60 protein-coding genes (2 of these 60 running past the window's edge) are annotated in these 53363 nt (G+C 68.2%); 30 read left to right on the top strand and 30 right to left on the bottom strand.

Annotation, left to right across the window (positions count from 1 at the left end; all coding sequences use genetic code 11):
• Positions 1 to 1674 carry the 5' portion of a sulfoacetaldehyde acetyltransferase gene (xsc, locus tag ACKTT0_RS21000; protein WP_407851707.1) on the bottom strand. 135 nt of this gene lie to the left of the window's left edge, so only the first 1674 of its 1809 coding nucleotides appear in the window; its start codon is at positions 1672 to 1674; its stop codon lies beyond the left edge, outside the window.
• Positions 1675 to 1833: 159 nt separating this feature from the next.
• Here xsc and ACKTT0_RS21005 point away from each other — a divergent pair, with 159 nt between their 5' ends.
• On the top strand, positions 1834 to 2595 hold the full coding sequence (locus ACKTT0_RS21005; RefSeq protein WP_407851708.1) for an IclR family transcriptional regulator: 762 nt from the start codon (positions 1834 to 1836) through the stop codon (positions 2593 to 2595).
• Positions 2596 to 2648: 53 nt separating this feature from the next.
• On the top strand, positions 2649 to 3581 hold the full coding sequence (locus ACKTT0_RS21010) for a DUF72 domain-containing protein (RefSeq protein ID WP_407851709.1): 933 nt from the start codon (positions 2649 to 2651) through the stop codon (positions 3579 to 3581).
• Between the two features lie 13 nt (positions 3582 to 3594).
• On the opposite strand, the gene ACKTT0_RS21015 is transcribed toward ACKTT0_RS21010, so the two are convergent.
• Positions 3595 to 5067 carry a sensor histidine kinase gene (locus ACKTT0_RS21015; RefSeq protein ID WP_407851710.1) on the bottom strand — a complete coding sequence of 491 codons (1473 nt, stop codon included), beginning with the start codon at positions 5065 to 5067 and terminating at the stop codon, positions 3595 to 3597.
• Positions 5064 to 5774: a response regulator transcription factor gene (locus ACKTT0_RS21020; RefSeq protein ID WP_407851711.1), complete on the bottom strand. Its 711-nt coding sequence runs from the start codon at positions 5772 to 5774 to the stop codon at positions 5064 to 5066. The genes ACKTT0_RS21015 and ACKTT0_RS21020 overlap by 4 nt, the downstream gene beginning before the upstream one ends.
• A 127-nt stretch (positions 5775 to 5901) precedes the next feature.
• Between ACKTT0_RS21020 and ACKTT0_RS21025 the strand changes: the two genes are divergently transcribed.
• The 11 genes from ACKTT0_RS21025 (at position 5902) to ACKTT0_RS21075 (ending at position 16075) form a co-directional block, all read left to right on the top strand.
• Complete coding sequence (locus ACKTT0_RS21025) at positions 5902 to 6534, top strand: cytochrome b/b6 domain-containing protein (RefSeq protein ID WP_407851712.1); 633 nt, start codon at positions 5902 to 5904, stop codon at positions 6532 to 6534.
• A 10-nt stretch (positions 6535 to 6544) separates the two neighbouring features.
• Entirely contained in the window at positions 6545 to 7336 is a 792-nt protein-coding gene (locus tag ACKTT0_RS21030; RefSeq protein ID WP_407851713.1) for a molybdopterin-dependent oxidoreductase, read from the top strand.
• 94 nt (positions 7337 to 7430) lie between these two features.
• Complete coding sequence (locus tag ACKTT0_RS21035) at positions 7431 to 7751, top strand: pentapeptide MXKDX repeat protein (protein WP_407851714.1); 321 nt, start codon at positions 7431 to 7433, stop codon at positions 7749 to 7751.
• A 68-nt stretch (positions 7752 to 7819) separates the two neighbouring features.
• Positions 7820 to 8353: a peptide-methionine (R)-S-oxide reductase MsrB gene (msrB, locus tag ACKTT0_RS21040; RefSeq protein ID WP_407851715.1), complete on the top strand. Its 534-nt coding sequence runs from the start codon at positions 7820 to 7822 to the stop codon at positions 8351 to 8353.
• Positions 8353 to 9087, top strand: a complete 735-nt coding sequence (gene msrA / locus ACKTT0_RS21045; protein ID WP_407852473.1) for a peptide-methionine (S)-S-oxide reductase MsrA — start codon at positions 8353 to 8355, stop codon at positions 9085 to 9087. Before msrB ends, msrA begins: the two co-directional genes overlap by 1 nt.
• A 76-nt stretch (positions 9088 to 9163) precedes the next feature.
• Complete coding sequence (locus ACKTT0_RS21050) at positions 9164 to 9805, top strand: nucleotidyltransferase family protein (RefSeq protein WP_407851716.1); 642 nt, start codon at positions 9164 to 9166, stop codon at positions 9803 to 9805.
• A complete protein-coding gene (locus ACKTT0_RS21055; RefSeq protein WP_407851717.1) occupies positions 9802 to 10827 on the top strand; it encodes an XdhC family protein in 1026 nt (341 codons plus the stop codon). Before ACKTT0_RS21050 ends, ACKTT0_RS21055 begins: the two co-directional genes overlap by 4 nt.
• 90 nt (positions 10828 to 10917) lie before the next feature.
• Positions 10918 to 13755, top strand: a complete 2838-nt coding sequence (locus tag ACKTT0_RS21060; protein WP_407851718.1) for a xanthine dehydrogenase family protein molybdopterin-binding subunit — start codon at positions 10918 to 10920, stop codon at positions 13753 to 13755.
• Positions 13752 to 14300: a (2Fe-2S)-binding protein gene (locus ACKTT0_RS21065; protein WP_407851719.1), complete on the top strand. Its 549-nt coding sequence runs from the start codon at positions 13752 to 13754 to the stop codon at positions 14298 to 14300. Before ACKTT0_RS21060 ends, ACKTT0_RS21065 begins: the two co-directional genes overlap by 4 nt.
• Before the next feature lie 2 nt (positions 14301 to 14302).
• Positions 14303 to 15550, top strand: a complete 1248-nt coding sequence (locus tag ACKTT0_RS21070) for a c-type cytochrome (RefSeq protein ID WP_407851720.1) — start codon at positions 14303 to 14305, stop codon at positions 15548 to 15550.
• 99 nt (positions 15551 to 15649) lie between these two features.
• Positions 15650 to 16075: a universal stress protein gene (locus ACKTT0_RS21075; protein ID WP_407851721.1), complete on the top strand. Its 426-nt coding sequence runs from the start codon at positions 15650 to 15652 to the stop codon at positions 16073 to 16075.
• A 6-nt stretch (positions 16076 to 16081) separates the two neighbouring features.
• On the opposite strand, the gene ACKTT0_RS21080 is transcribed toward ACKTT0_RS21075, so the two are convergent.
• Entirely contained in the window at positions 16082 to 16393 is a 312-nt protein-coding gene (locus ACKTT0_RS21080; protein WP_407851722.1) for a protealysin inhibitor emfourin, read from the bottom strand.
• Positions 16390 to 17445, bottom strand: a complete 1056-nt coding sequence (locus ACKTT0_RS21085; protein ID WP_407851723.1) for a M4 family metallopeptidase — start codon at positions 17443 to 17445, stop codon at positions 16390 to 16392. Before ACKTT0_RS21085 ends, ACKTT0_RS21080 begins: the two co-directional genes overlap by 4 nt.
• A gap of 217 nt (positions 17446 to 17662) precedes the next feature.
• Here ACKTT0_RS21085 and ACKTT0_RS21090 point away from each other — a divergent pair, with 217 nt between their 5' ends.
• Together ACKTT0_RS21090 and ACKTT0_RS21095 are read left to right on the top strand one after the other, a co-directional pair.
• Positions 17663 to 18067, top strand: coding sequence for a DoxX family protein (locus ACKTT0_RS21090; RefSeq protein ID WP_407851724.1), 405 nt, complete (start codon positions 17663 to 17665; stop codon positions 18065 to 18067).
• Between the two features lie 130 nt (positions 18068 to 18197).
• Positions 18198 to 18749 (top strand): peroxiredoxin, encoded by a 552-nt coding sequence (locus ACKTT0_RS21095; RefSeq protein ID WP_407851725.1) that lies wholly within the window; start codon positions 18198 to 18200, stop codon positions 18747 to 18749.
• A 14-nt stretch (positions 18750 to 18763) separates the two neighbouring features.
• Here the strand turns inward: ACKTT0_RS21095 and arsC are convergent, their stop codons facing one another.
• From arsC to ACKTT0_RS21110, 3 genes are all read right to left on the bottom strand, one after another.
• Positions 18764 to 19123, bottom strand: a complete 360-nt coding sequence (gene arsC, locus ACKTT0_RS21100; RefSeq protein WP_407851726.1) for an arsenate reductase (glutaredoxin) — start codon at positions 19121 to 19123, stop codon at positions 18764 to 18766.
• Positions 19124 to 19193: 70 nt separating this feature from the next.
• A complete protein-coding gene (locus tag ACKTT0_RS21105) occupies positions 19194 to 20642 on the bottom strand; it encodes a CoA transferase (protein WP_407851727.1) in 1449 nt (482 codons plus the stop codon).
• 100 nt (positions 20643 to 20742) lie between these two features.
• Positions 20743 to 21069, bottom strand: coding sequence for a tetratricopeptide repeat protein (locus ACKTT0_RS21110; protein WP_289784096.1), 327 nt, complete (start codon positions 21067 to 21069; stop codon positions 20743 to 20745).
• A 178-nt stretch (positions 21070 to 21247) separates the two neighbouring features.
• Between ACKTT0_RS21110 and ACKTT0_RS21115 the strand changes: the two genes are divergently transcribed.
• From ACKTT0_RS21115 to ACKTT0_RS21125, 3 genes are all read left to right on the top strand, one after another.
• A complete protein-coding gene (locus ACKTT0_RS21115) occupies positions 21248 to 22783 on the top strand; it encodes a DUF1800 domain-containing protein (protein WP_407851728.1) in 1536 nt (511 codons plus the stop codon).
• A 16-nt stretch (positions 22784 to 22799) separates the two neighbouring features.
• Positions 22800 to 23990, top strand: coding sequence for a DUF1501 domain-containing protein (locus ACKTT0_RS21120; protein ID WP_407851729.1), 1191 nt, complete (start codon positions 22800 to 22802; stop codon positions 23988 to 23990).
• Between the two features lie 81 nt (positions 23991 to 24071).
• Complete coding sequence (locus tag ACKTT0_RS21125) at positions 24072 to 24563, top strand: glutathione peroxidase (protein WP_407851730.1); 492 nt, start codon at positions 24072 to 24074, stop codon at positions 24561 to 24563.
• 5 nt (positions 24564 to 24568) lie between these two features.
• Here ACKTT0_RS21125 and ACKTT0_RS21130 read toward each other — a convergent pair whose 3' ends face one another.
• Positions 24569 to 25045: an Lrp/AsnC family transcriptional regulator gene (locus ACKTT0_RS21130; protein WP_407851731.1), complete on the bottom strand. Its 477-nt coding sequence runs from the start codon at positions 25043 to 25045 to the stop codon at positions 24569 to 24571.
• Positions 25046 to 25175: 130 nt separating this feature from the next.
• Here ACKTT0_RS21130 and ACKTT0_RS21135 point away from each other — a divergent pair, with 130 nt between their 5' ends.
• The 6 genes from ACKTT0_RS21135 (at position 25176) to ACKTT0_RS21160 (ending at position 29308) form a co-directional block, all read left to right on the top strand.
• Positions 25176 to 26099: a DMT family transporter gene (locus ACKTT0_RS21135; RefSeq protein WP_407851732.1), complete on the top strand. Its 924-nt coding sequence runs from the start codon at positions 25176 to 25178 to the stop codon at positions 26097 to 26099.
• 127 nt (positions 26100 to 26226) lie between these two features.
• Entirely contained in the window at positions 26227 to 26925 is a 699-nt protein-coding gene (locus tag ACKTT0_RS21140; RefSeq protein WP_407851733.1) for a glutathione binding-like protein, read from the top strand.
• Between the two features lie 4 nt (positions 26926 to 26929).
• Complete coding sequence (locus ACKTT0_RS21145) at positions 26930 to 27415, top strand: GNAT family N-acetyltransferase (RefSeq protein WP_407851734.1); 486 nt, start codon at positions 26930 to 26932, stop codon at positions 27413 to 27415.
• A gap of 17 nt (positions 27416 to 27432) precedes the next feature.
• Positions 27433 to 27708, top strand: coding sequence for a lipoate-protein ligase small subunit (locus ACKTT0_RS21150; protein ID WP_407851735.1), 276 nt, complete (start codon positions 27433 to 27435; stop codon positions 27706 to 27708).
• The gene (locus tag ACKTT0_RS21155; RefSeq protein WP_407851736.1) at positions 27705 to 28481 is read left to right on the top strand and encodes a lipoate--protein ligase family protein; all 777 of its coding nucleotides are present in this window, start codon (positions 27705 to 27707) and stop codon (positions 28479 to 28481) included. Before ACKTT0_RS21150 ends, ACKTT0_RS21155 begins: the two co-directional genes overlap by 4 nt.
• The gene (locus ACKTT0_RS21160) at positions 28481 to 29308 is read left to right on the top strand and encodes an RsiV family protein (RefSeq protein ID WP_407851737.1); all 828 of its coding nucleotides are present in this window, start codon (positions 28481 to 28483) and stop codon (positions 29306 to 29308) included. Before ACKTT0_RS21155 ends, ACKTT0_RS21160 begins: the two co-directional genes overlap by 1 nt.
• A gap of 39 nt (positions 29309 to 29347) precedes the next feature.
• Here ACKTT0_RS21160 and ACKTT0_RS21165 read toward each other — a convergent pair whose 3' ends face one another.
• The 6 genes from ACKTT0_RS21165 to ACKTT0_RS21190 all read right to left on the bottom strand — a co-directional run bounded on the left by ACKTT0_RS21165 (position 29348) and on the right by ACKTT0_RS21190 (position 34700).
• Positions 29348 to 30637: a Glu/Leu/Phe/Val family dehydrogenase gene (locus tag ACKTT0_RS21165; protein ID WP_028356003.1), complete on the bottom strand. Its 1290-nt coding sequence runs from the start codon at positions 30635 to 30637 to the stop codon at positions 29348 to 29350.
• A gap of 130 nt (positions 30638 to 30767) precedes the next feature.
• A complete protein-coding gene (hutG, locus tag ACKTT0_RS21170) occupies positions 30768 to 31712 on the bottom strand; it encodes a formimidoylglutamase (protein ID WP_407851738.1) in 945 nt (314 codons plus the stop codon).
• Positions 31709 to 32488, bottom strand: coding sequence for an amino acid ABC transporter ATP-binding protein (locus tag ACKTT0_RS21175; protein ID WP_407851739.1), 780 nt, complete (start codon positions 32486 to 32488; stop codon positions 31709 to 31711). The genes hutG and ACKTT0_RS21175 overlap by 4 nt, the downstream gene beginning before the upstream one ends.
• Positions 32485 to 33153, bottom strand: a complete 669-nt coding sequence (locus ACKTT0_RS21180; protein WP_407851740.1) for an amino acid ABC transporter permease — start codon at positions 33151 to 33153, stop codon at positions 32485 to 32487. The genes ACKTT0_RS21175 and ACKTT0_RS21180 overlap by 4 nt, the downstream gene beginning before the upstream one ends.
• A complete protein-coding gene (locus tag ACKTT0_RS21185) occupies positions 33150 to 33896 on the bottom strand; it encodes a transporter substrate-binding domain-containing protein (RefSeq protein ID WP_407851741.1) in 747 nt (248 codons plus the stop codon). Before ACKTT0_RS21185 ends, ACKTT0_RS21180 begins: the two co-directional genes overlap by 4 nt.
• A 66-nt stretch (positions 33897 to 33962) precedes the next feature.
• On the bottom strand, positions 33963 to 34700 hold the full coding sequence (locus tag ACKTT0_RS21190) for an IclR family transcriptional regulator (RefSeq protein ID WP_407851742.1): 738 nt from the start codon (positions 34698 to 34700) through the stop codon (positions 33963 to 33965).
• Positions 34701 to 34932: 232 nt separating this feature from the next.
• On the opposite strand from ACKTT0_RS21190, the gene ACKTT0_RS21195 reads away from it, so the two are divergent.
• Both ACKTT0_RS21195 and ACKTT0_RS21200 read left to right on the top strand, forming a co-directional pair.
• The gene (locus ACKTT0_RS21195; protein WP_407851743.1) at positions 34933 to 35667 is read left to right on the top strand and encodes a hypothetical protein; all 735 of its coding nucleotides are present in this window, start codon (positions 34933 to 34935) and stop codon (positions 35665 to 35667) included.
• Positions 35667 to 36245 carry a hypothetical protein gene (locus ACKTT0_RS21200; RefSeq protein WP_407851744.1) on the top strand — a complete coding sequence of 193 codons (579 nt, stop codon included), beginning with the start codon at positions 35667 to 35669 and terminating at the stop codon, positions 36243 to 36245. Before ACKTT0_RS21195 ends, ACKTT0_RS21200 begins: the two co-directional genes overlap by 1 nt.
• Positions 36246 to 36258: 13 nt before the next feature.
• Here ACKTT0_RS21200 and ACKTT0_RS21205 read toward each other — a convergent pair whose 3' ends face one another.
• From ACKTT0_RS21205 to mltG, 5 genes are all read right to left on the bottom strand, one after another.
• Entirely contained in the window at positions 36259 to 37095 is an 837-nt protein-coding gene (locus tag ACKTT0_RS21205) for an ankyrin repeat domain-containing protein (protein WP_407851745.1), read from the bottom strand.
• A 57-nt stretch (positions 37096 to 37152) separates the two neighbouring features.
• Positions 37153 to 37923, bottom strand: coding sequence for a TatD family hydrolase (locus ACKTT0_RS21210; protein WP_407851746.1), 771 nt, complete (start codon positions 37921 to 37923; stop codon positions 37153 to 37155).
• Positions 37924 to 37992: 69 nt separating this feature from the next.
• A complete protein-coding gene (gene holB / locus ACKTT0_RS21215) occupies positions 37993 to 39045 on the bottom strand; it encodes a DNA polymerase III subunit delta' (RefSeq protein WP_407851747.1) in 1053 nt (350 codons plus the stop codon).
• Positions 39042 to 39668 (bottom strand): dTMP kinase, encoded by a 627-nt coding sequence (gene tmk, locus ACKTT0_RS21220; protein ID WP_407851748.1) that lies wholly within the window; start codon positions 39666 to 39668, stop codon positions 39042 to 39044. Before tmk ends, holB begins: the two co-directional genes overlap by 4 nt.
• A complete protein-coding gene (gene mltG / locus ACKTT0_RS21225; RefSeq protein ID WP_407851749.1) occupies positions 39665 to 40675 on the bottom strand; it encodes an endolytic transglycosylase MltG in 1011 nt (336 codons plus the stop codon). Before mltG ends, tmk begins: the two co-directional genes overlap by 4 nt.
• A gap of 150 nt (positions 40676 to 40825) precedes the next feature.
• Here mltG and ygfZ point away from each other — a divergent pair, with 150 nt between their 5' ends.
• Positions 40826 to 41833, top strand: coding sequence for a CAF17-like 4Fe-4S cluster assembly/insertion protein YgfZ (gene ygfZ, locus ACKTT0_RS21230; protein WP_407851750.1), 1008 nt, complete (start codon positions 40826 to 40828; stop codon positions 41831 to 41833).
• On the opposite strand, the gene ACKTT0_RS21235 is transcribed toward ygfZ, so the two are convergent.
• From ACKTT0_RS21235 to ACKTT0_RS21265, 7 genes are all read right to left on the bottom strand, one after another.
• Positions 41830 to 42519, bottom strand: a complete 690-nt coding sequence (locus tag ACKTT0_RS21235) for a VIT1/CCC1 transporter family protein (RefSeq protein WP_407851751.1) — start codon at positions 42517 to 42519, stop codon at positions 41830 to 41832. The genes ygfZ and ACKTT0_RS21235 overlap by 4 nt on opposite strands.
• A 10-nt stretch (positions 42520 to 42529) precedes the next feature.
• Positions 42530 to 42979, bottom strand: a complete 450-nt coding sequence (locus tag ACKTT0_RS21240; RefSeq protein ID WP_407851752.1) for a PaaI family thioesterase — start codon at positions 42977 to 42979, stop codon at positions 42530 to 42532.
• On the bottom strand, positions 42976 to 43866 hold the full coding sequence (gene mmsB, locus ACKTT0_RS21245) for a 3-hydroxyisobutyrate dehydrogenase (RefSeq protein ID WP_407851753.1): 891 nt from the start codon (positions 43864 to 43866) through the stop codon (positions 42976 to 42978). Before mmsB ends, ACKTT0_RS21240 begins: the two co-directional genes overlap by 4 nt.
• Before the next feature lie 45 nt (positions 43867 to 43911).
• A complete protein-coding gene (locus tag ACKTT0_RS21250; RefSeq protein WP_407851754.1) occupies positions 43912 to 45087 on the bottom strand; it encodes an enoyl-CoA hydratase/isomerase family protein in 1176 nt (391 codons plus the stop codon).
• Complete coding sequence (locus ACKTT0_RS21255; RefSeq protein ID WP_407851755.1) at positions 45084 to 46238, bottom strand: acyl-CoA dehydrogenase family protein; 1155 nt, start codon at positions 46236 to 46238, stop codon at positions 45084 to 45086. The genes ACKTT0_RS21250 and ACKTT0_RS21255 overlap by 4 nt, the downstream gene beginning before the upstream one ends.
• Positions 46239 to 46419: 181 nt before the next feature.
• Positions 46420 to 46761 carry an RnfH family protein gene (locus tag ACKTT0_RS21260; protein ID WP_407851756.1) on the bottom strand — a complete coding sequence of 114 codons (342 nt, stop codon included), beginning with the start codon at positions 46759 to 46761 and terminating at the stop codon, positions 46420 to 46422.
• Complete coding sequence (locus tag ACKTT0_RS21265; protein WP_407851757.1) at positions 46751 to 47185, bottom strand: type II toxin-antitoxin system RatA family toxin; 435 nt, start codon at positions 47183 to 47185, stop codon at positions 46751 to 46753. Before ACKTT0_RS21265 ends, ACKTT0_RS21260 begins: the two co-directional genes overlap by 11 nt.
• A gap of 81 nt (positions 47186 to 47266) precedes the next feature.
• Here ACKTT0_RS21265 and smpB point away from each other — a divergent pair, with 81 nt between their 5' ends.
• Positions 47267 to 47734, top strand: a complete 468-nt coding sequence (gene smpB, locus ACKTT0_RS21270; RefSeq protein ID WP_028355982.1) for an SsrA-binding protein SmpB — start codon at positions 47267 to 47269, stop codon at positions 47732 to 47734.
• Positions 47735 to 47837: 103 nt separating this feature from the next.
• Here smpB and ACKTT0_RS21275 read toward each other — a convergent pair whose 3' ends face one another.
• Positions 47838 to 48764: an SPFH domain-containing protein gene (locus tag ACKTT0_RS21275; protein ID WP_407851758.1), complete on the bottom strand. Its 927-nt coding sequence runs from the start codon at positions 48762 to 48764 to the stop codon at positions 47838 to 47840.
• A gap of 37 nt (positions 48765 to 48801) precedes the next feature.
• Positions 48802 to 49236 carry an NfeD family protein gene (locus ACKTT0_RS21280; RefSeq protein ID WP_407851759.1) on the bottom strand — a complete coding sequence of 145 codons (435 nt, stop codon included), beginning with the start codon at positions 49234 to 49236 and terminating at the stop codon, positions 48802 to 48804.
• A 95-nt stretch (positions 49237 to 49331) separates the two neighbouring features.
• On the opposite strand from ACKTT0_RS21280, the gene ACKTT0_RS21285 reads away from it, so the two are divergent.
• The gene (locus ACKTT0_RS21285) at positions 49332 to 50099 is read left to right on the top strand and encodes a glutamine amidotransferase (protein WP_407852474.1); all 768 of its coding nucleotides are present in this window, start codon (positions 49332 to 49334) and stop codon (positions 50097 to 50099) included.
• A 95-nt stretch (positions 50100 to 50194) separates the two neighbouring features.
• Here the strand turns inward: ACKTT0_RS21285 and ppsA are convergent, their stop codons facing one another.
• Positions 50195 to 52558: a phosphoenolpyruvate synthase gene (ppsA, locus tag ACKTT0_RS21290; protein ID WP_407851760.1), complete on the bottom strand. Its 2364-nt coding sequence runs from the start codon at positions 52556 to 52558 to the stop codon at positions 50195 to 50197.
• A 160-nt stretch (positions 52559 to 52718) separates the two neighbouring features.
• On the opposite strand from ppsA, the gene ppsR reads away from it, so the two are divergent.
• Positions 52719 to 53363: the 5' portion of a posphoenolpyruvate synthetase regulatory kinase/phosphorylase PpsR gene (ppsR, locus tag ACKTT0_RS21295; protein ID WP_028355977.1), read on the top strand. 186 nt of this gene lie beyond the right edge of the window; the window shows 645 of its 831 coding nt (coding positions 1-645); it begins with the start codon at positions 52719 to 52721; its stop codon lies off the right edge, out of view.

A 53363-nucleotide genomic window follows, 5' to 3' on the forward strand; every position in this document is an offset into this window, starting at 1 on the left:
GCTGACCATCATCTCGAGCACGGTGGTCTTGCCCTCGGACTGGGCCTGGCAGGCCGCGCGCAGGGCGTCGCCGACCTGGTCCGCGTGCTCCACCCGCATCCCCTGCACGCCCATGGCGCGCGCCAGCGCGGCGAAGTCCGGGTTCTTCAGGTTGCTGCCGACAAAGCGCCGGCCGTAGAAATCGATCTGGTTCTTCTTTTCCGCGCCCCACTGGCCGTTATGGAACACCACCGCGGTGACGGGGATTTCCTCGCGCACGCAGGTCAGCAATTCCTGGAAACTCATGCACCAGGCCCCATCGCCCACGTAGGCGACCGCCGGCCGGTCGGGGCGGCCCAGCTTGGCGCCGATCAGGGCGGGCAGCGCATAGCCGCAATTGCCGAAGCTCATGGCGGCCAGCATCGAGTCCGGCTCCCGGAAGCGCAGATAGCTGTTGGACACCGAGCAGATATTGCCGATGTCGGTCGACACCATGACATGGTCCGGCATGGCGCGTTCCAGCTCGCGCAGCATGCGGCGCGGATGCATGCGGCCGCCGCCGCGCGAAATGATGTCCAGGCTCCAGTCGTCGCGCTCGTGCGACCAGCTGTCCAGTTCCTGTTCCCACTGCTTCTTTTCTTCCGCGATGCGGGCGCCGCGCTCCTCGCGGTTGCCCAGGCAGGCCGGCTGCGTCGCGGCCAGGCGCGCCGTCAGGGCGGCCGCAGCCGGCTTGGCGTCGCCGCATACCGCCACCGATACCGGTCGCACCAGTCCCAGCATGCGGTGATCGGCGTCGACCTGGATGATGCGGGCCTGCTGCGGCCAGTAATCCAGGCCATGCTGCGGCAAGGTGCCGAACGGCCCCAGGCGCGTGCCCAGCGCCAGCACGACGTCCGCCTGGGCCAGCAGCTTCATGCCCGCCTTCGAGCCCTGGTAGCCCAGCGGACCGCACCATAGCGGATGGTCGGCCGGGAAGGCATCGTTATGCAGGTAACTGGTGACCACCGGGGCGCCCAGCAGCTCGGCCAGCGCGATGCATTCCGGCTGCCCGCCGGAGAACAGCACGCCGCCGCCGGCCACGATCACGGGAAAGCGCGCTTCGGCCAGCAGGCGTGCGGCCGCGTCCAGGTCCTCGTCGGCTCCCGGCCCGCGGCGCACCCGGCGCGGCGCGGGAATGGCGACGTCGATTTCCCCATAGAAATAGTCGCGCGGAATATTCAACTGCGTGGGGCCGCGTTCCGCCATGGCATTGTCGAATGCCTTGCCGGTGAATTCGGCGATGCGGTCCGGCCGGTTGACGTGCGCCTGGTACTTGGTGATGCGCGAGAAAATCGGCAACTGCTCGGTTTCCTGGAAGCCGCCCAGCCCCATGCCGGAAGTGCCGGTTTCCGGCGTGATGGCCACCACCGGGCTGTGCGCCCAGTAGGCCGCCGCCACGCCGGTCACGAAATTGGTAATGCCGGGGCCGTTCTGGGCGATACATACGCCATGCCGGCCGGTCACGCGCGAATAGCCGTCCGCCATGTGGGCGGCGCCCTGTTCGTGCACGGTGGGCACAAAGCGGATGCCGGCCGCCGGGAACAGATCCAGGGCGTCCATGAAGGCCGAGCCCACGATGCCGAAGACATCTTTCACGCCCTGGGCGACCAGCGTCTCGACAAAGGCCTCGCTGGGCGTCATGTGTACCTTGCTCATGCTCCTCTCCTGGCAGATGCGCGGCCGCACGCCTGTCGCGCGGCACAATGGGATCGATTCTGCAGAAGCGGGGCCGGCCTTGCCATAGGCCGGCGTTTCATTTTTCGCGTGTTTTGTGCGACGATGCGCGAGACCGCCAGAAACTTCAATTTTTGAAAGATGAGCGAAGAACCCGGTTCCGCGGCGCTGCGCGCGCTGGCCTTGCTGGAGCACGTGGCGCAGTCCGAGCAGCCGGTCAGCCTGGCTGCCCTGACCCAGGCCACCGGCCTGCCCAAGCCGACCGTGCTGCGCATCCTGTCGCGGCTGGTCGACGCCGGCATGCTGCTGCGCGAGCCGGCCGGCAAGTCCTATGTGTCGGGACCGCGCCTGGCGGCCCTGGCGCGCGACACCCTGCTCAACTCGCCGCTGCGCGCCGCGCGGCGGCGCATCCTGGACAGCCTGGTCGACCAGATCGGCGAAACCTGCAACTGCACCATGCTCGACGGCGACGAGGTCATGTACCTGGATCGCGTCGAAACCGCCTGGCCGCTGCGCCTGAACCTGCAACCCGGCTCGCGCGTCCCGCTGCACTGCACCGCCAGCGGCAAGCTGTTCCTGGCCTACATGCGCAAGGAAGCGCGCACGCGCCTGCTGGCCGCCGCCCCCCTGCCCCGCTATACGCCCAACACGCTGTGCGACGCGGCGGCGCTGGAGCGCGAATTGCGCGCAGTGCGCAAGGAAGGCGCCAGCTTCGACCGCGAGGAATTCCTGGTCGGCATCGTCTGCATGGCCGTGCCCATCCTGCAAGGCCGGCGCGCGATCGCCGCCGTGGCGCTGCACGCCCCGGCGGCGCGCCTGAGCATCGATCAGGCGCGCGAATGGCTGCCCCTCATGCAGGAGGCGGCGGCGGCCCTGTCGGGCACCTACGCCCCGCACACCTGAGAGCGCGGCCCGCTTCTTGCTGGCGTCGCGGCTTTCCGCCTCCATTCTTGATCATGACACGCCCGGCTACCCCCAGCGCGATCCGCATCGGCATCTCCGGTTGGCGCTACGCACCCTGGCGCGGCAGCTTCTATCCCGACGACCTGCCGCAGTCGCAAGAACTGACCTACGCGTCGCACCAGGTGCCTACCATCGAGATCAACGGCACGTTCTACTCGCTGCAGCGGCCCGAGTGGTTCGCGCGCTGGCGCGACGCCACGCCGCGCGGCTTCGTGTTCAGCGTCAAGGGCACGCGCTTTATCTCGCACCGGCTGCGGCTGCGCGAGGTCGAAACGCCGCTGGCCAACTTCCTGGCCTCGGGGCTGTTCGAGCTGCGCGAGAAACTGGGGCCGATCCTGTGGCAATTCCCGCCGTCGATGCGCTTCGACCCGGAGCGTTTCGAGCGTTTCCTGGACCTGCTGCCCCACGATACCGATGCCGCCGCGCGCCTGGCCCGCCGCCATGACGAACGCATGGCCGGGCGCGCGGCGCTGGATCCCGGGCCGCGGCGCCCGCTGCGGCACGCCGTGGAAATCCGCCACGAGAGCTTCACCTGCCCGGAATTCGTGCAGATGCTGCGCGCCCGCGGCGTGGCCCTGGTCACCGCGGACACCGCGGGCAAATGGCCGTTGCTGGAAGACGCCACGGCCGATTTCGCCTACCTGCGGCTGCATGGCGACCGCGAGCTGTACGCCAGCGGCTACACCGAGGCGGCGCTGCGGCGCTGGGCGGCGCGCATCCGCGCCTGGTCGCGCGGCCGCGAACCCGCCGATGCGCGCCGCGCCGGCCCGCGCGCCGCGCGGGCATGGCGCAGCCGCGACATCTACTGCTATTTCGACAACGATGTGAAGGTCAAGGCGCCCGGCGACGCGCGCACGCTGGCGCGCCTGCTCGGCCTGCCGCTGGCGCCGGTCGATCCGCCGGCCGGGGACGCCGGCCCGTCCTGAGGCCGGTGCCGGCTCAGCGCCCGGCCGGCAGCAGGAAGCGGAACACCGCGCCCTGGCCCGGCTCGTCGAGCAGGCGGATTTCGCTGCGGTGCAGTTGCAGAATGCGATGCACGATCACCAGGCCCAGGCCGCCGCTGTCGCGGCGCTGCTGGGTCAGCACCGAGGCGCGCGTGAACAGGCCGGCACGCAGCTCGGCCGGGATGCCGGGGCCGGTATCGCTGACCCGCACCTCGACGCCCTGCTCGGCGCTGCCCAACCGGACCTCGATGCGGCTGCCGGGGGGGCTGTGCCGGATGGCGTTGTCCAGCAAGTTGGTCAAGACTCGCTCGATCATGCCCAGGTCGGCGCGCACGGCCGGCAGGTCGCGCGAAAACTCGATGCCGAGCCGCTGGCTGCGCGCCTCGGCCGCCAGTTCGAATTTCTGGATCACGTCCTGCACCAGCTCCGGCAGCGAAAAAGTGTCGAGCTCGGGCTGCACCAGCCCGGATTCCAGGCGGGCCAGCTCGAACAGTTCTTGCGCCAGCCGGCCGACCTTGCGGCTTTGCCCCAGCGCCGTGTCCAGATAGCGCCGGCGCTCGTCCGGCGCCAGCGTTTCGTCCTTGAAGCGCAGCGTTTCCAGGTAGCCGTGCAGCGAGGTCAGCGGCGTACGCAGGTCGTGCGAAATATTGGCGACCAGGTCGCGCCGCTGCTGGTCCTGGCGCGTCAGTTCGCGCCACTGCTCGGCGATGCGCTGGCCCATCTGCGCGAAGGCGCGGCGCAACACGGCGATCTCGTCGGCGCGTTCGCCCGCCGCGTCATCGTGGGCACGGCGCAGGGCCGCCGCCGCGGCGCCGTCGCCATCGAAATTGCGCACTGCCTGGGTCAGCGCGCGCAGGGGCCGGGTGATCAGGGCAAAAGCGACCAACCCGGCGACCAGTCCCAGCAGCGCCACCAAGGCGATGGTCCAGAGCGTCGTGCGCACCACCGCGCTGGCCGACACGGCCGAGGCCAGCGCATCATGCGCTTCGCCCTGCAGGACGACGTAGACATAGCCCCGGTCGCGGCCGTTCACTTGAATGGGCGCGGCGCTGAAGACCTTTTGCAGGCCCGGGCTGCGCGGGTCGTCGCCGCCGATCGGCAGCGGTTCGCCCGCCAGGAATCGGCGCAGCGGCGCGAGATCGACATGATCCAGCTTGACGCGGCCAGCCGGCGCGGCATCGGCGGCGATGCGCCCGGCGTTGTCCAGCAGGTAGACCTCCACCGCCGGGTTGACGGCCATCAACTGGTCGAACAGCAGCCGCACGGCGTCGCGATTCCAGCCGTCGGCGTCCATCAAGGGGCGGCTAGCGGCAATGTGGGCAGCCAGCCCGCTCGAGAGCCGCTGGATCACTTCCTGCTGGTACCGCTCGTTGGCCGCCATGTGCAGCCAGGCCGACGCGCCGCAGCAGGCCAGCAGCAGCAGGGCGAACACGGCCGACAGGCGCTGGGTAAGGGTCAATCGGCTCATGGCGCGTCTCCGGCGGCCGCCAGTTTGTAGCCGCGGCCCCAGACGGTCAGGATGCGGCGCGGCTCGGACGGATCGTCCTCGATCTTGGTGCGCAGGCGGTTGATGTGGGTGTTGACCGTGTGCTCGTAGCCTTCGTGCTGGTAGCCCCAGACCTGGTTCAGCAGGTCCATGCGGGAAAAGACCTTGCCGGGATGCCGCGCGAAGAAATACAGCAGGTCGAATTCGCGCGGGGTGAGCTCGAGCGGCCGGCCATTCACGACCGCCTCGCGCGCCAGCGGGTCGATCGACAGGCCCGCCAGTTCGAGCCGGCCGGCCTCCAGGCGGACATTGCGCTCCAGCGCGTCGGCGCGGCGCAGCAGCGCCTTGATCCGCGCCACCAGCTCCAGCATGGAAAAAGGCTTGGCCAGGTAGTCGTCCGCCCCGAGTTCGAGCCCCAGGATGCGGTGCACCTCGCTGGAGCGCGCGCTGGTGATGATGATGGGCGTGTAGCGGGCCATGGCGCGGGCCCGCTTGCAGATCTCGAGGCCGTCGATGCCGGGCAACATCAGGTCCAGCACCAGCGCGTCCCAGCGCCCGGCCTCCAGTTGGCGCAGGCCATCGTCGCCATCGGCGGCATGGGCCACGGTATAGCCCTCGTCGCGCAGGTGCAGGCGCAGGAGGTCCGCGATATGGACATCGTCCTCGACGATCAGGATGCGTTTGGGCATGGCGTGGCGGGGCGTATGGAAGCCGGTTCAGTATCCGCTATTGTCGCCAATCGCGGCCAGCCAGTTATCACATTTAATTTAAGTTTGCGTGAGGACTTCGCCATGCGCGGCGGGCAAGAATCACCGCATGGCTACTCCATCGAACCCGCTTCTCCGTGCCGCCGCGGCAAGCCGCAGCCCCGCCGCGCATCCCGCCTGGGTACGCGCCACCCACTGGGTGAATGCGCTGGCCGTGCTCATCATGACGGCCAGCGGCTGGCGCATCTACAACGCCGCGCCGCTGTTCGATTTCGTGTTCCCCGCCGACATCACCCTGGGAGGCTGGCTGGGCGGCGCGCTGCAATGGCATTTTGCCGGCATGTGGCTATTGGCCGGCAACGGCCTGCTCTACCTGGGATGCAACCTGGCCAGCGGCCGGCTGATCCGGCGTTTCTTCCCGCTGTCGGCGCGCGGCATCGCGGCCGACCTGGCCGCCGCGCTGCGCGGGCGGCTGTCGCACGCCGACCCGCGCCGCTACAACCAGGTGCAGCGCGCGGCATACCTGTTCGCGGTGATCGACCTCGTCGTCCTGGTGCTGTCCGGCCTGGTGCTTTGGAAGTCGGTGCAGTTCGAGACGCTGCGAACGCTGATGGGCGGCTATGAGGCGGCGCGCTACGTGCATTTCATCGCCATGGCCTTGTTGACGGGTTTCGTGGCCGTGCACCTGGCCATGGTGGCGCTGGTGCCGCGCACGCTCATGACCATGATCCGTGGCCGTTGAGGAGACAGGCATGAAGATTCCCAAGCCTATCGCGCTCTCCGGCCTGGATGGCCCGGCCATTCTGAAGGAAGCCCGCAAACTGCTGGCCCCGCGTGTCCAGCAGCCCGCGCGCAGGGCATTCCTGCAACGCACGCTGACCCTGGGCGGGCTGGCCATGCTGACCGGTTGCAGTCTCAGCGATGACGACAGCGTTGAACAGGCATTGGCGGCCATCTCGCGCTTCAACGACCGCGTGCAGGCCGGAATCTTCGATCCGAACCAGTTGGCGCCCACCTATCCGGAATCGATGATCACCCGCCCCTTTCCCTTCAATGCCTACTACGGCATCGAGGACGTGCCGCAAGTGGACGAAGCCTCGTTCCGGCTCGAGGTGACCGGGCTGGTCGCCGACAAGCGCGCCTGGCGCCTGCAGGAACTGCGCGGCATGGCGCAGGTGGATCAGATCACCCGCCACATCTGCGTGGAGGGCTGGAGCGCCATCGGCAAGTGGGGCGGCGTGCGCTTCTCGGACTTCCTCGAGCGCGTGGGCGCCGACCGGCAGGCCAAGTATGTCGGGTTCAAGTGCGCCGACGACTACTACACCAGCATCGACATGCCCACGGCGCTGCATCCGCAGACCCTCCTGGCGCTGACCTATGACGGCCAGACCTTGCCCGCCGAGTACGGCTTCCCCATGAAGCTGCGCATGCCGACCAAGCTTGGCTACAAGAACCCCAAGCACATCCAGGCGATTTTCGTGACCAACACCTACCCCGGCGGCTACTGGGAAGACCAGGGCTACAACTGGTTCGGCGGCAGCTAGGGCCTGCTCGCTCTAAAAGGAGCAGGCCCTAGGCCGGCCGGTTCCGATGATTTTCCACCCGCGGCGCGGCCGCGACAACCACGAGGACCTCACCATGAACAAGCTCTCCACCTGCGTTTTCTCGATGTGCCTGGCGCTGGCCGCAGGCAGCGCGTTCGCCGCCGACCAGATGGCCAAGGACGGCATGGCCAAGGACGGCATGGCCAAGGACGGCATGTCGAAAAGCTCGATGTCCCGCGACGGCATGGGCAAGCATGGCGGCATGTCGAAGGATGGCATGGCCAAGGATGGCATGTCGAAAAGCTCGATGTCCCGCGACGGCATGGGCAAGCATGACAACATGTCGAAGGACGGAATGTCGAAAGACAGCATGCAAAAAGGCTCCGGCATGTCGAAGGATGGCATGAAGAAATAATCGCCACCTTGCCGGCGGGGTGGCCGCTCCGGTACGGGAGCCCACCGCCGCCCAATGCGGAGCACACTGTGAAACCGACCCGTAGATCATTCCTGGCCGCCGGCGGCGGCGCCGCGCTGGCGAGCCTGCTGGGCGTCCTGGCCGGCTTGCGCCACGGCGTGGCGCAAGCCGCGCCCGCCGACTTCCCTGTTGTCCGCAGCGACGCGCAATGGCGCGCCCTGCTCACTCCCGAGCAATACCGCATCCTGCGCCAGGCGAGCACCGAACGGCCCTATTCCAGTCCGCTGGACCACGAGCACCGGGCCGGCACATACGCCTGCGCCGGTTGCGGGCAGGCGCTGTTCTCGTCAGGCACGAAGTTCGACAGCGGCACCGGCTGGCCCAGTTTCTGGCAACCCCTGCCGCACGCCGTCGGCACGGCCGGCGACCACAGCTACGGCATGGTCCGCACTTCGGTCCATTGCGCGCGCTGCGGCGGCCACCTCGGCCACGTGTTCGACGACGGGCCGCCGCCAACCGGCCTGCGCTACTGCATGAACGGCGCGGCAATGCAGTTCGCGCCGTCGGCATCGCCGGCCGCCTCGACAAGGAGCCCGTCATGATGAGAACCCGTAATTCGCCGCCGCCGGCCGCCCCGGGCCGCCGCGCCGCCTGCCTGCGGCTGGCCGGCGCCGGGCTGCTGGCCATGGCCGGCTGGCTCGCCATCCAGCCGGCCGGCCGCGCGGCCGATGCCGTATTCGAGATCCCGCCGCCGGCCCGCGACGTGCCCGCCGCCGGCGGCACGGCCACGGCGGTACTCGCGGGCGGCTGCTTCTGGGGTGTGCAGGCGGTGTTCCAGCATGTCGAAGGGGTCCGCGAGGCACTCTCGGGCTACGCCGGCGGCAGCGCCGCCACCGCCGACTACGAGACCGTCAGCGGCGGACGGTCCGGGCATGCCGAGGCGGTGCGCATCACCTATGACCCGGCCCGCGTCAGCTATGGAAAGCTGCTGCAGATCTACTTCTCGGTGGTCCACGACCCGACCCAGCGCAACCGCCAGGGCCCGGACGTGGGGCCGCAGTACCGCTCGGCCATCTTCCCGGCCGACGCGGCGCAGCGCCAGGTCGCCGAAGCCTACATCGCGCAGCTCGACAGCTCCGGCGCCTATCCCGGCCCGCTGGCCACGGCGATAGAACCCCTCCAGGGCTTCTACCCGGCGGAAGACTACCACCAGGATTACCTGGCGCGGCACCCGGACAGTCCATACATCATCATCAACGACCAGCCCAAGGTCGACAACCTGGCCCGCGCCTACCGCGCCTACTATCGCGCCCGGCCGGCGCTGGTGCGCCCCTGACGCCGGCGCCAGCCGCTTGACGCTGCCCGTCACCCGGGCATAACCTCGGAATCGGCTCCAGGTTATGGAAGGGAACTTGTCCACGACATCGGCGGTGCATCATTGGGTAGGCGTCCTGCTGGCGGCGGGCGAAGGCGCGCGCTACCTCGCCGCGCGGCGAGCCCTGCGCGATGCCGCCAACAAGCTGCTGGCCTGCCTGCCCGACGGCCGCCCGGTGGCCGAGGCCAGCGCCAGCACGCTGCTGGGCGCCCTGCCCGACACGATCGCGGTGGTCGCCAGCCGCCCGCCCGAACTGCCGGCCCTGCTCTCGCGCCTGGGGTGCTCCATCCTGACGGCGCCGCCCGCGCCGCGCGGCATGGGCGTGTCGCTGGCCGCCGCGGCCCGACACTTGCTCGATCGCCCCGCTCCCGGCGGCCAGCTGCCCGGCTGCGTCGTGGCCCTGGCGGACATGCCATGGCTGCGCCCCGACACCCTGCGCCGGCTGCTGGAGCACGCCGCCGGCGATCGCATCGTCGCGCCGTTGTACGACGGCCGGCGCGGCCACCCGGTGGTGTTCGGCGGACAATACCTGGCCGAACTGGCCGAGCTCGACGGCGACGTCGGGGCCCGGGCACTGCTGGCGCGCCATGGTGTACTGGAAATCGAATGCGACGATGCGGGCGTATTGCGCGACATCGACGTCCCCCAAGATCTGCACACAGGAAACCCAAGCTCATGAATCCGCTCGACATGGATGTACTGCGCCAGGCGCGCGACTGGGTCGTTGCCGGGCATGCCGTGCACCTGGCCACGGTGGCCCAGACCTGGGGCTCGGCGCCGCGCCAGGCCGGCGCGCTGATGGCCCTGCGCGGCGACGGCCGCATGATCGGTTCGGTGTCGGGCGGCTGTGTCGAGGACGACCTGATCGCGCGCGCCCGCGCCGGCTCCCTGCCCGCCCATCCCGACCGCATTACCTATGGCGTGACCGGCGACGAGGCAGCCCGCTTCGGCCTGCCCTGCGGGGGCACGCTGCGCCTGGTGGTGGAGCCGCTGCAAGGTACCCAATGGCTGGACGCCGTGCTGGCGGACATCGGCCAGCAGCGCCTGGTGGCGCGCACGCTCGACCTGCACTCCGGCGCCTGTACGCTGGCCCCGGCCAGCCCGGCGGACGGGCCGGATTTCGACGGCCGCGTGCTGCGCTCGGTGTACGGCCCGCAATGGCGGCTGCTGATCATCGGCGCCAACCAGACCGCCCGGGCGCTGTGCGGCATCGCCGCGATGCTCGATTTCCGCGTGCTGGTCTGCGACCCGCGCGAAGAGCTGTACGCGGGCTGGGACGCGCCCCATGGCACGCTGATCACCAGCATGCCGGACGATGCCGTACTGGAGATCGGCGTGGACGAGCGCACGGCCATCGTCGCCCTTACCCATGATCCCAAGCTCGACGACATGGCGCTGCTGGAGGCCCTGAAGTCGCCCGCCTTCTACGTGGGCGCGCTGGGCTCGCGTCCCAACCAGGCCAAGCGGCGCGAGCGGCTACGCCAGTTCGACCTGGACGATGCCCAGATAGCGCGGCTGCACGGCCCGGTAGGCCTGCGCATCGCCAGCCGCACCCCGGCGGAAATCGCCGTGGCGGTGGCCGCCGAACTGGTATGGGTGCGCAATTCGCTGGGCACCGGGCAAGCCTCGTCGCACCTGGATGTCGGCAGCCTGCCGCCGGCGGACGGCGTGCCGCGCTTGAAGACCGACCCGACGCCCTAGGCCCGGCCCCCAGGAGCCCGGCCGCTCCTCGCCCACTGCGTTGCCCGGCGCCGCGCGCGCCGCATCCGGATGCCCTGAAAGGAACGCGCCATGAGACTTGCCAGTCCGTCCCGCCGCTCTTTCCTCAAGACCGCCGCGATCGGCGCGACCACGGTCTATATCGCGCCGCTGGGCAGCAAAGCGTATGCGGCGCTGTTCGAAGAGCAGTTGCTGACGCCGGTCGAATGGAATCCCGCCAGCGGGCAGGCGCGCTTCCGCATCGACGCCGTCGCCAAGGTCACCGGCTCGAAGATCTTCGCGCGCGACATACGTTCGCGCGACCTGCCGAACTGGCCGCGCGAGCAATCGCATGCCCTGATCCTGCGCGCCACCCTGGCCGACCGCGCCTATGCCGGCCTGGACCTGGCCGTCCTGGAGCCCGACCTGCGGCCCGACCGGCTGGTCACCGCCGCCGACCTGGCGCGCGACAAGCTGGCCTTTCCGGCTTTCTACGGCGAAGACATGCTGCTGCCGGAAGGCAAGACGCCCGCCTATCTGGGCCACGCGGTGGCCATCCTCATCTATCACGATTTCGCGCGTTTCCGCTATGCCAAGGACAAGCTGCAGTTCCGCCGCGACGTGGTGCGCTACGGGGCGCAGACCGGTCCGCTGCAGCGCGACCCCTGGGGCACGTTCCGCTACGTGCGCGTCGGCGGCCCCGACGGCTATGCCGACGATGTCTATTCCAGCCTGAAGGACGCGCCGGTCTTCCCCAGCACCATGCGCAAGCACCTGCCGGTGTGGCCGGACGGCGTGGACCACGGCCAGCTCGGCGAACAGGGCATGTACCACGCCGGGCGCATTGCCGCCGAGCTCGACACCCCGCCCGGCGACTGGCTGGTGCTGGAACGTCGTTACCAGACGCAGTCGGTCGACACGGCGGCGCTCGAGCCCGACAACGCCAATTGCTGGTACGACGCCGCCGCGCAGGCCCTGCACATGGTGGTGCCGACCCAGTCGCCCCAGGAAGTGGCCGAGAGCACGGTGGAAATGACCGCGCCCGGCCGCTTCCCGGTGCGCAAGGTGTTCCTGCACCCTTGCTACACCGTCGGCTATGGCTCGAAGGACCACTGCAACATGCCGTTCTATGGCGTGGCCTGTGCCCTGTACGGCGACGGTCGCCCGGTGCGCATCGCCAACGACCGCTACGAGCAGTTCCAGACCTCGCTCAAGCGCCACGCCTTCGACATGCGCTACCGCATCGCCGTGGACCGCAAGACCGGCCTGATGCAGGCGTTCCAGGGCCATCTGGAAGCCAACGGCGGCGGCCGCGCCAATTTCTCGCCATCGGTCGCCATGGTGGGCGCCACCGCGGCGCAATCCATCTACTACATTCCCAAGAGCGACCTGACCGCCGTGGCGGTCGCCAGCCGCGCCATCGACGCCGGCTCGGCGCGTGGCTACGGCACCTTGCAGAGCATGGCGGCCACCGAAATGATGGTCGACGAAATCGCCGCCGAACTGCAGCTCGACCCCATCGAGTTCCGCCTGCGCAATGTGCTGAAATCCGGCATGAAGAACACCCAGGGCGCGGTGCCGGCCGGCGCCGTGCGGGCCGACGAGATCCTGCGCAAGGCGGCCGCCCACCCGATGTGGACGGGGCGCGCCGGGAAAAAGGCCCGCTACGAGGCCGAGCACCCCGGCCAGCGCTACGGCGTCGGCTTCGCGTGCGTGCAGAAAGACTTCGGCACGGGCGCCGAATCGTCGTTCGCGCGCGTCGAGATCGACCCGCAGGGCCGCATCAGCCTGCATCACAGCGGCACCGAGATAGGCACCGGCATGAGCACTTCGCAGGCGCTGGTGTGCGCGGAATGGCTCGGCAGGCCGGCCAGCCGCGTGTTGACCTCCGTCATCGACTGGTCCGACCTGCCGATGCAGACCAGCGGCGACCCCTACCTCATGCGCCAGGACGAGCAGGATGCGCTATCGCGCAACCCGCGCTGGACGCCCGCCTACGCTTCCCCGTCGAGCGCCACCAACTCGGCGTTCTATTTCAGCCACACGACGCGCGAGGCCGCCCGCATCGTCTTCCTGCACGGCTTGTGGCCGGCCGCCCTGGATTTCTGGAGCCGCGGCCTGGGCGGCGGCCAGGCCGCGCCGCTGGTGGTGCGGCCGGAAGACGCCCGCTGGGTCGACGGCTCCCTCACTTGCGCCGGCATGCAGCCCCTGCCGCTCGCCCAGCTCTCCCGGCGGGCCCACGAAATGGGCCGCGTCACCGGCGCGGCGGTGCACGCGTTCAACCGCTGGCAATGGGCCGAGGCCGACTTTCCCATCGACGGCCAGGTCCGGCGGCTGCCCCTGGACGGCCTGGCGTTGCGCCGTGGCGCAGGCGCCGCGGCAGGCCGGCAGCCGGCCGCCGGCAAGGGCACGACGGCCAACGGCTACCAGGTGATCGATCGTGCGCAGGTCTACATCCCGCCAGTGCAGCGCAACAACGCCGCCGTCACCTATTACGCCGCGGTGGGCGCGCTGGCCGAGCTGGCCGTGCACGAAGCCACCGGCAAGGTGGAATTGCTGGCGCACCACTCGCTGGTGGAATGCGGCAACATGATTTCGCCCGAACTGGTGTCCAGCCAGTTGCAGGGCGGCCTGGCAATGGGCATCGGCCATGCGCTGCACGAATACCTGCCCCTCTATGAAGACGGCCCGGGCGACGGCACCTGGAACTTCAACCGCTACCACCTGCCGCTGGCCAGCGAGGTCGCCCTCTGGACCCAGACGGCCGAGATCCTGCCGCCGTTGTCGGAGACCGATCCGCCCAAGGGCATCGCCGAAGTGGTCATGATTCCCATCGTCGGGGCCATCGTCAACGGCATTGCCCACGCCATCGGGCACCGCTTCACCACATTGCCCGTCACCGCCGCGCAGATCCAGGAGGCCCTGGCATGAGCATCGCCACCGAACCCCTCAGCCTGACGATCAACGGCAAGGCCGTCGGCCCGCTGCAAGTGCCGGCGAACCTGATGATGATCGATTTCCTGCACGAATACCTGGACCTGACGGGCGCGCGGCTGGGCTGCGGCCAGGGCATCTGCCATGCCTGCGTCGTGATCCTCGACAAACCCGATGGCACCAGCGAGGAAATCCGGACCTGCATCACCGGCGCGCTGTTCTTCCAGGGCAAGCAGGTGCGCACGGTCGAAGCGCACGGCCGCCGCAATGCCGAGGGCGAGGTGGTCGACTTGTCGCCCATCCAGCAGAAGTTCCTGGAGCACTACAGCTTCCAGTGCGGCTACTGCACGCCCGGCTTCGTCAACGCCGCCACGGTGCTGGTCGAGCGGCTGGCGCGCCAGCCCGTGGCGCGCGAACGCGTCGAACAGGAAGTGACCAAGGCGCTGGACCACCACATCTGCCGCTGCACGGGGTACGTCCGCTATCACCAGGCGGTCAAGGATGTCGTGCTGAACACCCCTGGACTGACCACGGGAGACTGACCATGGCCGCCCTCCGCCTTTCGATGCGCGCCGTGCTGGCGGCCGCGTGCCTGGCCGCGCTGGCCGCCTGCGGCAAGCAGGATGACGCGCCGGCGCCGCCGGCCCCGCCGATCGCGGCCGGCCAGGACCAGCTGCTGCGCGGCCGCTACCTGGTCCAGGCGGCCGATTGCGCCGCCTGCCACACCGCCGAAGGCGGCGCGCCGTTTGCCGGCGGCGTGCCGCTGGAATCGCCGTTCGGCAAGTTCTACGGCACCAACATCACGCCCGACGCCGAGCATGGCATCGGCGACTGGAGCGCCGACGATTTCTACGCGGCGCTGCACGACGGCATGACGCCCGACGGCCCTCTCTACCCGGCCATGCCGTACACCTCGTACCGCCAGCTCAGCCGCGCCGACAGCGACGCCATGTATGCCTACCTGCGCAGCATCAAGCCGGCGGCGGTGCCGAACCGCGAACCGGAACTGGACTTCCCCTACAACATGCGCTTCGGCGTGCGCTTCTGGAACTGGCTGTTCCTGGAAGACAGCCTGCCGGATGCTTCGCAGGGCGGTTCGCAGGCCTGGCTGCGCGGCCGCTACCTGGCCGGCGCGCTGGGCCACTGCGCCGAGTGCCACACGCCGCGCGGCAAACTGGGCCAGCTCGACCCCGACCGCCCTCTGCAGGGCGGCGCGCTGGGCCGCATCCTGGCGCCGGACATTTCGCCCGCCGGCCTGGCCGGGCGCGGCTGGACCGCCGACGACCTGGATGCGCTGTTCGCCACCGGCATCGCGCCGCAGGGCGCCGCCTTCGACGAGATGTTCCCGGTGGTGCACCTGAGCACGCAATACCTGAGCCGCGAGGACGTGACGGCGCTGTCCACCTACCTGCTGGGCGACCACCCGCCGGCGCCCGCCCGGGCCGCGCCGGCCACGCTCGAGCCGCGCGTGCGCGACAGCGGCAAGGGCCTCTACGTCGCCCTGTGCGCCGGCTGCCACGGCTTCGACGGCCAGGGCAAGCCCGGCGTGGCGGTGGCGATGCAGGGCAATACCGCCCTGCGCGACAGCAACCCGCACAACTTGGTGGCCGTCATGCTGGACGGCATCGAGGCGCAGGATTTCCCCGGTACCGCCGCCATGCAGGCAATGCCGGGTTTCGCCGGTACACTGACAGATGCGCAGGCAGCCGATCTGGCCAATTACCTGCGCGCCGAATGGGGCGGACAGGCCCCCACGGTGACTGCCGAATCGGTCCAGGCACTGCGCCGCTAGGCGCATGGGCTGAGATTGATCCAGGTCAATTCGTACCGGCCTCGATTCGCTATCCTGGAACGAAGGTGCTGATCGCACCCCAATTTATGGAGAGCACTCATGTACAAGATCCTCGTTCCCATCGATGGCTCCGAATGCGCGCTGCGCGCGCTCGCCGCGGCCATCGCCATGGCCGGCCAGCACGGCGAGTCCGAACTGCATCTGTTGAACGTCCCGCTGCCGATCCTGTCGGGCCACGCCCGCATGTTCCTCGACAAGAACGAGGTGCAAGCCTATTACGACGAGGAAGGCGCCAAGGCGCTCGCCGACGCGAAGCGCGTCGCCGAGCAATCCGACGTGCGGTTCGTCGCCGCGGTGCGGGCGGGCCAGTCGGCGCAGACCATCGTCGACTACGCGCGTGCGCAGCAATGCGCGCACATCGTCATGGGCACCCGGGGGCTGGGCGCCCTGCCCGGCATCCTGCTGGGCTCGGTGGCCAACAAGGTGATCCACCTTGCCGAGATTCCCATCACCCTGGTGAAATAACCCGTCCTACAGGCTTTTCCAGAGCCGCAGCAGCGGCTCTGGCGCCTGCGTCTCCGGCACTTCGAAGCGCACGCTCGCGGGGTCGTCGATGAACCAGATCTCGATACGGAAATAACGCTGGTCGCCGCCTGCGGCGCCGTCGCTGCTTGCCTGGGGCGCCGCCTGGCGCAAAGCGTCGCAGACGTCGCGGCGCACCTCGTCGGGGCAATTGCGCAGGTCGATATCGCGCGGCGCGGCCCGGCCCGGCAGGTAGGCCAGGCCGCCCTGGCGCGACAGCCGCACCAGCGTGGCCTGCGACAACGGCGGCAGGTCTATCATGTCAGCACTCCCACGGCGCGCCAGGCTTCGCGCACCGCGCGCTGCGTGGCGGCGTCGGCATGGGCCGCTTCGATGGTCAGCGCCGCGAAAGTGGCGAAATCGGCGCTCGCCCCCAGCCGCTTGTCCCGCAACGTGTCATACCAGACACGCCCGGCGCGTTCCCAGGCGGGCCCGCCCAGCTCCATGGCGGCCAGGTAGAACGCCCGATTGGGAATGCCTGAATTGATGTGCACGCCGCCGTTGTCCTCGGCCGTGTCGACGTAGTTGTCCATGTGCGCCGGCTGCGGGTCCTTGCCCAGCGCCGGATCGTCGTACGCCGACCCCGGCTGCGCCATGGACCGCAGCGCGCGCGCGTTGACCGCCGCCGTGAACAGGCCGGCGCCAACCAGCCAGTCGGCCTGGTCGGCCGCCTGGCCGGCCTGATGCTGCTTGACCAGCGAACCGAAGACATCGCACAGGGATTCATTCAGCGCGCCGGACTGGCCCTGGTAGCGCAGCGCCGCTTCGTGGTCGATGACGCCGTGGCTCAATTCGTGGCCCACGACATCGACCGCCAGGGTGAAACGGTTGAATATCTCGCCATCGCCGTCGCCGAAGACCATCTGCGTCCCGTTCCAGAAGGCGTTGTCGTAGTCTTCGCCGTAGTGCACGGTACCGACCAGCGGCAGCCCCGCATTGTCGATCGAGTGGCGCCGGTACGCCTGCCAGAACAACTGATAGGTGGCTCCCAGGTGGTCATAGGCTTCGTCGACCGCGGCGTCGCCGGTAGCCGGCTGCCCTTCGGCCCGCGCCAGGACGCCCGGCAATTGGGTGCCGTTGCCGGCATTGTGCACGGCGCGACTCACCTGGCCGGGCGGCAGGGCCTGCGCGCCGGGCGGGCCCGCCTGGGCAATGGCAGCCTGGCTGGCGCGCACGCCGCGTTCCTGCTGGTCGATGTGCAGCGTGGCGATGGCTCGCTGGCGGATGCGCGGATTGGCGTGGCGGGCCAGATGATCGAGCATGTAAGGCGGAATCACGCCAGAGCACCAGGGATCGGGCATGGGGCGGGACATGAGCAGCCTCCTTCGGGCCGGGATCGGCCGGCCATGATGAAACCTTAGCAGAAAAGCATGGCGTGAATCCTGCTCGAACCGGCCCGGCCCGGCGCTCGGGGTATACCCTTGCTATTCACAAAGGATTTGCAATAATGTCTTCGCTTGCGGCGCAGGAACTTCACCGGTCCGGCGGGCTCTGATTGCAGGCCATGTTCAACTAACAAGAGAAAACATCATGATCAAATCCGACGATACCGGCAAGCTCATCCTCCGCCTCAGCCTGGGCATACTGGTGCTGATGCACGGCCTGATGAAACTCTCCGGCGGGGTCGGCGGCATCTCCGGCATGCTGTCCTCGCATGGGCTGCCCGGCTTTCTCGCCTACTTCGTCTACGTGGGCGAAGTCATCGGCCCGCTGCTGGTCATCCTGGGCATCTACAGCCGCCTAGGCGCGCTGTTCATCGTCCTCAACATGGTCGTGGCCATCCTGCTGGTCCATGCCGGGCAATTGTTCAGCACCAACCAGCAAGGCGGCTGGGCGCTGGAGTTGCAGGGCATGTTCCTGTTCGGCGCGCTGGCCGTGGCTTTCATGGGCGCGGGCCGTTTCAGCCTGGGCGGGTCCGGCGGACGCTGGAACTGACCGGCGCCGTTCTCCGGCAATGCAAGCGGGGCCGTTTCAGCGGCCCCGTTTTCATTGGTGCTAGCATGGACCCGATCACATGCCCGGCGAGCCGCCCGTCGGCCGCGCCGGCCATTCACGGAGAGGCACCATGAAACACTCCCTGGCTACTATCGCATTCGCCGCCATGCTGGCGGCGCCGGCGGCGCATGCCGAGCTGCCCGCCGGCGCGCCCGCGCCCGACTTCTCCACCCAGGCGTCGCTGGGCGGCAAGGTATTCACGTTCAAGCTGGCGCAGGCACTGGCCCAGGGGCCGGTCGTGCTGTATTTCTACCCGGCCGCATTCACCCAGGGCTGCACGATCGAGGCCCGCAACTTCGCCGAGGCCACGGACGACTACAAGGCGCTGGGCGCCACCGTCATCGGCGTATCGGCCGACGACATCGAGACATTGAAGAAATTTTCGGTCAGCGAATGCCGCGGCAAGTTCGCCGTGGCGGCCGACGGCGACCAGGCCATCATGAAGGCCTACGACGCGGTGCATGACCGCCGGCCGGAGTATGCCAAGCGCGTGTCGTACGTGATTTCGCCGGACGGCAAGATCATTTATTCGTACACCGACATGAGCCCCGACCGCCATGTGGCCAACACGCTGCAGGCGCTGCGCGACTGGCGCGCCGGGCAGCCGCAGGCGCGCCGCTGACCGCGCCCCTGCCGTCAGGCGGCGGGCGGCAGGATCTCCAGCACGCGCTCGGCGGGCCGGCACAGGCGCGCGCCCTGCTCGGTCACCACGAACGGCCGGTTGATCAGGATGGGATTGTCGACCATGGCGTCGAGCAGATCGTCGTCGCTGACGCCGGCCGCGTCCAGGCCCAGTTCTGCATACAGGGATTCCTTGGTGCGCACGGCCTCGCGCACGCTCAGGCCCGATTGCTGGATCAGCCCGGCCAGCGTCTGGCGCGACGGCGGCGATTTCAGGTATTCGATGATGGTGGGTTCGATCCCGGCATCGCGGATCATCTGCAGCACGTTTCGCGACGTGCTGCAGCGCGGATTGTGATAAATGGTGGCGGACATGCGTGCTCCTTTCCCAAACACCGACAGTCTACCCGCTGGCGCTCCCTAGCGGTGCCTCTGCCGGCCTGTCTTAGCTGAAAGGCCAGACCGTCGGGTGCGTGCCCGGCGGGACCGACGGCCGCACCCAGCGCGCCGGCGTCAGCGAGAACTGCGCGGCATGTCGCACGGCCGCCATTGGCCCGAAACCGGACGGGCCCGACTCCAGGAACGGCTCGATGGGCGGCATGCGGCATTGCAGCCCGCCCGGCACCCGTCCCAACGAGCGCAGCCAGCGCGCCGTCTGCGCCAGCGAAACGCGCACGTGCCAGGATCCGCCTTCGGTGGCTTGGCGCGCCAGCGCCACCTGCGCGCCAAAGGCCATCAGGTAGCCCGATGCATGATCCAGTATCTGTACCGGCATAGGCTTGGGCGCCGTGCTGCCGGCGGCGCGGGCCTCGGCATGATTGAAGCCCGTGGCGGTCTGGACCAGCGAGTCGAACCCGCGTCGCCGCGCCCAGGGGCCGCTGTCGCCATAGGCCGACAGGGATACGTAGACGATGCCCGGCCGCATGCGCGCCACCTCGTCGGGGCCGAATCCCAGTGCCGCGAGAGCGCCGGGCCGGTACCCCTGCACGAACAGGTGGGCGCTGCGCAGCAAGTTGCTCAACGCGATGCGCCCTTCGGCGGTTTCCAGGTCCGCATGGACCGACAGCTTGCCGCGGCTGGTCTCGGCGATGGTCTCGATGTTCGGCAAGTGCGGCGAGTTCACCAGCATGACATCGGCGCCGTAGGCGGCCAGCGCGCGGCCGCACACCGGCCCGGCAATGATGCGGGTCAGGTCCAGCACGCGGATGTCTTTCAACGGGCGCGCATCGTGCCCGTAGCGGGGCAGCGGCCGCGGGTCGGCCTCGCCGATCCGCTCGACGGTCAGCACGGGCTGGCCGGACAGCGCCAGCCCTTGCGGGTGCCGGTCCCACTCGTCGAAACTGCGCATGGCGGTCACGACCAGGCCTGCCTGGGCCGCCTGCTCTTCGAAATCGAGCGCGCGCCAGCGCGACAGCGCCTGTTCGACGGCCTGGCGCGACGTGTCCGGTCCGGTGGAGCAGCCCAGCAGCGCCAGCGCGCCGTCGCGATGGTGGGCGAAATTGGCGTGGATGCGCACCCAGCCGCCGTCGCCGCAGGGGTAGACGCCGGTGATCTTGTCGTGCACGTCGGGCGCGACGCCATCGATGGTGAAATAGCTGCGGCATTCCTGGGCCGCGTGCAGCATGTCGAGGGCCACGCGCTGGCGCGCGCCGCCGCGCAGGTGCCAGAGTTCGGCCGCCGCCAGCGCCGCCGCCGCCATGCTGGCCTGCGCCGCCGTGCCGACTGCGAACGACGACGGCAGCGCTGGCTCGGCGCCAGACAGGTCGACGTAGTCCATCGACTCGTCCGGCATGTCGAACGAACGCCACAGGCTCCGTAGCGCATCGCGGGCGGTCTTGCTGTCGTGGGGTTGGCCGGCGGGGATGGCCGGGCGCGGGTCCGTCAGGTTTTCCATATCTTCCAAGGTGGTGTCCCCAGATTACAGGGCCCCCGCGGTACTGCGTCAATATCCGGGCGGCGCCGGCAGGTGCCGGCGTCACATCTGCTCGTAGTTTTTACATCTGCGCGGCCCGGTCGAGCCGCTTCAGGAACACCTGCAGCTCCTTAACGACCTGCTGGTCGCCACGCGCCTGGGCGGCGTTGCTGCCGGCCTCCCATGCGGCCCGCGCGCCCGCCAGGTCGCCCTGCCCCTGCAATGCCTTGCCCAGCCACTTCCAGGCCACCGAATAGCCCGGATCGAACGCCAGCGCCGCGCGCAGATGAGGGACCGCGGTAGCGTAGTCTTCCTGCTCGGCATATGCCTTGCCCAGTGAAAAGCGCAACAGCAGATTGTCCTGGCCCTTGGCCAGCATGGCTTCCAGGCGCTCGGTGAGGCCGTCCATGGTGGGTCTCCCTATACGGTCGATGAGGTTCATGATAGGTCAGGATCGGCCTGCCGGGTCTGAACCCCGGCGCGGGGAACCCGCTACAACATTCATTTCAGTGCATTTCCATTACAGTATTTTCCGGATTTCTGCGCGATAGTGGGCCCGATGTGATCCCCAACTATCCGGAATTTCCATGCGACGTCGCTGTACTCTGTTCGTTGCTGTTACCGCCGCTTTCGTGGCCTCTCTGGCAGTTGCAAGGCCAGAGCCGGCCGACCTGCCGCTTCCGGCGCTGGTAGACAGGCTGACCTGGGGCGCGACGCCGCACGAGCTAGCCCGAGCGCGCGAATTGGGCCCAGCGGCCTACATCCAGGCTCAGCTTCATCCAGCAGTTGCCGCGGTTCCACCCGGAGAGGTCCTGGGCTGGATAAACGAATTGTCGATTTCACAACAGTCCGCGCACGATGCCCTGATCGAGGCCCGTGCGCATCAATTATCAGCACGACGCATGGCGGATGGCCCCGAGAAAGTCGCGGCGCTCAAGAGCGCCAGGAGGATTGCTCGCACCCGTGCATCAGAGACTGTCGAACGCTCTATCTGGTTGGCCCTATATTCGCCCAACCAGTTGCAGGAGCAAATGACTTGGTTTTGGACAAACCATTTCAGCATATATGCCCGCAAAGGGAATGTTGGCGCTGTTCTGGACGACTACGAAACACGGGCCGTGCGCCCTCGCGCGCTGGGCAAATTCCGCGACTTGCTCGAGGCCACCATGCGGTCTCCCGCCATGTTGCTATATCTGGACAACCAGGCCAATCGCGCCGATAGCGGTAACGAAAACTATGCCCGCGAGTTGATGGAGTTACATACCCTCGGCGTCAATGGCGGCTATACCCAGAAAGATGTGCAGGAATTGGCGCGCATATTGACCGGCCTGGGCGTGAGCTATAGCAAACGCCCTCCCCGCATCGATGCCAGCCTGCGCGTGCAAGTCGTGCAAGATGGAGCCTTCCTGTTCAACCCCGCGAAGCATGACTATGGTGACAAGGTCCTGTTGGGCCATCGGATCAAGGGACGGGGGTTGGCTGAAGTCGAGGAGGCAGCAGATATCCTGGCCCGGCATCCAGCCACCGCGCGGCATATCAGCCTCAAGCTCGCCCAGTACTTTGTCGCCGACCAGCCGCCCGAGGCTCTGGTCGATACTATGGCGAAGACCTTTCAGGCGAGTGATGGAGATATCTCCCAGACACTCCAAGTGATGTTTCGCTCCTCGGCATTCGCGAAATCGCTGCAAACCGGCAAGTTCAAGGATCCCGTGCATTACGTGTACTCCGCCGTGCGCCTGGCTTATGCGGGATTGCCCCCTGTCTCGCACGTCAGCGCCGTCAAGGCTTGGCTGACGCGCATGGGACAGCCTCTGTATGGGCGGGTCACGCCGGATGGCTACCCGTTGGCGCAATCCGATTGGTCGGGATCCGGGCAGATGACGATACGCTTCGACGCCGCCCGGCAGATCGCCACGCGCCCGCAAACCTTCTATCGCTCCAAGAACAAGAGTAGAAATGGCACCACCGTATTACCCCCCGTGCCGCGATTACTGGATGCCTATCGCGACACTGGTCTATTTGCAGACCTGTCGCCAAAGACGCGCGAAGTGATCGAGCAGGCCGAATCTGTCCGCGATTCCAATACATACCTGCTTGCGTCTCCTGAATTCATGCGCCGCTGAATGGAGCTACCTGATCATGCAACGACGCACCCTGCTCAAACTTGCTGCCGCCCCCCTGATACTGGGCTCCTCCCGCCTGATGGCTGCCGGGACAGGCAAACCACGCCTGCTAGTGGTCTTCATGCGAGGGGCATATGACTGCAACAATCTATTGGTTCCCACATCCAGCGACTTCTATTACGAGTGCCGACCCACTATTGCAATCGCCAAGCCCGGCGAAGGCCCTGATTCAGCTCTTCCGCTGGAGGACGGCTGGGGTTTGCATCCCGCCATGAGAGATACCCTGCTGCCCATCTATCAGGCTCGCCAGCTGGCCTTTGTACCCTTTGCCGGCACTGCCGATCTCAGCCGCAGCCATTTCGAGACTCAGAACGGCATCGAGCTCGGCCGGCCGGGCAGCCCCGACAGCAAATACCGTTCGGGATTCCTGAACCGGCTTGCCACCGTGCTGGCGAACGACAGCACGCGACCCGTGTCATTCACCAGCGATTTACCGCAAATCTGGCGAGGAGAGAATCGAGTGCCAAACATCGATCTCGGTAATTTACGCCGGCGCAAAGGCCTGACACAGGCAAGTGCCCATGCCATCGAATCCATGTACAGCGATACCGAGCTGAGTGAAGCCGTCACCGAGGGAATTCAGCTCAACGCTGCGGCCCGTCGCGACCTTGCCAAAGAAATGCGTCGCGCCAACGGCACGGCCATGCCGGCCAGCCAGCTCGAGCAGGAGGCCGCTCGTGTTGGCCGTTTCATGGCAGGCCGGTATAACCTCGGGTTCATCGACGTTGGAGGATGGGACACGCATGTCACGCAAGGCGGAGCAAAAGGCGGGCTCGCCAACAAACTCGCCCAGTTGAGTCGCGCCCTCGTTTCGTACAAAACTGCCCTCGGGTCCGTCTGGCGCGATACCACGGTTGTTGTCATCAGCGAGTTCGGGCGCACATTCCGCGAGAACGGCAACAAAGGCACCGATCATGGGCACGGCACGGTCTATTGGGTACTGGGTGGCGCCGTGCAAGGCGGCCGCATCGCCGGGCGCCAGGTGGACGTACGCCGCGAAACCCTATTCCAGGACCGCGACTACCCTGTTTTGAACGACTACCGCGCCTTGTTTGCAGGGCTCTTCAGCCGCCTCTACGGGCTCGACGCAAAACGTCTTGACCATATTTTTCCTGGCGTGCGCGCACAGGACCTGAATCTGGTCTAGCCGGCCTTCTCCGCGGCGCTACACTGAGGTTGATGAGCTGCCCGACGCCACCAGTGGCAGCCCAGCTACAGGAGGCGCGCCATGAACACGATCTACGATTTTTCCGCCCCGGATATCAGCGGCGTCGAGCGTTCGCTCGACGAATTCCGCGGCCAGGTGCTGCTGGTGGTGAACGTGGCGTCGCAATGCGGTTTCACGCCGCAATATGCGGGCCTGGAAGCGCTGTACCGCGACTACCACTCCGCCGGCCTGACCGTGCTTGGCTTTCCGTGTAACCAGTTCGGCCACCAGGAGCCGGGCGATGAGGCCGCCATCCGGGATTTCTGCAGCACGCAGTACGGCGTCACATTCCCCATGTTCGCCAAGCTGGACGTGAATGGCCCGGACGCCCATCCGCTGTACCGCTGGTTGAAGGGCGAGAAGCCCGGCGTGCTGGGCACCGAGGCCATCAAGTGGAACTTCACCAAGTTCCTGGTCGGCCGCGACGGCCGGGTGATCAAGCGCTTTGCGCCCACTGACAAGCCGTCGGCCTTGAAAGACGACATTCTGCGCGCCTGCGAAGCGCCTGCCTGACCGCGTCAGGGACGCGCCTGCAGCGGCGGCAACCGGCGCCGCACGGGGCTGGATTTGACAATCGCGGTGTTGGTCTCGGCGTATTCGGTGACGCGGTCGAGCACGCCGTCGAGCTGATCGATCGATTTCAGCAGCAGGCGCGCAATGAAGCAGTCGTCGCCCGTGACCTTGTCGCACTCGACGAATTCGCCGATGCCGGCGATCAGTTTCTCGACCTTGCGCAATTGGCCTGGCAGCGGACGGATGCGCACGATGGCCGTGAGCGCATATCCGAGCGCGACCGGGTCGATATCCAGGGTGTAGCCGCGCACCACCCCGGACTCTTCCAGCCGCCGCAGGCGGTCTGCCACGCTGGGCGCCGACATGCCGACCTGGCGCGCCAGGTCGGCCGTGGTGGTGCGCGCATTGGCGGTCAGCAGTTCGACCAGGCGGCGGTCGATGCCGTCCAGCCCGCCATTTTCATTTTTTAGGCCTTCTGCCATAAAAACCACCTAAAGAAAGGTTGTTCAAGAAAAATCAGGTTGAACGTGCATATTATGCACCTGAATCGCCTGGGATAATTCTCTTCATCGGCATTGCCACGTACGGCGATGCAACCGCAAGGAGTTTTCGATGAAGACGAGCAACGAACGGACCGGGCTGGCGCAGATGGCCGTGGCCATGGCCATTTCCGGAACAGTGGGCATATTCGTGCTGGAGTCGGGCCAGAGCGCGTGGAATGTCGTATTTTTCCGCTGTGTGTTCGCGGCGCTGGGCTTGCTGGCCTACTGCCTGGCGCGCGGACTCCTGCGGCCGGGCATTTTCACCCGCGCCACCCTGGCGTGGGCCCTGGTGGCCGGCGCCGCCATTGTGCTGAACTGGGTGCTGCTGTTTTCCGCCTACCGGCTGGCCTCCATTTCATTGTCCACCGCCGTCTACAACTTCCAGCCGTTTTTCCTGATCGCGCTGGGCACCCTCTTCCTGGGCGAGCGGCCGACGCTGGGCAAGCTGGCCTGGTCGCTCATCGCTTTCGGCGGCCTGCTGTTGGTACTGCGTATCGAACCGGCCGAATTGGCGCAGGCCGGCGGCTACCTGCATGGGCTGGCGCTGGCCCTGGGCGCCGGCGCGCTGTACGCCGTGACTTCCATCATCGTCAAGCGGCTCAAGCACATCGCGCCGCATGTGCTGGCGCTGGTGCAAGTCAGCCTGGGCGCAGTGCTGCTGCTGCCGATGGTGGATTTCACGGCCCTGCCGGCGGCTCCGTCCCAATGGGGCTACCTGGTCGCCATCGGCCTGGCGCACACCAGCCTGACGTACATCCTGCTGTATTCGGCGATCCAGAAACTGCCGACCACGTCGGTCGCGGCCCTGGCCTTCATCTACCCCGCGGTAGCCATCGTGCTCGATTTCGTGGTGTATGGCCAGCGCCTGGCCCTGTCGCAGGTGGCAGGGGTCAGTCTGATATTGCTGGCGGCCGCCGGGGTCAGCCTGAACTGGCGCCTGCCGGTGCGCCGCGGCTGCGATACGCGGCCGGATGCGGGAGCCGGCGCCGCCTGACGGCCGCCCCGGCCGCCGGCAAAGCCCCCTCTCCCGGCGGGGCTTGCCCCGGCCGGGCGCGCGGAACAGCTATCATGGCCGCTTGAACCGCCGTCCGCCGCGGACGGCCCACTCAAGGACCTGCGCCATGATCGATCTCTACTACTGGACCACCCCCAACGGCCACAAGATCACGATGTTCCTCGAAGAGGCCGGCCTGCCTTACCGGATCCATCCGGTCAACATCAGCAAGGGCGACCAGTTCAAGCCCGAGTTCCTCGCCATCGCGCCGAACAACCGCATCCCGGCCATCGTCGACCAGGAGCCCGCCGACGGCGGCGCGCCGTTGCCATTGTTCGAATCCGGCGCCATCCTCCTGTACCTGGCCGAGAAGACCGGCCGCTTCATCGCGCAGGACCTGCGCGGCCGGGCCGAAACGCTGCAATGGCTGTTCTGGCAGATGGGAGGCCTGGGGCCCATGGCCGGGCAGAACCATCATTTCTCGGCCTACGCGCCCGAGCGCATTCCGTACGCCATCGACCGCTACGTCAATGAAACCAACCGCCTGTACGGGGTGCTGAACAAGCGCCTGGCCGACCGCGAGTTCGTGGCCGGGGAATACTCGATCGCCGACATGGCTGCCTACCCCTGGATCGTGCCGCACGAGCGCCAAGGCCAGGACCTCAACGATTTCCCGCACCTGCAGCGCTGGTTCCAGGCCATCGCCGCCCGGCCCGCCACGCAGCGCGCCTATGAGAAAGCCGCGGCGATCAACACCGCGCCCTCGGTGCAGACGGAAGAGTCGCGCCGCGTCCTGTTCGGCCAGACCGCCAAGAATGTACGCTGACGACATGTCCCAAGTTTCGAAGCCCGCTGCCCCGCTGCACTTCCGGCGGGCCCGCGCCGCCGACCTGGACGCCATTGTGGGACTGCTGGCCGACGACATCCTGGGCAGCGGCCGCGAAGACCCGTCCGTGCCGGCCAAGCCCTGCTATGTCGCCGCGTTCGAAGCCATCGAGCGCGACGCCAACCAGCTGCTGGCGGTGGCCGAGCGCGACGGCGCGGTGGTCGGCTGCCTGCAGTTGAGCTTCATCCCGGGCCTGTCGCGCCGTGGCCTGTGGCGCGGCCAGATCGAAAGCGTGCGGGTGGCGGCCGCCGAGCGCGGCGCCGGCACGGGCCGCGCGCTGTTCGAATGGGCCATCGCGCAATGCCGTGAGCGGGGCTGCGGCCTGGTCCAGTTGACCACCGACAAGGCCCGCGCCGATGCGCGGCGCTTCTACGAGTCGCTCGGCTTCACTGCCACGCACGAGGGCATGAAGCTGGAACTCGGCGCCTGACCTGGAGTCCCATCGCCATGCATGGTGAATACAAAGTACCTGGCGGCAAGCTAGTGGTCGTGGATCTCGCGGTCGCCGGCGGCCGGCTGGCCGACGTCCGGCTGAGTGGCGATTTCTTCCTCGAACCGCCCGAAGCGCTCGACGCCATCAACCAGGCCCTGTGCGGGTTACCCGCCGATGCCGACGAAACGCGCCTGGCCCAGGCCGTGCAGCAAGCCCTGCCGCAAGGCGCCGAGCTGTTCGGCTTTTCGCCGCAGGCGGTGGCGGTGGTGGTCCGGAGGGCACTCGCATGACCCGCACCCACTGGAACGACTACGCCTGGCAGCTCATCCACGAAGGCCCGCAGCCGCCCGCGCTGCACATGGCCCTGGACGCAGTCATCACCGACGAGGTCGGCGCGGGCCTGCGTCCGCCCACGCTGCGCATCTGGGAGTGGTCGGCCCCCGCGGTGGTCATCGGCCGCTTCCAGTCCCTGAAGAACGAGGTCGATCCGGACGGCGCGCGCCGCCACGGCGTGCAGGTCGTGCGGCGGGTCAGCGGCGGCGGCGCCATGTTCGTCGAGCCGGGCAACACCATTACGTATTCGCTCAGCGTGCCGCAGGCCCTGGTGGAAGGCATGAGCTTCCAGCAATCGTACGAATTCCTGGACGGCTGGGTCATCCGCGCCCTGCACGATCTCGGCATCAAGGCCTGGTACCAGCCGCTGAACGACATCGCCTCGGAAAGCGGCAAGATCGGCGGCGCCGCGCAAGCGCGCCGTGCCGGCGCGGTGCTGCACCATGTCACGATGTCCTACGACATCGATGCCGAGAAAATGGTGCAGGTGCTGCGCATCGGCCGCGAGAAGCTGTCCGACAAGGGCACCACCAGCGCCAAGAAGCGCGTCGACCCGCTCCGCAGCCAGACCGGCCTGGCGCGCGATACCATCATCGAACGCATGCTGCAGACCTTCCAGAGCCTGGCGCCGCTGGCGCCCGTCCAGTTGGCCGAGGCCACGCTGGAGCAGGCCCGGCGCCAGGCCCATGAAAAATTCTCCTCCCCGGAATGGACCGCCCAGGTGCCCTGATGCCGATCCCGAAGTCCCTCGCCGGCGCGCCGCGCCGCACCCGCATACTGGCCGCCGGCGCCGTGCTGGCGCTGCTGGCCGGATGCGCCAGCTCGCCCTCCGACACCATCAGCCTGCCCTCCGCTACGCCGCAGCCCACCGCCACCGAAGCCCAGGTGGCTGGCGTGGCGGTCGAGCGCATCCAATGGCAAGGGGCCAAGCCCGGCTGCGAAGGCCAATGCCCGCGCATCGAGATCGACAGCGTGGCCTTCCCCGACATACCGAAGCTGACCGAGCTGGTCGACCACGTGCTGGCCTACATGACCGGCGTCGATCCGCAACGGCCGCGTCCATACGACACGCTGTCGCAGTACACCCAGTATTTCTGGCAGACCGCCCAGCCGCGCGATGCCACCATCTTCAAGGCCAGCGTCAAGGCCGTGGTGGACAATGTGGTGGCGGTCGAGCTGCACACCGACCAATACCTGACCGGCGCGGCGCACGGCATTCCCGCTACTCAGTACCTGAACTGGCAGCGCGACCGCGCGCGCGTGCTGGCGCTGGACGAGGCCCTGCAGCCCGGCGCGCGGCCGGCGTTCGTGGCGGCCCTGCGCCGCGCGCACGGCGCCTGGCTGGCGCGCAATGAAGACGCCCGGCGCGACCCGCAGGCGTACGACCGCATGTGGCCATTCCAGGAAAGCAATAATTTCGCGCTGACGCGCGAAGGCGTGGTAGTGAAGTACGACGCCTATTCGATCGCGCCGTATTCGCACGGGCAACCGGAACTGCTGATCCCGTACAGCGAGCTGCGCGACGTGCTGCGGCCGGAATTCCTTCCGGCCGCCTGATGTCCGCCAGGCCGGGCGCCGCCCGGCCTGGCCTGCCCGTCAGGGATACAGGCCGCGCACCTGGCGCGCCTGCAGGATGCGGGTGCAGGCGACGATGAACGCCGCCGTGCGCAACGTCACCTTGTGCTCCTTGGCCATTTGCGACACCGCGGCATACGCCTCGCGCATCAGGCGCTCGAGGCGGTGATTGATCTCCTCCTCGCTCCAGAAGAAGCTGGAGAAGTCCTGCACCCACTCGAAGTAGCTGACCGTCACGCCGCCGGCGTTGGCCAGCACGTCGGGCACCACGTACACGCCGTTTTCGCGCAGCACGTCATCGGCCTCGGGAGTGGTCGGGCCGTTGGCGCCTTCCACGACGATCTTGGCGCGCACCTTGTGGGCGTTGGACTGGTTGATCTGGCCTTCCAGGGCGGCCGGGATCAGGAATTCGGTCTCGAGTTCCCAGAACTGCGCGTTGTCCAGCACCTCGGCGCCGCTGAAACCGGCCACGCCGCCCTTTTGCGAGACGTGCGAAAGCAGCTTGTGGACATCCAGGCCGGCCGGGTTGTAGACCGTGCCGGTGTGGTCCTGCACGGCGATGACCCGCGCGCCGGTCTCGTGGAACAGGCGCGCCGCCGTGCCGCCCACGTTGCCGAAGCCCTGCACCGTGACGCGGGCCTGCGAGACATCGATGTTGCAGTCGCGCGCGGCTTCGCAGGCCGTGACGAACACGCCGCGCCCGGTGGCCTCGACCCGCCCCAGGCTGCCGCCCAGCGCGATCGGCTTGCCCGTGACCACGCCGGTGGCGGTCGAGCCCTCGTTCATGGAGTACGTGTCCATCATCCACGCCATGGTCTGGGCGTTGGTGTTCACGTCCGGCGCGGGGATGTCTTTCGACGGCCCGATGATCACCCCGATCTCGGAGGTGTAGCGGCGTGTCATGCGTTCGATCTCGGCTTGCGAGAGGGTGCGCGGGTCGACCCGGATGCCGCCCTTGGCGCCGCCGTACGGCAGGTTGACGGCGGCGTTCTTCACCGACATCCAGGCAGCCAGAGCCATGACTTCGGACAGGGTGACGTCCTGGTGGAAGCGCACGCCGCCCTTGCCGGGGCCGCGCGAAGTGTTGTGCTGCACCCGATAGCCTTCGAAGTGGGCGATGCTGCCGTTGTCCAGCTCGATGGGCACGTCCACGATCAGGGCGCGCTTGGGCCGCTTGAGGGTTTCCACCCAGCGCGCCAGCGGTCCCAGGTAAGGCGTGACGCGGTCGACTTGCTGCAGGTAGATGCCCCAGGGGCCGAGGTGTTCGGCATCCAGGTACGACGGCAAAGCATGGGAAGGCTTATCGGACATGAGTGAAATCTCCAGGCTGGACTGGCGCCATTGTAGCCACCAAAATTTATGTCGTCCCCATTAAAACTGAAAAAATTTAAATGGGGACGAAATTTGGAGAACCGGCTCTGCGTGGCCCCGCCCTCTCATCTTACGGCGACAGCAAGTGCCAGGCCAATCTGGCCGCCACGCGCGCAGTGCGCTGGTCGATGTCGAAAGCCGGGTTGCATTCCGCCAGGTCGGCCAGCCGCAGTTTGCCGCTCTGCTTGACCCGCAGCGCGATCTCTTCCACGACCGGCAGCGGGACGCCGTAGGCGGCCGGCGCCGATACGCCGGGCGCCACGGCGGCCGGCAGCACATCGATGTCGATGGTCAGGTAGACGTGCCCGGCGGCCGCCAGCAGCCGGTCCAGGTCGGCCAGGCGGGCATCCAGGAAGCGTTCCTGCAGGTCGCGGTCCTCGACCCAGGCCGCGCCGATCTCGGCCGCGCGCGCATACAGGGCCGCGGTATTGCCCAGCCGCGACACGCCATAACAGGCGTATTGCCAGGCGTGGCCATGCGCGGCGCAGTATTCGGCGATCTGGTCGAACGGCGTGCCGGAACTGGCGGGCCGCCCGGTGCGCAGGTCGAAGTGGGCATCCAGGTTGAGCACCAGCACCGGTTGCCGGTCGCCCAGCCCGTCGAGCCAGCGGCGCAACCCCTGGAAGCTGCCCCATGCCACTTCATGGCCGCCGCCCAGCACCAGCGGCCGCGCGCCGGCCGCCAGCACGTCGGCCACCCGCGCGGCCAGCCTGTCCTGCGCGGCCTCGAGGTCGCCGTCGTCGCACACGACGTCGCCAGCGTCGACCAGCCGCGTAAAACGGTGCGCCGGCAGGCCGGCCAGCGCGCGGCGGATCGCCGCCGGCGCCTGGGCGGCGCCGGTGCGCCCCTGGTTGCGCGCCACGCCGGCATCGCAGGCGAAACCGATCAGGGCGGGGTCGGCCGGCGCGACTCCCTGGCCGGCGGCCGCGACCACGTGCGCCAGGCGGCGGGTGTCGCCGCGCTCGCCGCTGTCGTCGCGGGCGCGCCACGCGGCGCGATCGAGTCCGGCGCTCATGCGGCCCCCTGCCCCGAGGCGCTCAGCACGGCCTGCAGGAAGGCGCGCGTGCGCGGCTCGCGCGGCGCGGTGAAGATCACGTCGGGCGGGCCGGATTCGACGATGCTGCCGCCGTCCATCACCGCCACCACGTCGGCCACTTCACGGGCGAAGCCCATTTCGTGGGTCACGACCATCATGGTCATGCCTTCTTTGGCCAATACCTTCATCACCTGCAGCACTTCGCCCACCAGTTCCGGATCCAGGGCCGAGGTCGGCTCGTCGAACAGCATGACCTCGGGCTCCATGGCCAGCGCCCGGGCAATCGCCACACGCTGCTTCTGGCCGCCCGACAGGCTGGCCGGCATCGCCTGCATTTTCTGCGCCAGGCCGACCTTGGCCAGCAGCTGCCCGGCCAGTTCCTCGGCCGCTGCGCGCCCCATGCCGCGCAGGGTGCGCGGCCCGACCGTGACGTTGTCCAGCACCGACAGGTGCGGAAACAGGTTGAACGACTGGAACACCATGCCCACGCGCGTGCGCAGGCGGTTGAGACGGGGCTCGGGCATGGGCGTACCATGGTCCAGCAACACCTCGCCGCAGATGTCGATCGTCCCGCCCTGGGCCACTTCCAGCCCGTTGCAGCAGCGCAGCAGGGTGCTCTTGCCCGAGCCGCTGGGGCCGATCACCACCACGACCTGGGAGCGCTGCACGTCGAAGTCGATGCCGCGCAGCACTTCCACCGCGCCGAATGATTTGCGCAGTCCGCGGATGCGGATCATTTCGTCTTGTTGGTTCATTGCACCATTCCTCCGGCGCGCAGTCGATGCTCGAAGCGGCGCAGAATCGTCGTGGTCGCCGTGGTCAGCACCAGGTAGATCAGGGCGATCACCAGGTACGTCTCGAGCGAACGGTACGACACGCTGATGATCTTCTGCCCTTCGTGCATCAGGTCGTGGATCGTCAGCAGCGACACCAGCGCCGAGTTCTTGATGAGGGCGATGAATTCATTGCCCAGCGGCGGGATCATGCGCACCACCGCCTGCGGCAGGATGATGATGCGCATGGCCTGGCCGCTGGACATGCCGAGCGACCGCGCCGCCTCGGTCTGGCCACGGTCGACGGACTGGATCGCCCCGCGCACGATCTCGGACACATACGCGCCCGAGTACATGCCCAGGCCGAGCACGCCGCAGGCGAAGGCCGGCAGCATGATGCCGAACTGAGGCAGGCCGAAGAACCAGATGAACAGTTGCACCAGCAGCGGCGTGCCACGGAAGCACAGCAGGTACAGGCTGCACAGCCCGTACAGGACGCGCCGCTGCGGATTGAGGCGGCCCACGCCGACCAGCAGGCCGATCAGGCAGCCCAGCAGCAGTGCGCAGGCCGTGACCTCCACGGTCACGGCCGCGCCACGCAGCAAGGCGTCGAAATCGGCGAAAACGGGGGAGAAATCCAGGTTCATTTGGCGGCAGCCTCGAACCACTTGGCGACGATGCGCTCGTACGTGCCATCGGCCTTGAGCTGCTTGAGCGCCGCATTCAGCGCAGTGGTCAGCTCCGGCTGGTTCTTCGCCACCGCGATGCCGTACTGCTCGGTCGTGATCTGCTCGTCCAGCACGGTCAGCCCGGGCGCGCTTTGCGCGAACAGCTTGGCGGCCGGCTTGCCGGTCACGGCCGCGTCGGCGCGGCCCACCTGCACCAGGTTGAACATTTCCTGGTTTTTCTCGACCTCCACGCGCTGCACCTTCGGATAATGCTCCTTCAGGTAATTGACCGACTTGGTGCCCACCTGCACCGATACCTTGCGTCCGTCCAGGTCCTTCAGGGTCTTCACCGGGCCGTCCTTGCGCGTCAGCACTACCAGCCCGCCGGCGTAGTACGGGTCGGTGAAGTCCACCACGTTGCGGCGCGCATCGGTGATATAGATGGCCGAGACCGCCATGTCGGCGCGCCCGGCCTGCAGCGCCGGGATCAAGCCCTTGAAGTCGATGTCGATCCACTCGATCTTGCGATTCATGGCCTTGCCGAGCGCCTCGATCAATTCGATGTCGAAGCCGGTGCGCTGCCCGTCCTTGACGAACTCCATGGGCGGGAAGGTGGCGTCGGTGACCACGCGCAGCGCGTCCTCGGCGTGGGCGGCGGTGCTGCCCCAGGCCAGGCCCAGCGCAAGGGCGGCGGTCAGCAATTGGCGGCGGGTTGTCTTCATGTGGTTTCCTCTTGGATAGTAAGAATGTGAAACGTGGAACGGCGGTTGGACTACGGCGGGATGCAATCAACGGCTCTGCAATCGGCCCGAGATGCGCCGGGCCGCGGCGATCGTCATGTCGATGAGCGCGGCGGCGCGCAGCGTGGCGCGCGTCGACGGCGCCATCAGCGTGATGGAACCGACGGCCTGGTGCGGACGCTGGAATACCGGCACGCTCACGCCCCAGACGCCAGCGTCCACCTCGCCGTCCGTGACCGCGTAGCCGGCGACGCGGATCGCCTCGAGACTGACTGCCAGCGCCGCGGTGTCAACGCCGGAGCGCTGCAGGTCGTCCAGCAGTGCGCGCAGCCGCGCCGCGGGCATGAATGCCATCAGGGAACGCGCCGAGGCGCCGCGCACCAGCGGCAGGCCCCGGCCTTTGACGAACGAGCAACGCAGCGGATGCTGGCTTTCGACCATGTCCAGGCACACCGCCTGGTCGCGCATGGCGACCAGCAGGCCGACCGTCTCGCCGGATTCGGCCGCCAGCCGCGCCATGTCGGGCTGCGATTCCTGCACCAGGAATGACGACTGGTCGAAGCCCCAGGCCAGTTGGACGCATAGCGGACCGGGGCCGTACTCGCCCCCCTGCTCCGCGACGAAACCCCAGCGCTTGAGCAGGGCGACTTGCCGGTAGAGCGTGCTTTGCGCCAGGCCGGTCTTGTCGGCGAGCGCCGCAATCGATAGCGGCCCGTCGTGGCGCGCGAGCGTCGCCAGTACGAAAAGCACCCGGTCGGCGCCGCCGGCGATGGCCTGCTCCTGCATGGTGGACCTCCGTATGACTGAGGGTGGGCAGCTTAGCTGTTATTTCTCAATTTCACGCCCATATATTCCCGTTTTATGAGAATTATTCGGGAAAACACGCATACCGTGCCCTGCGCAGGCCAATTGGGCGCTTACATCGTGTTGCCACCCGAGGCCGCGCTGTAATACACCGCCGATAGAATGAAGTCCCTGCCCTGAACGTCCTCATTTCCTGCTTCTTACGAGGCTCCACATGGCTACTGGCTTTCATTCCGCGTCCGTCATATTGCGACGGTCGAACGACACCCTGACGCTCACGCCCTGGCAAGCCGCCGGCGCCCGCCATGCCAACCGGCGCGCCGACCGGGCCGGCGCCGAATCGCTGCTGCGGCTGTTCATGCACGACGACAGCAATCGCCTGGCGGTCATGCGGCTGTGCCACGAGGTCGAGCCGGGCTATACACTGGCCGGCTCGCAGACGCCGGCCGGCGCCGCTCAGCACATGGCGGCACTGATCGCCAACGGCAAGGTGCTGGCCGCCCGCACCGGCGAGGCTGCCCAGTACGCCGAGGGCCAGTTCCCCTACACCATCAGGCAACTGGCCTTCCTGCCCGCGCAAGGCACGGGGGTCAATGGCTCGTACTTCCTGCGTGGCCACTACACCGTGCGCGGCAATGCCATCACCGTTTCGGCCATGGGCTATACCGCCGCCATGCACAAAGGTACGGCCAGTTTCTTTGCATCGGCCCGCCTCGACATCGATGGCGCGCCAGGCGAGCCCCATCCCCTGACGTTGGACGAGCCGGGCTATTGGCCTTCGGACGAATACGTCCCGGTCGGCTCGGCCAGCTGGCAATTGCCCGAAGTCCGCCACGGCCAGTCGGTGACGCTGGTGATTTCGGGCGGCTATGTCTTCAGCGCCGCCGCCGGCCGGGCCGCGCCCATGCCGGCCACCACCGAGCGCGAATTCCCGCTGGCGCTGAACTGATGCCCATGCTCCGGCGCGGCGCCCTGCTTGGCTGGATATTCTGCGCAGCGGCATTGGCGCCCGCCCACGGCGCGTCCGCGGCGGATCCGGTCCGCGAGGCCCGTGCCGCGTACTTGGCCGCGCAAGGCGATGCGGGCCGGTTGCAAGAAGCGCTGGCGCTGGCCAACGACGCGGTGCGGCAAGCCCCAGGCGATACGGCCGCCCTCTTGCTGCGCGCCGACATCCGGGCGGCCTTGCATGAATACCCGCAGGCGCTGGCCGACTACCGGCAGGTGCCTGACGCCCACTTGCCCGCGCCTCGCAAGATGATGCAATGCCTGCTGCGCGAGCGCGTGCAACCCGCGCCACCGCCCCTGGATTGCTACGCCGACGCCGGGCGGCGCTATGCCGCCGGCCAGGCGCGGCCGGCCGGCGATCCCAATTACGTCATGACCCAGCTGCTGGCCGAGGCGCCGGAAGCCGACGGCCTGGCCGACGCCCTGCTGGCGGCAACGCCGCCGGGCCCGGAGCGCGAGATCCGCGCCATGCTGTTCAAGGATTTCGACCGCGCGCGCTACCTGCGCGCGGTCCTGCCGTGACCCTGCGCGTCCGTTATTCGTAGGTGTCGAGGCGCACACCCGAGACGCCGGAAACCGAAGGCTGCGCCGGCTCGGCCCGCGCCGGCGGCGGCTCCGGGGTCGCCGCGGGGGCCGCAGCGGGAGCCGCGGCAGCGGGCCTGGCGGCCGGTGCCTGCCCGCCTCGTTGGGCATCGCGCCGCGCCTGTGCTTCGGCAATCAGTGTCGCCAGTTCACGCGCCAGCTTGCGCTGCTTGCCCTCTTCGGCCCAGTCGGCCGCGTTCTTGCCCTTCAGGTCGCGCGTGGCGACGTCGGCGCCGGCGTCCAGCAGCAACTGCACCATTTCACGGCTGCCCGAGAAGCCGGCCATCATGAAAGGCGTCGTGCCGTCCGGCGACGGCGCATTGACCATGGCCTGGTGCGCCAACAGCAATTTGGCCGTTTCCACGTGCCCCTTCGAGGCCGCATAGTGCAACGGGGTCCAGCCGAGCCGGTTCACCTTGGCCCCGCGCGCGATCAGTTGCCGGGCCCGCTCGGTCTGGCCCGCCACCGCCAGGTACATCAGCGCCGTCTCGTTGGCGGGGTTCGTCGCTTCCAGGTCGGTGCGCGGATCGGCCGCCAGCACATCGAAGACCTTCCAGGCGCCGTCCACCACCGCGCGCATCAACGCCGGCTGCCCGTTCTTGTAGCGCACATTGGGGTCGGCTCCCGCGGCCAGCAGCTCGCGGATCTCGGGGGCGTGATCATTGTGCACGTACACCCACCAATTCTGCTGCGACGCCGCCCCCAGGGACGGCGTCGTCCAGACAGCGGCACAGGCCAGGCCGGCGGCGGCCAGGGTCAGCCGCAAGGTCGTGGTGGGGGATCGCTTCATGGAAATCACATTAAAAGTAAAACTTTAGATAATTGACTTTAACTATTCTTCTTTAATTTATCGTTCTATTTTATTGAAAAGATTGAAGAAATTTTCGGTTGAGGCATCGGCCACCTGCGCTACCGGGATCCCTTTCAAGGTGGCGATTTTCTCGGCCACGTGAATCACCTTGGAAGGGTCGTTGCGCTTGCCGCGATATGGCACCGGCGCCAGATAGGGTGAATCGGTCTCGATGAGCAGCCGGTCAAGCGGCATCTTGGTGGCGACTTCGTGGACGATGCCAGCGTTCTTGAACGTGACGATGCCCGACAGGGAAATATGAAAATTCAGGTCCATGGCGGCCTGCGCCATTTCCCAGGACTCCGTGAAGCAGTGCATGACCCCCCCTACCTCAGCGGCGTTCTCCTCGCGCAGGATACGCAGCGTGTCCGCCACCGACTCGCGGGTATGGATGATGAGCGGCAGGCCGGCTTGCCGGGCGACGCGGATATGGCGGCGGAAACGCTCGCGCTGCCAGTCCAGCGGCTCGCTGAGCCGGTAGTAGTCGAGCCCGGTCTCGCCGATGGCGACGACCTTCGGATGGCGCGACAACTGCAGCAGTTCCGACTCGGTGGGGTCCGAGCTTGCCTCGTAATCGGGATGCACCCCTACCGACGCCCACAGGTTGCGGTGCGGTTCGACCAGTTCGATCAAGCGCGGCCAGTCGGGCAAGTCGACGCTGACAACCAGCGCGTGCGTGACCTGATTGGCGGCCATGTTCTGCAGGATGGCCGGCAGGTCCTGGGCGAGATCGGGGAAATCCAGATGGCAATGTGAATCGACGTACATGGAATATTCGGGAAGATCGGCGTTCCGCCCGACGCCAGCCAGGCACGGCTTGCAGCGGGCGGGCGGGGACTATGACTGGCAGGATAGCACCATGCGCTGCAGGGTCGCATGGGCGAACAGCTTGGCGTTGAGCGGATGCGTGGCAAGGCGGCGTTGTTGCGTCAGCCAGCGCGCCGCCTCCGCCAGCCGCACTGCGTCGGCGCGCGCCGCGGCTTGCCCGACCGGCCGGGCCAGGGAGGGAAAATAACGCACCGGGGCGCCAGCGCCGGCCAGCATCAGGTCGGCGTACAGGCGCTGCAACGCATCGATCCACTCCAGCGGCGCGCTTTTCTCCAGGCTGTCGGCCAACGTGCCGATATCCGGCGCCTGTCCCTGGGCCAGCGGATGGACCAGTTGCCCCAGCCAGGCCGGGCAAGCCTGGCCACCATTCTGGGCCAAGCGCAGCGCCCCCAGCGGCGCGCCGCCAGCCGCCGCCAGCCATTCTTCGGCGGCATCCACGCCCTGCCCGCGCAGCCATTGCAGGGCCTCGTCCGCGCCGGGCGCCGGCAGCGGCAGGCGCCGGCAGCGCGATACCAACGTGGGCAGCAGCCGGTCCGGCGCATCGGCCACCAGCAGGAACACGGTGTGCGCGGGCGGTTCTTCCAGCACCTTGAGCAAGGCATTGGCCGAGATGACGTTCAGGGCCTGCGCGGGATACAGCAGCGCCACGCGCCAGCCGCCGCGGTGCGTGGCGGTGTTGAACCAGGGCTCCAGCGCACGGATCTGGTCGACGCGGATTTCCTTGGACGGCGCCCGCTTGGCGGCGCCGGTGGCGGCCGGCTCGGCTTCGTCGGCGCCTTCGGCGGCCTCGGCGCCCTCTTGCAGCGCCACCGCCTCGGGACGGATGCGCCGCAAGTCGGGGTGGTTGCCGCTGGCCACCCAGGTGCACGCGGGGCACTGCTCGCACGCCAGGTGATCGCGCGGCGCTTCGCACAACAGGCTGGCTGCGGCCGCGGCGGCGAATTCGAGCTTGCCGATGCCGGCCATGCCATGCACCAGCCAGGCGTGCGCGAAGCGCTCGCGGCCAGCCAGCCAGGCCCGGGCGGTTTCGTGTTGCCAGGGCAGGAAGGCGGCCGCGCTCATGCGGCCTCCGCGACCAGCGCGCGCAGTTCGGCGTCCAGCTGGGCGCGCACCTGCGACATCGGCCGGCTCGAGTCGACGATGCGGATGCGCTGCGGATGCGCCGCCGCGCGCGCATGGTAAGCCGCGCGCGTACGCTCGAAGAACGCGGCCTCCTCGCGTTCGAAGCGATCGGGCTGCCGCGCGTCGGCCAGGCGCGCGCGCGCCAGTTCCAGGGGGACGTCGAACAGCCAGGTGCGATCCGGCTGCAACGCCGGGCGCAGCCATTGTTCCAGCGCCGCCACGCGCTCGGCGCCCAACTGGCGTCCACCGCCCTGGTAGGCATAGGTGGCATCGGTATAGCGGTCGCACACCACCCAGTCGCCGCGCGCCAGCGCCGGCTCGATGACCTGGCTGAGGTGCTCGCAGCGGGCCGCGAACATGAGCAGGGTTTCGGTGTCGAGGGTCATGGATTCGGACAGGACCAGCGTGCGCAGGGTCTCGCCCAGCGGCGTGCCGCCCGGCTCGCGGGTGGCCACCACCGTAAGGCCCATGGCGCGCAGCGCGTCGGCGATCCAGGCGGCGTGCGTGCTCTTGCCGGCGCCGTCCACGCCTTCGAGGGTAATGAAGCGTCCGCGTGCGGTCATTGGTCCCGGCCCAGAATGTAGCGCGCCACGTTGCGATTGTGATCGGACAGGTTAGCCGAAAATTCGCTGGTGCCGTTGCCGCGCGAAACGAAGTACAGGTATTTGTGCCGTTCCGGCTGTACGGCGGCCAGCAGCGCGGCGCGCCCGGCGGCGGCGATCGGCGTGGGCGGCAGCCCGGCGCGCGTGTAGGTGTTCCACGGGTTGTCGGCGCGCAGGTCGCTGCGCCGGATGCGGCCTTGGTAGCGCTCGCGCATGCCGTAGATCACCGTGGGATCGGTCTGCAGCATCATGCCCAGCCGCAGGCGGTTGATGAACACCCCGGCCACGCGCGTGCGGTCGGGGCCATGGCCGGTTTCCTTTTCGATGATGGACGCCAGCACCAGGGCCTCGTAGGGGCTGTCCAGCGGCAGATCGGGCTGGCGCTCGGCCCATGCCTCGGCCAGCACCTGCTGTTGCTGCTGGTAAGCCTGCCGCAACAGGTCGAAATCCGTCGTGCCGGGCGTGAAGACATAGGTATCGGGGAAAAACAGCCCTTCGGGCTCCTTGATCGGCGAGCCCAGGCGGGCCATCAGTGCTTCGTCGCTGATGTCGCCCAGCGTCTGCTTGACATCGGGATTGGTGCGCAATGCCTGGCGGATCTGCGCGTAGGTCCAGCCCTCGACGAACGTGACTTGGCGCTGCACCATCTCGCCGCGCGCCAGCCGCTCCAGCAATTGCCATGGCGAATCGCCGGCGCGGGCCTCGTAGCCGCCCGCCTTGATCAGCTTGTCGCGCTCGGACAGCCGGGCCATCCAGGCAAAGCCGTCCTCCCAGACGGGAATGCCCGCGGAATTCATGGCGCGCGCGACTGCGCGCGGCGTGCTGCCCGGCGCCACGATGAACTCGACTTTATCGGCGGGCAAGGTCATGGCGCGGTTCATCCAGGTCCACGCCCCGCCCGCGGCCAGCGCCGCCAGCAGGACCAGCGACAGGCACGCCAGCAGGAAATAGAAACGAAGCTTTTTCATAAGAGTGCGCAGTTTAATGGATGACGGCGGCCGAAGCGGCGGCTGCGTCCCTGTTGCGGACGGGGCTTTGCCGCGCCTGGGCCGGCGCCACGGGTATCATGGCCATATCCGAGCGCCGCAGCGGCGCCCGCCTCTTGCATTCCGTACGCCATGCACGCTTTCTTTGATTCGATTCCCGCCCACGCCGATGGTTCGGCGCACCTGGCTCCCCTGCCAGACTACGCGGTCATCGCCGCGTCCGGCGCCGATGCGCTGCCGTTCCTGCACGGCCAATTGACGCAGGACATCACGGGCTTGCCGCCGGATGGCGCCCGACTGGGCGGCTATTGCACGGCCAAGGGGCGCCTGCTGGCCACGCTGGTGCTGTGGCGCGCCGTCCGCGACCCGCAGGGCGGGCCCGAGGCCCCCCAGTTGTGTGCGCTGGTGCGGCGCGACGTGGCCGATGCCCTGGTCAAGCGCCTGTCGATGTTCGTGTTGCGCGCCAAGGCCCGGCTCGCGCTCGCGCCGGCGCAGGCAGCCGGCGTCTGGTGCCAGCCGGAGCGCCTGGCGGCCCTGCAGACAGCCGCCGGCGGCGCCTTGCCGGCCGCTCCCTGGCAGCGCGTCGACCTGCCCACCGGCACCTGGATCGCCGCGCCGTCGGCCGGCACGGTATTGCGCTGGTGGTGGATCGCCACGGACGCGCAGCTGGGCCAGGCCGCCGCCCTGGCGCCCCTTCTGGCGCGCGGCGACGCCGAGCAATGGCGCTCGGACGACCTGGCGGCCGGCCTGCCCTGGGTCGGGGCCGCCACCCAGGACCTGTTCATTCCGCAGACCGTCAACCTGGACCTGCTGGGCGGCGTCAGCTTCACCAAAGGCTGCTACCCGGGCCAGGAGGTCGTCGCGCGCAGCCACTACCGCGGCACGATCAAGCGCCGTACCGCCTATGGCCGCCTGGATGGCAAGGGCGAGGCGCCCGCGCCCGGGACGGACGTCTATGACGCCACGCAGCCGCAGGAACCCTGTGGCCGGGTCATCGAGGCCTCGCGCACGGCGGTGTTGTTCGAAGTGGCGCTGTCCGCCCTGGCCGCGGGCGAACTGCGCGTGGCGGCTCCCGACGGCCCGCACATCGCCGTGGCGCCGCTGCCCTACGCCCTGGAGGAAGGCGCCGGCAGGGCCTAGACCGCGACGCCGAACAGCGCGCCCACCCCGGCCGTCACCAGCATGGCCAGCCCCCCCAGCACGGTGACGCGCAAGGCCGCCGGCGCCACCGGGGCGCCGCCGGCCTGAGCGGCGATCGCCCCCAGCACCGCCAGCCAGACCATGGACGAGGCCGTGACGACCGCCACGATGTTCTCGACCGGCACCAGCGCGGCGGTCAGCAAGGGCAAGGCGGCCCCGCTGGCAAACGATAGCGCGGAGGCCACGGCGGCCTGGACCGGACGCGCCCGGTTGTGCACCGAGATGCCGAGCTCGTCGCGGGCATGCGCGTCCAGGGCGTCATGGCGGGTCAGTTGCTCGGCCACCTGGCGCGCCAGATCGGGCGACACGCCGCGGCCGACGTAGATATCGGTGAGTTCCTGCAGTTCCTGGGCGGAATTGCCGGTCAGGGAGCGCTGTTCCAGCCGCAGGTCGGCGGCCTCGGTGTCGGCCTGCGACCGCACCGAAACATATTCGCCCGCCGCCATCGACAACGAGCCAGCCACCAGGCCCGCCAGGCCGGAGGTCAGCACGGCCTCGTGGGCGGCGCTGGCCGCGGCCACGCCGGCGATCAGGCTCGCGGTGGAAACGATGCCATCATTGGCGCCCAGCACGGCGGCGCGCAGCCAGCCGGCGCGAAAAATGCGGTGGTGTTCCTTGGCGGGCATAGGTCGGCGGCTAGCGTGGCGTCACCCGCACGGCGGTCATCAGGCCGGCCACGCACAGGGTCGCCTGCCCGCCGCGGTAAGCCGTGACCTCGACCTGGCACACCGCGAGCCGCCGACCGGCCTTGAGCACCCGGCCGGTGGCCAGAAAGCGCTCGCTATCGGCCGGGGCCAGGAAATTCATCTTGAATTCCGCAGTCAGCACGTCCTCGCCCGGGCCGAACAGCGACAGCGCCGCGTAGCCACCCGCGCTGTCGGCGATGGTAGTGCCGATGCCGGCGTGCAGGTAGCCGTTCTGCTGGCACAGGTCGGAGCGGAACGGCAGCTCGATGTCGACCTGCCCCGGCTCGACGCGGCACAGGCGCGCGCCGAACGCGGCCATGACCGTCTGCCTGCCGAAGCTGTCATGTACCCGCTGCCGCGCGGCCTGCGCGGCGGCGGCCGGGTCGCCGTGGCCGTTCATTCCTGCTTGCGGGTGTACAGGTTGACGATGCTGGAGAAGTCCAGTTTGCCGCTGCCGCCGGTGCTGTGCAGCGAATACAGGTTGCGCGCCAGCTCGCCCAGCGGGATCGAGGAACGGGTCGACAGCGCCGCTTCGGCGGCCAGGCCCAGGTCTTTCAGCATGAGGTCGACGCCGAAGCCGCCGGCATAACCCTTGGAGGCCGGCGCATGCTCCATGACGCCGGGCCAGGGGTTGTAGAGCTCGGTCGCCCAGTTGCGCCCCGAGCTCTTGGCGATGATGTCCGACAGCACCTGCGGGTCCAGGCCGTTGGCCACGCCGAGCGCCAGCGCCTCGGACGTGCCCGCCATCAGGATGCCCAGCAGCATGTTGTTGCAGATCTTGGCCACCTGGCCCGCGCCCGCCGCGCCGGCATGGAAAATGTTCTTGCCCATGTTCTGCAGCACCGGCATGGCGCGTTGCAGGGCCGCGGCCTCGCCGCCGACGATGAAGGTCAGCGTGCCCGCCACGGCTCCGCCCGTACCGCCCGACACCGGGGCGTCGATCATGGCCAGGCCGCGCGCCTGCGCGGCGGCGGCCACCTTGCGGGCCGAAGCGGGGGCGATGGTGCTGCATTCGATCACCAGCGCGCTGGGGTCGATGCTGGCCAGCAGGTCGTCGCCCAGGTACAGCGCCTCGACATGCTTGCTGGCGGGCAGCATGGAAATGACGATTTCGGCGCCCTGCACGGCTTCGGCCGCCGAGCCGGCGGCGCGCGCGCCGGCGTCCGCCAGGCCCTTGACCGCGGCGGGCACCAGGTCGAACACCGCCAGGCTGTGGCCGGCCTTGATCAGGTTGTGCGCCATGGGCGCGCCCATATTGCCCAGGCCGATGAATGCGATGCTGCTCATGTTGGGTCTCCTCGAGGGTGGATGGAATGCGCCGGTACGCGCTGCTCAGTCTTGCGCCGGGCCGAGGTCGGCCAACGGGTGCGGCTGCCCCGCGGGCCACGGCGGCTCGAAGTAGCGCCTGACCCAGGCCTCGGAGGCCTGTTCGAGCGTGGCCGGGTTCCACTTGGGTTGTTTGTCTTTGTCGATCAGCAGCGCGCGTATGCCTTCGGCGAAATCGCCCTGCACGGTGCAGGCCAGCGCGGCGACGTATTCGATGCGGAACACGTCGGCCAGGGAGCGCAGGCGCGTGTGCTGCTGCAGCGCGAAGGCCAGCCGCGCCGAGCCCGGCGAACCGGCCAGCATGGTGGCCGCCGCCCGCGCCAGCCAGGGGTCGGCGTGGTCCTTCAGGGCGGCGATGGCCTGGTAGATTTCGGCCAGGTCGTTGCCGCTGCACAGGCTGTTGACCTGGAAGGCGTGCTGGCGCAGCGGGCCGGGCTCGAGCGCGGCGGCCGGCTCGTGGGCCAGCAGGGTGCGGCGCAGCAGTCCGTCGTTGATGGCGCGCGGCGGCAGCGCGCCGTTGCCCGGGCCGCCCGCCTGGCCGGCCCAGGGAGCCCGCAGCAGGGCCTCGACGAACCGCGGCCAGTCGGCTGAATCGAGACGGAAATCGGCCACCCCCGCGTAGAAGGCGTCCGAGGTGTTCAACTGGGCGCCGGTCAAGGCCAGGAACAGCCCCGTGCGGCCTGGCATGCGGTTGAGCAGCCAGCTGCCGCCGACATCGGGGAACAGGCCGATGGAGATTTCCGGCATGGCGATGCGCGTGGTTTCGCTCACCACGCGGTGGCTGGCGCCCATCATCAGGCCGACCCCGCCGCCCATGACGATGCCATGCCCCCAGCAGAGGATGGGCTTGGGATAGGTATGGATGCGGTAGTCCAGGCGGTACTCGCGCTCGAAGAAGGCGCGCGCATGGGTGTTGGCCCAGGCGCCCTGCCCCTGGTGCTCCTGCATGCTGCGATACAGGCCGTGCAGGTCGCCGCCGGCGCTGAACGCCTTGCCGCCGGCGCCCTGCAGCACCACGGCGGCCAGCCCGGCGTCGCTCGCCCAGGCGTCGAGCTGGCCGGCCAGCAGGTCGACCATATCGAGCGACAGGCCGTTGAGCGTCTGCGGCGCGTTGAGCGTGGCAAAGCCCAGCCGCATGCCATTGGCGGCGGTTTTCTCTTCGAACAGCACGGGGGCGTTCATCGGATGTCGGCTCCTTTGTCGAGCAGTTGGCGGGCCACGATCACGCGCATGATCTCGTTGGTGCCTTCCAGGATCTGGTGTACGCGAGTATCGCGCACCAGGCGCTCCAGCGGGTAGTCGCGCAAATACCCGTAGCCGCCGTGTATCTGCTGCGCGTCAAGGCAGACCTGGAAACCCATGTCGGTGGCGAAGCGCTTGGCCATGGCGCAGTAGGTGGCCGCGTCGGGCGAACCGGCGTCGAGCTTGCAGGCGGCCAGCCGCACCATCTGGCGCGCCGCCACCAAGTGGGTGGCCATGTCCGCCAGCTTGAACTGCAGCGCCTGGAATTCCGCCAGGCGGCGTCCGAACTGGCGCCGTTCGTCCATATAGCGCCGCGCGGCGTCCAGCGCGCCCTGCCCGGCGCCGACCGAGCAGGTGCCGATGTTGATGCGGCCGCCGTCCAGCCCCTTCATGGCGATCTTGAACCCCTCGCCCTCGCTGCCCAGCATGTTGGCGGCCGGCACGCGCACGTTCTCGAACGAGATGGGCCGGGTGGACTGGCTGTTCCAGCCCATCTTTTCTTCCTTGCGCCCATAGCTGATGCCGGCGCTGTCGGCCGGCACCGCGAAGGCGCTGACCCCGCCCGGGCCGGCGCCGCCGGTGCGCGCCATGACGACCAGCAGGTCGGTGTCGCCGCCGCCCGAGATGAATGCCTTGGCGCCGTTCAGGACGAAGGCGTCGCCGTCGCGCTCGGCGCGGGTGGCCAGCGAGCCGGCGTCGGAGCCGGCGCCCGGCTCGGTCAGGCAGTAAGAGGCGAGCTTCTGGCCGCTGGCCAGCAGCGGGCCCCAGTGCTCGCGCAAGGCCGGCTGCCCCCACTGCCCCACCATCCAGGTGGCCATGTTGTGGATGGTCAGGAAGGCGGTGGTGGAGGGGTCGACCGCCGCCATTTCCTCGAATACCAGGGTGGCATCGAGGCGCGGCAGGCCCAGCCCGCCGATGTCCTCGGCGGCATAGATGGCGCAGAAGCCCAGCTCGCCCGCGCGGGCGAAAGCCTCTTTGGGGAAGATGCCCTCGGCGTCCCAGCGGGCGGCGTGCGGCGCCAGCTCGCCCTGGGCGAAGTCACGAGCGGCCTGGGCAAAGGCGCGCTGCTCGTCGGTCAATTCCAGATCCACGGCTTTGTCTCCTGGTGGTCGGCATCGACGGTGCCGCGGCCGTCTCGTGAACCGCCGCGTCCGCCATGGGCCGATTTTGCATGACGTTAACGTAAACGTAAATCTATCATGGCCATCTTACGCCCGATCGACGCCGGCATTTGTCCTGATCGTGACAATGGGGGCCGCCACCCGCGGCCCGCTACAACAGGCCGGGCGGACGCTCGCGGCCCAGCCGGGCGGCTGCCTTGGCGCGGCGGTGCTCGGCGCGGCGCCGGCGCGACACCATGGGGTCGTAGGTCAGGGGGCGATAGATTTCGACGCGGTCGCCATCGGCCAGTGGCGTGTCGGCGCGGCACTGCCGGCCGAAAATGCCTACGCCGCAGGCCCAGGGGTCCAGCCCGGGAAACGCGGCGGCCAGGCCGCTGGCCTGCAAGGCCTGGGCCACGGTGGCGCCCGCAGGCAGCGCGAGCGCACGCTGCCACACCGCCGACGGCATGGCGTGGCACACGCTGACCCGCAGCATGCCTGCCTCATTCGCCATACAAGGCCTGCGCGCGCTTGGTGAACGAATCGATGAAACTGGTGGCGATCCGGTTGAATACCGGCCCCACCACCATTTCGAGCGCCCGGTTGGAAAAGGCGTATTCCATCGTGAACAGCACCTTGCAGGCATCCTCGGCCAGCGGCTGGAACTGCCAATGGCCCGCCAGCATCGAGAACGGCCCGTCGACCAGTTCGAGGTCGATGCGCCCGGGGTAGTCGTGCGTATTGCGCGTAGTGAAGCGCTGCTTGAGGCCGGCGAAGCTGATCAGGATGGATGCCTGCATGCCGTGCTCGCTGCGCGACTGCACCTCGGCGCCGCCGCACCACGGCATGAATTCCGGATACTTCTCCACGTCGGCCACCAGGTCGAACATCTGCGCGGCGCTGTAGGGAACCAGGACGGATCGCTGTACTTTGTGCATCGGCTATCGCAAATGGCTAGAATGATAGGATTTTACCGGTAGTAGCGCTGCTGCCCGGTTTCCCGCCCCATCCGCGCCTTTATGAGCATCATCGACAACCGCAAGGCCACGCACGACTATTTCATCGAAGACCGCTACGAAGCCGGCCTGGTCCTGCAAGGCTGGGAGGTCAAGGCGATCCGCGAAAACCGCGTGCAGCTCAAGGAAAGCTATGTCATCGTGCGCGACGGCGAGCTGTTCCTGCTGGGCATGCACGTCAGTCCCCTGCCCACGGCCTCGACCCATATCCATCCCGACGCCATGCGCACCCGCAAGCTGCTGCTCAAGGCCGAGGAAATCAGCAAGCTGATCGGCAAGGTCGAGCAGCGCGGCTATACCCTGGTGCCGCTGAACCTGCACTACAAGAACGGCCGCATCAAGCTCGATTTCGCGCTGGGCCGCGGCAAGAAGCTGTACGACAAGCGCGACACCGCCCGCGAAAAAGACTGGCAGCGCGAGAAAGAACGCATGATGAAGCACGACACGCGCAATTCCCGCAAAGACAGCTGATTGACCCGGGCGCAGCGACGGCGGCGCCCGGGCGCGTGAAATGCGCCTCGGCTGCCTGGCACCCGCAGGGTGCCAGGCGCCCTGCCCCTGGCGCAGCTGCGCGTCAGGCGCCCTTGCCGGTTTTCACGATGGCCATCGCCGAGGCGATCAGCCCGCCCACGTCGGACAGGTTCGACGGCAGGATCAGCGTATTGCCTTCCTTGGCCACGTTGCCGAAGGCATCCACATAGCGCTCGGCCACCTTCAGGTTGACCGCCTCCATGCCGCCGGGCTGGCGCACCGCCTCGCCCACCTGCGCGATGGCCTTGGCCGTGGCCTCGGCAATGGCCAGCACCGCCGCCGCTTCGCCCTGCGCCTGGTTGATCTGCGCCTGCTTTTCGCCTTCGGAACGGGCGATGGCGGCTTCGCGCTCGCCGGTGGCGATGTTGATCTGTTCCTGGCGCCGCCCTTCCGAGGCGGCGATCAGCGCGCGCTTCTCGCGCTCGGCGGTGATCTGCGCCTGCATGGCGCGCAGGATCTCGTTGGGCGGGGTCAGGTCCTTGATCTCGTAGCGCAAGACCTTGACGCCCCAGTTCAGCGCGGCCTCGTCCAGCGAGGCCACGATGGTGCTGTTGATGAACTCGCGCTCTTCGAAGGTGCGGTCCAGTTCGAGCTTGCCGATGACCGAGCGCAGCGTGGTCTGCGCCAGCTGGGTGATGGCCGAGATGTAATTCGACGACCCGTATGATGCCCGCATGGGATCGGTGACCTGGAAATACAGCACGCCGTCGACTTGCAGCTGCGTGTTGTCGCGCGTGATGCAGACCTGGCTGGGCACATCGAGCGGGATTTCCTTCAACGAATGCTTGTATGCGACCCGCTCGATGAACGGGATCACGAAGCCGGCGCCGGGCGACAGCACGCGGTCGAACTTGCCCAGGCGCTCGACCACCCAGGCATGCTGCTGGGGGACGATGGCAATGGCCTTGACGATGATCAGCAGCGCCAGGACAACCAGTACGATCAGGACGATGGTGGAGGTATCGAGCATGGTGGAGATATCCTGCGTGAGGGAGTGAGGGCCCGGCTCAGGCCGGGCCGGCGGTTTCCTTGCGCGCCAGCACCAGCCGCGTGCCGCGTACTTCGGCGATGACATGCGTGCCGGCCGCGCGCGGCTGCCCGGCGGCCAGCTCGGCCTGCCAGTGCGCGCCGCGGTACCAGACCCGCGCCAGGCCGGCGTCGGACCAGGCTTCGACTTCGACGGCCTGGCCGATGTCCATGTTGACGTCGGCATTGCGGCCGGCGTCGATCTCGCGTTTTTTCAGCACGCCGGTGCGGCGCAATACCAGCAGCCCCAGCAGCGCCACCGCGGCGCAGGCCACCAATTGCCATTCAAGACCCGCCGCCAGCCATGCGGCAATGCCCCCGGCCGCCAGGCCCAGGGCGACCAGCAGCAGATAGAACGTGCCGCTGGCAACCTCGCCTATCAGTGCGGCCGCTGCCAACCCGAACCAGATCCACATGTCCCACGCCTCGTCCAAGTTGAATACGGCGTCGATTGTACGGATTTCCGCCCGGGGCCGTGCGAAAACCCGCCGCGGCGACTATCATGATGCGCATGAATGCTCCCGCCGCCTCCGGACTGCCGGTCCTGATCCTGCATACCGGCGACCCCGACGACGTCTTGCGCCGGTCGCACGGCGACTATGCGCAGATGCTGCGCCACGCCGCCGGCCTGGAGCCGGCCGCCGCGCGCATCGTGCGGGCCGACGCGGGCGAGCAGCCGCTGGCTCCCTCGTCCTATCGTGCCGCGCTGATCACCGGTTCGCCCGCCATGGTGACCGACCGCGCGCCTTGGAGCGAGCAGGCCGCCGCCTGGCTGCGGCAGGCAGCGGCGGCCGGCCTGCCGGTCTTCGGGGTCTGCTACGGGCACCAACTGCTGGCCCATGCCCTGGGCGGCGCAGTCGACTACAACCCGCGGGGGCGCGAGCTGGGCACGCAAGCCATCGAATGCCTGCCGGCCGCCGCCGGCGACCCGCTGATGGCCGGGCTGCCGGTGAGCTTTCCCGCCCAGTTGCTGCACGCGCAGACCGTCACCCGCTTGCCCGCCGGCGCCGTGGCCCTGGCACGCTCGACGCTCGACGACCATCAACTGGTGCGGCTGGCGCCGGGCATTTATTCGGCCCAGTTCCACCCCGAATTCGGTCCGGAATTCATGCACGACCACCTGCTGCGCTACCAGTCCGAGTATGCCCGCGAAGGCCTGGACGCCCGCGTCCTGGCCGCCGGCCTGAAGCCGACGCCCACCGCGGCCAGCCTGTTGCGGCGGTTCCTGAACCTGCGCGCCCCATCTGCCAAAGGTGTCAGACACCCGCAGGGTGTCTGACACCTGGCCCGCAGCCTGCGAACTAAAAAAAGCCCCTGCCTCTCGCGAGACAGGGGCTTTTGCCGTGCCCGCCCGGCGCGCCGGACGGGCAGGGATCATTTAGCCAGGCGCTGCCAGGTATCGACCACCGTATCCGGGTTCAGCGACATGGACAGGATGCCCTCGTCCTTGAGCCACTGGGCGAAATCGGGATGGTCGCTGGGGCCCTGGCCGCAAATGCCCACGTACTTGTCGGCCGCCAGGCAGGCCTTGATGGCCCGTCGCAGCATGAACTTGACGGCATCGTCGCGCTCGTCGAAATCGGCGGCCAAGAGCTCCATGCCCGAATCGCGGTCCAGGCCGAGCGTGAGCTGGGTCATGTCGTTCGAGCCGATGGAGAAGCCGTCGAAGTATTGCAGGAACTCCTCGGCCAGGATGGCGTTGGACGGCACCTCGCACATCATGATGAGCTTCAGGCCATTTTCGCCGCGCGCCAGGCCGTGGGCGGCCAGCAGGTCGACGACGCGCGCGGCCTGGCCCAGCGTGCGCACGAACGGCACCATGATTTCGACGTTGGTCAGGCCCATTTCGTCGCGCACTTTTTTCAGCGCCTCGCATTCCATGCGGAAGCATTCGGCGAAGTCGGCCGCGATATAGCGCGACGCGCCACGGAAGCCCAGCATGGGGTTTTCTTCTTCCGGCTCGTAGCGCGAGCCGCCCACCAGCTTGCGGTACTCGTTCGACTTGAAGTCGGACATGCGCACAATGACCGACTTGGGCCAGAACGCCGCGGCGATGGTGGCGATGCCCTCGGCCAGCTTTTCCACGAAGAAGGCGCGCGGGCTGGCGTAGCCGCGCGCGGCCGACTCGACCGCCTTCTTCAGTTCGCCGTCGACGTTCGGGTAGTCGAGCACGGCCTTGGGATGGATGCCGATGTTGTTGTTGATGATGAACTCGAGCCGCGCCAGGCCCACGCCGGCGTTCGGGATCTGCGCGAAATCGAAGGCCAGTTGCGGGTTGCCGACGTTCATCATGATCTTGACGTCGATCGGCGGCATCTCGCCGCGCCGCACTTCCTCGACCTCGGTCTCGATCAGGCCGTCATAGATGCGGCCCTCGTCGCCCTCGGCGCACGACACGGTGACCGCCTGCCCTTCCTTCAGGACGTCGGTGGCCTCGCCGCAGCCCACCACGGCCGGGATGCCCAGCTCGCGGGCGATGATGGCGGCATGGCAGGTGCGGCCGCCGCGGTTGGTGACGATGGCCGAGGCGCGCTTCATGACCGGCTCCCAGTTGGGGTCGGTCATGTCGGTGACCAGCACGTCGCCGGCCTGCACCTTGTCCATTTCGGAGATGTCGGCCACCACCCGCACCGGGCCGGCGCCGATCTTCTGGCCGATGGCCCGGCCGGTCACCAGCACCTGGCCGGTGGCTTTCAGGCGATAGCGCTGCTGCACGTCGTTGCCGTTCTGCTGCGACTTGACCGTCTCGGGACGCGCCTGCAGGATGTAGATCTTGCCGTCGATGCCGTCGCGGCCCCATTCGATATCCATCGGGCGGCCGTAGTGCTTCTCGATGATGACCGCGTAGCGCGCCAGCTCGGTGACCTCATCGTCGGTCAGCGAATAGCGGTTGCGCTCGGACACCGGCACGTCCACGGTGCGCACGGCGCGGCCTTCGGGGCGTTCGGGATCGAACTCCATCTTGATCAGCTTGGAGCCGATGCGGCGGCTGACGATCGGATAGTGCCCCTGCTCCAGCGTGGGCTTGAAGACGTAGAACTCGTCGGGGTTGACGGCGCCCTGCACCACCGTTTCGCCCAGGCCGTACGACGAGGTGATGAACACCACGTCCTGGAAGCCCGACTCGGTGTCGATGGTGAACATCACGCCGGCGCTGCCCTTGTCCGAGCGCACCATGCGCTGCACGCCGGCCGACAGGGCGACCTCGGCATGCGCGTAGCCCTTGTGGACGCGATACGAAATGGCGCGGTCGTTGTACAGGGAAGCGAACACGTGGCGGATCTTGTCCAGCACGTCGTCGATGCCGACCACGTTCAGGAAGGTTTCCTGCTGGCCGGCGAACGAGGCGTCGGGCAGGTCTTCGGCAGTGGCCGACGAGCGCACGGCGAACGAGCCCTTGCCGTCGGCATCGAGGGCGGCAAAGGCGGTGCGGATCTGCTGCTCGAATTCAGGCGAGAATGGCGCCTCGATGATCCACTGGCGGATCTCGGCGCCGGCCGTGGCCAGTTCGCGGACGTCTTCGGGGTTGAGGGTGCTGAGGCGGGTGGCGATGCGCTGGTCCAGGCCGGAGGCCTTGAGGAAGTCGCGGAAGGCTTCGGCGGTCGTGGCAAAGCCGCCCGGCACGCGGACTCCCGCGCCGGACAGCTGGCTGATCATCTCACCTAGCGATGCGTTTTTGCCTCCTACCGAGTCCACATCCGACATGCGGAGCTGCTCGAACGAAACGACGTACGACATTGAAGTCACCTTTTACAATGGAGAGAAAGCGAGTTTGGTCAATGCATCCGGATGCGCTGACCAAACTGGCCTTGGACCGCTCTTGGGGTGACTTATTTCGGGGTCAGATTGTACCCGGTCGGGCACCTTGGCTTTCCCCTTTGGTTGGAATATTTTACATATGGCTTCGACCCCTATCGAACGCACTGTCTACATTGTTTCGGACAGTACCGGCATCACCGCCGAGACCTTCAGCCATTCCGTGCTGTCGCAGTTCGAGCAAGTGCGCTTCCGCCCCGTGCGCCTGCCTTTCATCGACACCCTGGACAAGGCCCGCGAAGTCGCTGCGCGCATCGACCGCAACGCCCTCGAGACGGGGGTGCCGCCGATCGTCTTCAGTACCCTGGTGGACCCGCGCAGCATGGAATGCGTGCGCAGCGCCAACGGCATTTTCCTGGACTTGTTCGGCACTTTCGTGGGGCATATCGAGCAGGCGCTCGGCCTGAAATCGAGCCACTCGATCGGCCGTTCGCACATGGCGGCCAACTCCGAGCAATACCGCAACCGGATCGACGCCATCAACTTCAGCCTGGCCCACGACGACGGCCAGTTCATTACCCAGCTGGACCAGGCCGATGTCATCCTGGTGGGGGTGTCGCGCTGCGGCAAGACCCCCACCAGCCTGTACCTGGCGATGCAGTACGCCATCAAGGCGGCCAATTTCCCGCTCACCCCCGACGACTTCGAGCGCGGCACCCTGCCCTCCACCGTCGCGCCGCACCGCGCCAAGCTGTTCGGCCTGTCGATCCAGCCCGAGCGCCTGGCC

It is taken from the genome of Bordetella saccharivorans (assembly GCF_045862855.1).
Classification (GTDB): domain Bacteria; phylum Pseudomonadota; class Gammaproteobacteria; order Burkholderiales; family Burkholderiaceae_B; genus Bordetella_A; species Bordetella_A petrii_F.

Excerpts from the sequence above, each read along its gene's own strand:
- ACKTT0_RS21115 (WP_407851728.1), top strand. The coding sequence starts at position 21,248 with ATGCGACGTCGCTGTACTCTGTTCGTTGCTGTTACCGCCGCTTTCGTG.
- holB (WP_407851747.1), bottom strand. The coding sequence starts at position 39,045 with ATGAGCGCGGCCGCCTTCCTGCCCTGGCAACACGAAACCGCCCGGGCC.
- ACKTT0_RS21285 (WP_407852474.1), top strand. The coding sequence starts at position 49,332 with ATGAATGCTCCCGCCGCCTCCGGACTGCCGGTCCTGATCCTGCATACC.
- ACKTT0_RS21005 (WP_407851708.1), top strand. The coding sequence starts at position 1,834 with ATGAGCGAAGAACCCGGTTCCGCGGCGCTGCGCGCGCTGGCCTTGCTG.
- ACKTT0_RS21025 (WP_407851712.1), top strand. The coding sequence starts at position 5,902 with ATGGCTACTCCATCGAACCCGCTTCTCCGTGCCGCCGCGGCAAGCCGC.
- mmsB (WP_407851753.1), bottom strand. The coding sequence starts at position 43,866 with ATGAGCAGCATCGCATTCATCGGCCTGGGCAATATGGGCGCGCCCATG.
- ACKTT0_RS21140 (WP_407851733.1), top strand. The coding sequence starts at position 26,227 with ATGATCGATCTCTACTACTGGACCACCCCCAACGGCCACAAGATCACG.
- ACKTT0_RS21275 (WP_407851758.1), bottom strand. The coding sequence starts at position 48,764 with ATGCTCGATACCTCCACCATCGTCCTGATCGTACTGGTTGTCCTGGCG.
- ACKTT0_RS21235 (WP_407851751.1), bottom strand. The coding sequence starts at position 42,519 with ATGCCCGCCAAGGAACACCACCGCATTTTTCGCGCCGGCTGGCTGCGC.
- ppsA (WP_407851760.1), bottom strand. The coding sequence starts at position 52,558 with ATGTCGTACGTCGTTTCGTTCGAGCAGCTCCGCATGTCGGATGTGGAC.
- ygfZ (WP_407851750.1), top strand. The coding sequence starts at position 40,826 with ATGCACGCTTTCTTTGATTCGATTCCCGCCCACGCCGATGGTTCGGCG.
- ACKTT0_RS21130 (WP_407851731.1), bottom strand. The coding sequence starts at position 25,045 with ATGGCAGAAGGCCTAAAAAATGAAAATGGCGGGCTGGACGGCATCGAC.
- ACKTT0_RS21085 (WP_407851723.1), bottom strand. The coding sequence starts at position 17,445 with ATGTCCCGCCCCATGCCCGATCCCTGGTGCTCTGGCGTGATTCCGCCT.
- ACKTT0_RS21055 (WP_407851717.1), top strand. The coding sequence starts at position 9,802 with ATGAATCCGCTCGACATGGATGTACTGCGCCAGGCGCGCGACTGGGTC.
- ACKTT0_RS21210 (WP_407851746.1), bottom strand. The coding sequence starts at position 37,923 with ATGTACGTCGATTCACATTGCCATCTGGATTTCCCCGATCTCGCCCAG.
- ACKTT0_RS21250 (WP_407851754.1), bottom strand. The coding sequence starts at position 45,087 with ATGAACGCCCCCGTGCTGTTCGAAGAGAAAACCGCCGCCAATGGCATG.
- ACKTT0_RS21030 (WP_407851713.1), top strand. The coding sequence starts at position 6,545 with ATGAAGATTCCCAAGCCTATCGCGCTCTCCGGCCTGGATGGCCCGGCC.
- smpB (WP_028355982.1), top strand. The coding sequence starts at position 47,267 with ATGAGCATCATCGACAACCGCAAGGCCACGCACGACTATTTCATCGAA.
- ACKTT0_RS21160 (WP_407851737.1), top strand. The coding sequence starts at position 28,481 with ATGCCGATCCCGAAGTCCCTCGCCGGCGCGCCGCGCCGCACCCGCATA.
- msrA (WP_407852473.1), top strand. The coding sequence starts at position 8,353 with ATGAGAACCCGTAATTCGCCGCCGCCGGCCGCCCCGGGCCGCCGCGCC.
- ACKTT0_RS21185 (WP_407851741.1), bottom strand. The coding sequence starts at position 33,896 with ATGAAGACAACCCGCCGCCAATTGCTGACCGCCGCCCTTGCGCTGGGC.
- ACKTT0_RS21060 (WP_407851718.1), top strand. The coding sequence starts at position 10,918 with ATGAGACTTGCCAGTCCGTCCCGCCGCTCTTTCCTCAAGACCGCCGCG.
- ACKTT0_RS21135 (WP_407851732.1), top strand. The coding sequence starts at position 25,176 with ATGAAGACGAGCAACGAACGGACCGGGCTGGCGCAGATGGCCGTGGCC.
- ACKTT0_RS21155 (WP_407851736.1), top strand. The coding sequence starts at position 27,705 with ATGACCCGCACCCACTGGAACGACTACGCCTGGCAGCTCATCCACGAA.
- ACKTT0_RS21145 (WP_407851734.1), top strand. The coding sequence starts at position 26,930 with ATGTCCCAAGTTTCGAAGCCCGCTGCCCCGCTGCACTTCCGGCGGGCC.
- ACKTT0_RS21010 (WP_407851709.1), top strand. The coding sequence starts at position 2,649 with ATGACACGCCCGGCTACCCCCAGCGCGATCCGCATCGGCATCTCCGGT.
- hutG (WP_407851738.1), bottom strand. The coding sequence starts at position 31,712 with ATGAGCGCCGGACTCGATCGCGCCGCGTGGCGCGCCCGCGACGACAGC.
- ACKTT0_RS21260 (WP_407851756.1), bottom strand. The coding sequence starts at position 46,761 with ATGGCGAATGAGGCAGGCATGCTGCGGGTCAGCGTGTGCCACGCCATG.
- ACKTT0_RS21165 (WP_028356003.1), bottom strand. The coding sequence starts at position 30,637 with ATGTCCGATAAGCCTTCCCATGCTTTGCCGTCGTACCTGGATGCCGAA.
- tmk (WP_407851748.1), bottom strand. The coding sequence starts at position 39,668 with ATGACCGCACGCGGACGCTTCATTACCCTCGAAGGCGTGGACGGCGCC.
- ACKTT0_RS21090 (WP_407851724.1), top strand. The coding sequence starts at position 17,663 with ATGATCAAATCCGACGATACCGGCAAGCTCATCCTCCGCCTCAGCCTG.
- ACKTT0_RS21020 (WP_407851711.1), bottom strand. The coding sequence starts at position 5,774 with ATGCCCAAACGCATCCTGATCGTCGAGGACGATGTCCATATCGCGGAC.
- ACKTT0_RS21075 (WP_407851721.1), top strand. The coding sequence starts at position 15,650 with ATGTACAAGATCCTCGTTCCCATCGATGGCTCCGAATGCGCGCTGCGC.
- ACKTT0_RS21120 (WP_407851729.1), top strand. The coding sequence starts at position 22,800 with ATGCAACGACGCACCCTGCTCAAACTTGCTGCCGCCCCCCTGATACTG.
- ACKTT0_RS21175 (WP_407851739.1), bottom strand. The coding sequence starts at position 32,488 with ATGAACCAACAAGACGAAATGATCCGCATCCGCGGACTGCGCAAATCA.
- ACKTT0_RS21110 (WP_289784096.1), bottom strand. The coding sequence starts at position 21,069 with ATGGACGGCCTCACCGAGCGCCTGGAAGCCATGCTGGCCAAGGGCCAG.
- ACKTT0_RS21280 (WP_407851759.1), bottom strand. The coding sequence starts at position 49,236 with ATGTGGATCTGGTTCGGGTTGGCAGCGGCCGCACTGATAGGCGAGGTT.
- ACKTT0_RS21240 (WP_407851752.1), bottom strand. The coding sequence starts at position 42,979 with ATGAACGGCCACGGCGACCCGGCCGCCGCCGCGCAGGCCGCGCGGCAG.
- ACKTT0_RS21150 (WP_407851735.1), top strand. The coding sequence starts at position 27,433 with ATGCATGGTGAATACAAAGTACCTGGCGGCAAGCTAGTGGTCGTGGAT.
- ACKTT0_RS21180 (WP_407851740.1), bottom strand. The coding sequence starts at position 33,153 with ATGAACCTGGATTTCTCCCCCGTTTTCGCCGATTTCGACGCCTTGCTG.
- ACKTT0_RS21080 (WP_407851722.1), bottom strand. The coding sequence starts at position 16,393 with ATGATAGACCTGCCGCCGTTGTCGCAGGCCACGCTGGTGCGGCTGTCG.
- ACKTT0_RS21190 (WP_407851742.1), bottom strand. The coding sequence starts at position 34,700 with ATGCAGGAGCAGGCCATCGCCGGCGGCGCCGACCGGGTGCTTTTCGTA.
- ACKTT0_RS21015 (WP_407851710.1), bottom strand. The coding sequence starts at position 5,067 with ATGAGCCGATTGACCCTTACCCAGCGCCTGTCGGCCGTGTTCGCCCTG.
- ACKTT0_RS21125 (WP_407851730.1), top strand. The coding sequence starts at position 24,072 with ATGAACACGATCTACGATTTTTCCGCCCCGGATATCAGCGGCGTCGAG.
- ACKTT0_RS21200 (WP_407851744.1), top strand. The coding sequence starts at position 35,667 with ATGCCCATGCTCCGGCGCGGCGCCCTGCTTGGCTGGATATTCTGCGCA.
- ACKTT0_RS21205 (WP_407851745.1), bottom strand. The coding sequence starts at position 37,095 with ATGAAGCGATCCCCCACCACGACCTTGCGGCTGACCCTGGCCGCCGCC.
- ACKTT0_RS21035 (WP_407851714.1), top strand. The coding sequence starts at position 7,431 with ATGAACAAGCTCTCCACCTGCGTTTTCTCGATGTGCCTGGCGCTGGCC.
- ACKTT0_RS21095 (WP_407851725.1), top strand. The coding sequence starts at position 18,198 with ATGAAACACTCCCTGGCTACTATCGCATTCGCCGCCATGCTGGCGGCG.
- ACKTT0_RS21105 (WP_407851727.1), bottom strand. The coding sequence starts at position 20,642 with ATGGAAAACCTGACGGACCCGCGCCCGGCCATCCCCGCCGGCCAACCC.
- ACKTT0_RS21265 (WP_407851757.1), bottom strand. The coding sequence starts at position 47,185 with ATGCACAAAGTACAGCGATCCGTCCTGGTTCCCTACAGCGCCGCGCAG.
- ACKTT0_RS21070 (WP_407851720.1), top strand. The coding sequence starts at position 14,303 with ATGGCCGCCCTCCGCCTTTCGATGCGCGCCGTGCTGGCGGCCGCGTGC.
- arsC (WP_407851726.1), bottom strand. The coding sequence starts at position 19,123 with ATGTCCGCCACCATTTATCACAATCCGCGCTGCAGCACGTCGCGAAAC.
- mltG (WP_407851749.1), bottom strand. The coding sequence starts at position 40,675 with ATGAAAAAGCTTCGTTTCTATTTCCTGCTGGCGTGCCTGTCGCTGGTC.
- ACKTT0_RS21065 (WP_407851719.1), top strand. The coding sequence starts at position 13,752 with ATGAGCATCGCCACCGAACCCCTCAGCCTGACGATCAACGGCAAGGCC.
- ACKTT0_RS21195 (WP_407851743.1), top strand. The coding sequence starts at position 34,933 with ATGGCTACTGGCTTTCATTCCGCGTCCGTCATATTGCGACGGTCGAAC.